Below are 57,671 nucleotides of genomic sequence, written 5' to 3' on the forward strand. Positions count from 1 at the left end.
GGTCTCGGCGACAACGAGCACGTCGAGGTGGCGTGGCCCGTGGACGCCTTCGACCCGGTTGAGCTCGATGTCGCTGCTGGCCGAGGGGCCCGAGATCCACGTCATGGGCCGGGTCGGGGACAAGCGTCCTACGGCCTGGGGAACCGACCCCACGATCTGCTGCTCGTACACGATGCAGACGTGGTGGTCGGGAACGAGGGTGAGTTTTCGGCTCCCTTGGTCCGGTTCCGCGTCAAGAACGATCGTCCCTGTCTCGGCTATGGCGAGTGCGCACCCCGTGATCACGCTTCCGAAGGTGTCGAGGCGGCGAGCCGTGAGATCGGCGCTCTCCCGTTCGATGCGGCATCCGACCAGCTTGAGCAGATCGTCGGGTAGCCCTGGTGGCACGATCACGTACGCGGATTCGCGCTCCGCGACCAGACGCGCGACGAGCTCCGCAGCCCGGGCGGGGATGGTTCGGTGCACGGTGGCCTTGTATTCCTCCAAGGTCTGCACCAGCAGCGCCATGGTCTCGGCGGGCGTGCGGTCGCCGTGTTGGTGGGCGTAGGTCCGGGAGACCGGGTGCACAGGGTTGGCTTCTCCGTCCGGGCGGCTGCCCAGAGCCTGCCGGATGCGGTCGAGTACCTGCTCGCGATCGCTCACTGGGCATCTCCCTTCTCTCCTTGCTGACGTTGCCACCAGTCGCGGAACGGCCTGTCCGGCACCTGCGGCAGGTCGCGGCTGTCGGACCATGCCCGCCCGGGACCGGGCAGGCGGGAGGGGTGCAGCCTGCGGGTGCGGGACGCCATGCGCTGGCCGGCGGCCAGCACGGCGGGGTGGTCGAAAGCCCAGGCTGCGGCACTCATCGCCGCCCTCTCCAGGTGGTGCCCGCCTTGGTCGACGACCCGCTCCCGGAGGTGGACGAGGACTTCGGGAATGTCGATGGCGACGGGGCACACCTCGTAGCAGGCCCCGCAGAGGGAGGAGGCGTACGGCAGGGAGGCGTCGACTTCGCTCGTGGTGCCGCGTAGTTGCGGGGTAAGGATCGCACCGATGGGTCCCGGATAGACCGAGCCGTACGCGTGGCCGCCGGCCCGTTCGTACACCGGGCAGACGTTGAGGCAGGCCGAGCAGCGGATGCAGCGCAGGGCCTGCCGTCCCACCTCATCGGCGAGGGTGTCGGTCCGGCCGTTGTCCAGGAGGACGAGGTGGAAGTTTCGCGGGCCGTCACCGTCGGCGGTTCCGGTCCACATGGAGGTGTACGGGTTCATCCGCTCGGCGGTCGAGGAGCGTGGAAGTGTCTGAAGGAACACCTCCAGGTCCCGCCAGGTCGGTACGACCTTCTCGATGCCCACGACGGAGATGAGGGTGTCGGGGAGGGTGAGGCACATGCGGCCGTTGCCCTCCGACTCGACGACGACGAGGGTGCCTGTCTCGGCGACCATGAAGTTGGCCCCGGAGATGCCGACCTTGGCGCGCAGGAACTTCTCTCGCAGGTGCAGTCGGGCGGCTTCCGCGAGTTCGGCGGGCTCGTCGGTGAGGCCTTCTGGCGCCGGGCGCCCCCAGATCCCCATCTGGTCACGGAAGATGTCGCGGATCTCGCTGCGGTTGCGGTGGATCGCCGGTACCAGGATGTGTGAGGGGCGGTCGTCGCCGAGTTGGACGATCAGCTCCGCGAGATCGGTCTCGTACGCGGTGATGCCTTCGGCCGCCAGGTGTTCGTTGAGCTCGATCTCCTGGGTGGCCATCGACTTGACCTTGACGACCTCGGTTTCGCCGGTCGCTTTCACGAGGTCGGTGACGATCCGGTTGGCCTGGGCCGCGTCGGCAGCCCAGTGCACGGTCCCGCCCGCGGCGGTGACCGCTTCCTCCAGTTGCAGCAGATAAGTGTCCAGGTGCTGGAGGGTGTGGTCCTTGATCTGCTTGCCGGCCTCTCGGAGCTCGGCCCAGTCGTCGAGTTCGGCGACCGCTCTGGCCCTCTTGTCGCGGATCGTGTGTGTGGCATGGCGTAGGTTCGCCCTCAGCGTGTCGTCACCGAGTGCTTGACGGGCGGCCTCGGGAAACGCGGGCATGCCCAGGTAGGTGCCGCTCATGTCAGGGGCTCGTCTTCCGTGCTGGCGAGGATCTCGGCGATGTGCAGGGGGCGGATGTCTTCGTCCTGTCGTCGGATGATGCCGCCGATGTGCATCAGGCAGGAGTTGTCTGCGGTGCACAACGCGGCTGCCCCCGTGGATACGGCGGCAGCGACTTTGTCACGGCCCATGGATGCTGAGACGTCCGCGTTCTTCATGGCGAACGTGCCGCCGAAGCCACAGCATTCCTCCGCGCCCGGCAGCTCCATCAGCTCAAGGCCCTTCACCGCCGCGAGGAGCTGTCGGGGCCGTTCGCCGAGACCGAGACTGCGCAACCCGTGGCAGGTGGGATGGTAGGTCACCTTGTGCGGGAAGTACGCCCCCACATCGGTGACGCCGAGGATGTCGACGAGGAACTCGGTCAGCTCGTAGGTCACGGGAACGACCTTGGCGATGGCCTCGGCCAAGGAGGAACCTCGCCCTTCTGCTTCTGCCCGACGACCCATCCTCGGGTAGAGCTCGCGCACCATGGCGCCGCACGACCCCGAAGGCGTGACGATGGCGTCGTAGTCGGCGAAGACGTCGGCGAACCGGTGAGCGAGCGGTTCGGCCTGGCGCCTATAGCCAGTGTTGTAGTGCGGCTGGCCGCAACAGGTCTGTCCGAGCGGGAAGTCGACGTCGACGCCGAGCCGGTTCAGCAGTCGCACCACGGCGCGGCCTGTGCCGGGGTAGAGCGTGTCGTTGACACAGGTGAGGAAGAGAGCGACACGCATCGCGGTCCTTCGGTTCGGGCGGTAGGGCTCCGGATGGGCACGGTGTCAGGTTCCGCGCCCATCCGGAGGTTCGGGCGTCCGGTCTCAGCCGGAGATCCGCCGGGCAGCGGCATCCCAGGCCGCTCGGTCGCCGGACGGTTCGTAGCGGTGCAGCGGCTGGCTGTCCGCCACCTGCTGCCGCATCTGGGGGACGTCGCCGACCAGGCCGAGAGCGCGGGCCTGGACGAGTACGTTGCCCAGGGCGGCCGCTTCCACCGGGCCTGCGACGACGGGCAGGCCGGACGCGTCGGCGGTGAGTTGGCACAGCAGCCTGTTGCGGGCGGCGCCGCCCACCATGTGGATGACGTCGACGTGGCGGCCGGAGAGCTCCTGTGCCTGCTCGATCGCGCGCCGGTGGGCCAGCGCGAGGGAATCGAGGATGCACCGCGTGATCTGCCCGCGCGTGACCGGCTCGGGCTGTCCTGTGGCCGAGCACGCTTGTGCGATGCGTCGCGGCATCAGGCCCGGTGCGAGGAAGTCCGTATCGGAGGCGTCGATCACCGACCGCAGACCCTTTACCGAGGCGGCCTCCCGCAGCAGTCCCACCACATCGTCATCGCCCCAGTCGCGCATGCATTCCTGGAGCAGCCACAGGCCCATGACGTTGCGCAGGTATCGCACGGTGCCGTCGATACCGGCTTCGTTGGTGAAGTTGGCCAGCCGGCTGGCTTCGGTCAGCACGGGTGACGACAGCTCCAGGCCCACGAGTGACCAGGTGCCGGTGCAGATGTAGGCGAAGTGGTCCTTAGGGCCGGCGGGCACCGCGGCGACAGCGGAGGCGGTGTCGTGGGACGCGACCGTGGTGACCGGTACCTGCCGCTGCCAGTTCAGTTGCTGGAGCACGTCCGGCAACAGGGTGCCGGCCTTGTCGCCGGGGGCGCGCAGTGGGGCGAACAGGGTCAGGTCGATGCCGATAGGGCGGGCGATGTCCTCGGCCCAGGTTCCGGTTCTCGCGTCGAGCAGCTGGGTGGTCGAGGCATTGGTGACTTCTGTGCCCTGCTCGCCGGTCAGCCAGTAGGTGATCAGGTCAGGGATCAACAGCAGTCTTGAGGCGATCGACGCCTGCGCTGTGCGCTGCGCGGCGACGAGCTGGTAGAGGGTGTTGAACGGGGCGTGCTGGATACCGGTGCGGGCGTACAACTGCTCGGCGGGGACGGTCTGCCAGACCTGCTCCGGGACGTCATCCGTGCGCGTGTCGCGGTAGTGGACGGGAGCGGAGAGCAGGTGGCCGTCGGCGTCGAGGAGGCCGTAGTCCACGGCCCAGCTGTCGACGCCCACGCTGTCGACTTCCCCGGCCGCTTTCAGTCCGTCGAGGATCCCCGTGTAGAGGGCGTGGATGTCCCAGCGCAGGCCTTCGGGCAGACGGACAGGGCGGTTCGCGAACCGGTGGATCTCGGTGAGGTCGACCCGGCCGGCGGTGACGCGACCGGTGATGACGCGGCCGCTGCTGGCGCCGAGGTCGACGGCGGCGAGGACCGCGCTGTCGGTTGCCCTCATCGAAGGAAGGCCGGGGCGACACCCGCGTCGACGGGGATGTGCAGACCGGTGGTGTGGGTGAGGTCGCCCGCGGTGAGGGCGAAGACCGCGTTCGCCACGTGCTCGGGCAGGACTTCCCGCTTCAGCAGTGTCCGCTGGGCGTAGAACTCGCCGAGCTTGTCCTCCTCGATGCCGTAGGTGGCTGCCCGCTGGGCACCCCACCCGCCGGCGAATATCCCCGAACCACGCACCACGCCATCGGGGTTGACTCCGTTGACGCGGATGCCGTGCTGGCCGAGCTCGGCCGCGAGAAGGCGCACCTGGTGGGCCTGATCTGCCTTGGTGGCGGAGTAGGCGATGTTGTTCGGGCCGGCGAAGACGGCGTTCTTCGAGACGATGTAGACGATGTCGCCGCCGAGGCCCTGCTCGATCATGAGCCGGGCGGCTTCGCGGGATACGAGGAAGGAGCCGCGGGCCATGATGTCGTGCTGCAGGTCCCAGTCCTTCGCGGTGGTCTCCAGCAGGGGCTTGGAGATGGAGATGCCGGCGTTGTTGACGACCAGGTCGACGCCTCCGAACGCGAGAACGGCCTCGCGGAACGCGGCAATGATCTCTTCTTCGTCCGTGACGTTCATGGTGACGGCAACCGCCCGGTCCGGTCCGCCGAGCTCGTCCGCGACCGCTTCGGCGCTGTCCGTGTCGAGATCCGCGACGATGACACAGGCGCCTTCGGCGGCCAGCCGGTGCGCGATCGCCTTCCCGATGCCGCTCCCGGCCCCGGTCACCAGAGCGACCCGGGTGGCGAGGGGCTTGGGCGCGGGCATGCGCCGCAGTTTGGCCTCCTCCAGCTCCCAGTACTCGATGCGGAACTTCTCGGATTCCTCGATCGGGGTGTAGGTGGAAACGGCCTCGGCGCCGCGCATCACGTTGATCGCGTTGACATAGAACTCTCCGGCGACCCGGCTGGTCTGCTTGTCCTTGCCGAAGGAGAACATCCCCACCCCGGGCACGAGGACGATCGCCGGGTCGGCTCCGCGCATCGCGGGCGAGTCGACGGTCGCGTGCCGCTGGTAGTAGGCCGCGTACTGCTCGCGGTAGGCCATGTGGAGCTCCTTGAGCCGTCGTACGGTCGTGTCCAGCGGTGCGGTGGGCGGCAGGTCCAGGACCAGAGGAGCGACCTTGGTGCGCAGGAAGTGGTCGGGACACGAGGTGCCGAGAGCGGCGAGTCGGGGGTGCTCGGCGCGTGACACGAAGTCGAGGACGACCTCGGTGTCAGTGAAGTGTCCGACCTGAGGACGGTCCTGTGAGGCGAGGGCCCGGATGTGAGGGGCCAGGGCAGCAGCCCGCTCGTGGCGTTCCCTGACGGGGAGCGGCTCGTAGCCGTCGATCACCGGCCCGAAGGGCTCGGGTCGGCCACGGTCGGCGAGGAAGGCTTCGGCGGTGCGGATGATGCGCAGGGAGTTGTTCTCGCACTCTTCAGAGGTGTCGCCCCAGGCGGTGATGCCATGGCCGCCGAGAACGCAGCCGATCGACTGCGGGTTCGCCGCCTTGACTGCGGCGATGTCCATCCCGAGCTGGAAGCCGGGGCGGCGCCACGGCACCCAGACCACGCTGTCGCCGAAGCACTCGGCTGTCAGCTTCTCCCCGTCGGCAGCACAGGCGAGTGCGATGCCGGAGTCGGGGTGGAGGTGGTCGACGTGGGCCGCCTCCACCAGGCCGTGCATGGCGGTGTCGATGGAGGGGGCGGCGCCGGCCTTGCCGAAGGTGCAGTGGTCGAAAGCGGCAACCATCTCGTCCTCGCGGTCAACGCCCGGATAGACGTCCTTCAGAGCGCGAAGCCGGTCGAGCCGGAGCACGGCGAGACCGTCTTCGGTCAGGGTTCCCAGGTCGCCGCCTGATCCCTTGACCCACAGCAGGTCAACCTCTGCACCGGTGACGGGATCAGCCCCGGCTCCCTTTGCCGACGTGTTCCCGCCGGCGTAGTTCGTGTTGCGGGCATCGGAGCCGAGGCGGTGCGAACGCTTCAGCAGATCGGAGGCGTGGCGGCGGACGGAAGACATCAGCATCCTTCTGGAACGGGCGGGAGGGCGGGGCGGCAGGTGAGGAGCCGCGATGGGCCGAATGAACGCCGGCGCGCGAGGGCGTGGGGTCAGGCACCCCAGCCGGCTTGCTCGCCACCGACTCGCTCGGCGGCGGTCTTCTCGGACCAGCCGGATGCGGCGTACGCGGCGACGGGATCGGCGTTCAGGCCCGCCTCCTCGCGTACCTCACGCAGGAGCGGGCGTACGTCGGTGGCGTAGGCGTCCATCAGGACGGCGTTGGCGGCGAGCACGTCTCCGGTCCGCTGAGCGGATGCGAGAGCGTCGTGGTCGACCAGGAGAGCCTTGGCCGTTGCCTCCTGCACGTTCATCACCGAGCGGATGACCGCTGGGACTTTCGCCTCGATGTTGTGGCACTGGTCGAGCATGAACGCGATCCCGGTCTCCGCCGCCAGTCCCCCGCCCCGGATCACCTCGTACATGATCCGGAAGAGCTGGAAGGGATCGGCGGCCCCGGCCATCAGGTCGTCGTCGGCGTAGAAGCGCGAGTTGAAGTCGAAGCCCCCGAGCCGACCCTCGCGCAGCAGCAACGCCACGATGAACTCGATGTTCGTGCCCGGCGCGTGGTGCCCGGTGTCGACGACCACTTGCGCTTTTGGGCCCAGCTTGAGGCAGTGGGCGTACGCGGTGCCCCAGTCCGGGACATCGGTGGTGTAGAACGCCGGCTCGAAGAACTTGTACTCCAGCAGGATCCGCTGATCCTCGCCGAGGCGCGCGTACACCGTGGCGAGGGACTCGGCCAACCGCTCCTGCCGGGCGGAGACATCGTCCTGACCGGGGTAGTTGGTGCCGTCGGCGAACCAGAGCTTGAGGTCCGACGAGCCGGTCGCGTCCATGATGTCGACGCACGCCAGCAGGTGGTCCACGGCGCGGCGTCGCACGTGCGCATCCGGGTGGCAGACGCTGCCCAGCGTGTAGGCATCGTCCTGGAAGGTGTTGGCGTTGATGGCACCGAGCCTCAGGCCATGGTCTTCGGCGTACGCGGCCAAGGCCGCGTAGTCCTCGACCTCATCCCAGGGGATGTGCAGCGAGACCTTGGGCGCGACACCGGTGAACTCGTGCACCTTCGCCGCATCCTCCAGCTTCTCCCACGGCGTGCGCGGAACGCCGGGCTGGGCGAACACCTTGAAGCGAGTCCCGGAGTTCCCATAGCCCCAGGAGGGTGTCTCAATGGTCTGGGCCCTGAGCGTGGCCTTTACGGCCTCCCGCACGACAGTCATGGTCAACCTCGGAACCTGGGGCGCCACGTCGACGCCGTTGATGAATCGTTTCATAAGTAAGAAAGCACTCGCGGCGAGGCCCGTCAAGAGGATGCGGTTGACGATTAATGAAAGGATTCAACACATACGGCTGCGCCGACTAGGATGGCGTTCGCTCAGATCGAAGATGAACGGATGGCCGGCTGTGGTGGGGATCAAGGAGGTAGCACGCGAAGCAGGAGTATCCGTGGGCACGGTGTCCAACGTCCTGAACCGGCCGGACCAGGTGTCCGAGCAGACGCGTGCACGTGTGCAGGCGGCCATCGAGATCCTCGGGTACGTCCGGAGCGAATCGGCACGTCAACTCCGCGCGGGACGAAGCCGCATGCTGGGCTTGCTCGTGACGGACACCGGCAACCCCTTCTTCGCCGCCCTGGCACGGGGTACGGAAGAGGCGGCGGACCGGGCCGGGCTCGGGGTGATGGTCTGCAACAGTGCCGAGAGCCCGTCCGCCGAGCAGGCCTACCTGTCGCTCTTCGCCGAGCAGCGGATGCGCGGCGTACTGCTGGCGCCCGTCGACTCGCACGGGGCACCCTGGCACGTGCTGAGCCGCCAGAACATCCCCTGCGTCGTCGTCGACCGGGCGGTCGGCGAGGACGAGGTGTGCTCGGTGGCCGCCGACGACGTTCTTGGCGGACTGCTGGCAGGCCGGCACCTCCTGAAGGCCGGACACCGCCGCATCGCCTACGTGGGCGGCCCCGAGCAGCTGCGGCAGGTCCGTGACCGGCGGGACGGCCTCCTGCGTGCTGTGCGGGAAGCCGGCATGAGCGCCGACACCGTCGTCGATGTGCCGGTGCACCGGCACGACGTGCGAAGCGGCCGGGACGCCGGTCACCGCCTCATCGGCCTCAGCCCACGGCCGAGCGCAGTCTTCTGCGCGAACGACCTGCTTGCGCTGGGCATCATGCAGACCGTCTTCGACGCAGGGGTGCGGGTGCCGGATGATCTCGCGGTCATCGGGTACGACGACATCGAATTCGCCGAGGCCTGCCTCATCCCGCTGACCTCTGTCCGCCACCCTGCTGGTGAGATCGGCCGTCTGGCCGCCGAGCTCCTCCTGAAGGAACTCGACCCGGCACCGGAGGGCCACCGGCACGAGAGCATCGTGCTGAAGCCGGAGCTCGTAGTACGTCGCTCCACCGTTCCCAGGGCCTGAGCGACCCTGACCGGATGGTCGGACCGAGGGCTCAGAGCCGCGCGGTACCGAGCCACCGCCTTCTGGCTCGGTACCGGCCCGACCGGGTGGCGGGCTCAGCTGCGGCGGTCTCCCGGCCGGGAGGCGTAGGAGGTGGCCTGGGAGCCGTCGACGGACACCTCAAGCCGTCCGATCCTCTCGATCTCCACGACGATGCGGTCCCCGTGGGCGAGCGGGCCGACCCCGGCCGGAGTACCCGTCGCGATCACGTCGCCCGGGTACAGAGTCATCACCGAGGAGGCGTAGGCGATCAGTTCACGGACTCCGAATATGAGGTCGGCGGTGTTGGTGCGCTGCCGGGTCTCCCCCGCCACGTCGCAACGCAGATCGAGCCGGCCGGGATCGGGAATGCCGTCGGCGGTGACCACCCACGGTCCGATGGGGGTGAAGGTGTCGAAGGACTTGCGGGTGGACCGGTCCTCACCGGACCTGACGGTGATGTCGAGCAGGCAGGTGTAGCCGAAGACGTGGTCCAGCGCGTCCTCGGCGCTCACTCGCGACGCGGTGCGGCCGATGACGACGCCCAGCTCGCCTTCCTGGTCGGTGCGCTGGTCGGAGTAGGGCAAGACGATGGCCTGTCCGGGGCCGATCACCGATGAGTTGGCTTTCAGGAAGACACCCAGGTCGGCGATGGACGTGGGGTAGTCCATCTCGGCCTTGTGATCGAGGTAGTTGACCGGGGCACCGATGATCTTTCCGGGGCGGGGCAGTGGCGCTTCGAGCGTCACCTCCGACAGCGGCGCCCGGCGGCCACGTGACGGCACCAGTACCGGACCGGTTCCCTCGGCCAGCGTCTCGATGTAGTGGTGGAGTACACCGGCCGCGCCGGTGGAGGGAGAACCGACCTGGTCGGTCACGTCGATGATCGTGTCGCCGTCGACGACGCCGAGCCGTCCCTGGTTGAAAAGGGCCAGACGCATCATGGCCTCCTTGGGGGTGTCAGAGGGGTGGGGTGGTCAGGCGCCGGGGTCGGCGTTCTCGGTGCGGTAGAGGCCCAGGGAGCGCATGACGGGCTCGTCGCTGTAGGAGAACAGGACCGCGTCGCTGGACGTGGAGGTGTTCAGGTGCCGGTAGGAGGCCCAGCCGGGTATGGCGAAAGTGTCGTTCTCGGTCCAGTCGAGGCGCTTGCCGTCGACGATGGTGGCGCCTTCGCCGCGGATGACATTGAAGATGGTCGATGCGGTCTGGCGGCGGCCGGCTCCGTCGAAACCCGGGCGCAGCCTCTGGACACGGCAGCCGATGGTGGGCATGACGGGCCCGCCGGTCCAGGGGTTGGTGTACTCCAGGATGATGCCGTCGACGTCGCTGCCTTCGGCTGTGTCCGCAATGGCTTCCAGTGCCCGGTTGGTCTCCTGCCAGGTGTAGCGGGTGACAGGAGAGTTGGGTCCCTGCGGAGTGATCCACGCCGGGGTCAGGCGGCCGTGGAGGAACTGACGGGATCCGGCGTCGTCGGGCAGGGTCACGGGCTGGAGGCGTTGAGGATACTTCTCGTAGAACCCTGCCTCCAGGGCGTTGACGAGGGGGTAGTCCAGCGCGTCGAGCCAGATCATCGGCACGTCGCCCTCGTGTGTGTGGTCGTGCCAGTGCCATCCGGGGGTGAGCAGGAGGTCGCCGGGGGCCATGAAGACGCGTTCACCGTTGACGGTGGTCCAGGCGCCGTCGCCCTCCAGGATGAAGCGGAAGGCGTTGGAGGTGTGCCGGTGTGCTTGGGCCGTTTCACCGGGGAGGATGATCTGCAGCCCCGCGTAGAGGGTGTTGACGGTGGCCGGTGGATCGGTCAGGCCGGGATTGACGAGCATGAGGACCCGTCGTTCGGCCTCCTCCAGAGACAGCGTCTGGGAGAAGTGCAGCAGGTGGGGCCGCAACTCCTTCCAGCTCCACCGGTGGGGCACGGCCCGGCTTCGGGGCTGGGCGGGGAACAGGTTTCCGTAGAAGCGCCACAGCGGGGCGGCTCCGAGGCCGTCGAGGGCCTTGTAGGCGGGGTCGTCGGTCATTTCGTCTCCTCGCGGTGGTCGCTCACGGGGCGGTCGATGCCTCGGGTTCGGTGGTCGGGGTCCACACCCAGGCGATGTCGTCGAAGTCGTCGGGGGCGCGGGTGGCCAGGAGCTGATTGCGCATGAGGGCTCCCATGCCGTCCAGGTGGCAGATGTCACCGAACCGCCGGGCGTTGGTCTGGATGCCTGTGGCTCGTTCACTGCGCAGGCCGGCGTAGGAGGTGAAGGCATCTGCCGGGTCGGTGTGCTCGCGCAGAGACCTTCCCAAGGCCACCGCGTCTTCCAGGGCTTGGCAGGCGCCCTGAGCCAGGTATTGCAGCATCGGGTGTGCGGCGTCGCCCAGCAGCACGATCCGTCCATGGACCCAGTCGGCGACCGGCAGCCGGTCGAACAGGGGCCAGCGTCGGTCCCGCGCGACCAGAGGCAGGGCGTCGCGCACCGTACTGCACGCTCCGGCGAACCGCTCCTCCAGCTCCGCCTCGGTGCCCCAGTCGTCGGAGGCCGGGGTGTAGTGGTCGCTCTCGAAGACCGCGACCTGGTTGTAGAGCTCGCCGCGCCGTACGGGGTACTGCACCAGATGCATCCGCGGACCGGCCCACACGATCACCGATTCCGACGACGCGTGCTGGGACATGGATCCGCTCATGCTGCTGACCGGCAGGGCTCCTCGGTAGGCCACGTAGCGGGAGCAGACGGGGTCGCCGTCGCCCACGAGGAGCTGTCGCAGACGCGAGTGGAGGCCGTCCGCCGCCACCACCGCGTCCGCCGTCAGCCGCTCGGGCGTCTCGGCGAAGTCCAGGCGCACCTCGTGCGGTGTCTGTTCCGCGCCGGTGACGGTGTGTCCGGTGCGCAGACTGATCGAGGGGTGCTCCTGGCAGGCTGCCAGGAGTGCCTGGTGCAGGTCGGTGCGGTGGGTGACAAGGTAGGGATGCTTGAAGCGGCTGCGGTAGGCGTTGCTTCGCAGGTCGAGGGCGGCTATCTGCTCGCCGCTGAGTGCGTCCATCATGACGAGTTGCGGCGGCGCGACGGCTGAACGTTGCACGGCGTCGAGAACGCCGAGTTCCTCAAGAGCGAGCGAGGCGTTCGGGGCCAGCTGGAGGCCGGCTCCGATCTCTCCGAAGCGGGCGGCTCGCTCCACCAGTGTCACGCGGTGGCCGGTCCGGGCGACCGCGAGGGCCGCGGCCAGCCCACCGATGCCGCCTCCGACGACGGCGATGTGCAGGGGCGGAGAAGTCATAGGCACCAGGGCCTCCTTGGAGGGGATCGGTCCGCGTCCATTGCGGTCGCTGTGTGGGGATCGCTGTCATGCGGACCATCAGGGTGGAAAGGGCGGCAGGTTGCTGCGGGTCCTCGGGGTGACCCGCGGAGGCTCAGCAGGCGGCAGTCGCGCTGTCGACGTGCACGGGTGCACCGGTGTGGGCGCGGATGTCTTCGACGGTGACTCCGGGCGCGGTCTCCACCAGGGCCAGACCGCGGTCGGTGACGTCCAGGACGCCGAGATCGGTGATGATCCGGCCGACGCAGAGGCGGCCGGTCAGCGGCAGGGTGCAGTCCTGGACGATCTTCGGAGAGCCGTCCTTGGCGGTGTGCTCCATCAGCGCGATGACTCGGCGTGCGCCGTGGACGAGGTCCATGGCGCCACCCATGCCCTTGACCATCTTGCCGGGGACCATCCAGTTCGCCAGGTCGCCTCGGTGCGAGACCTGCATGGCTCCCAGTACGGCGGTGTCGATGTGACCGCCGCGGATCATCCCGAACGACAGGGCCGAGTCGAAGAAGGACGCGCCCGGAAGGACGGTGACGGTCTCCTTGCCCGCGTTGATCAGATCGGAGTCGACCTCGTCCTCGGTGGGGTAGGGGCCTGTGCCCAGGATGCCGTTCTCCGAGTGCAGCACGACGTGCACACCGGTGGGTACGAATGCCGGGATGAGGGTGGGCAGGCCGATGCCGAGATTGACGTACGAACCGTCGGTCAGCTCGGTGGCGGCCCGCGCGGCCATCTGGTTGCGGTTCCAGGCCATCAGCTGCGCACCGTCCTCTTCTCGATCTGTTTGTCGGCCGCCTGGGCGGGGGTGAGGGGCACGACGCGCTGGACGAAGACGCCCGGCAGATGCACGTGGTCCGGGTCGAGGTCGCCCGGCTCGACGAGCTCCTCGACTTCGGCGATCGTGATGCGGCCGGCCATGGCGGCCAGTGGATTGAAGTTGGCTGCGGCGTGGCGGAAGACGAGGTTGCCGTGCCGGTCGCCCCGCCGGGCGCGCACGAGAGCGAAGTCAGCGGTGATACCGCGTTCGAGGACGTGGGTCCGGCCGTCGTACTCCCGGGTCTCCTTGGGCGGGGAGGCGAGGGCCACAGCGCCGTCGGGCGCGTACCGCCAGGGCAGTCCGCCGTCGGCGATCTGGGTGCCGACGCCGGCGGGTGTGTAGAAGGCGGGGATGCCGCAGCCTCCGGCACGCAGCCGTTCTGCGAGGGTTCCCTGGGGTACGAGCTCGACTTCGAGTTCGCCGCCGAGGTACTGGCGGGCGAACTCCTTGTTCTCGCCGACGTAGGAGCCGGTGACCCGGGAGATGCGTCCGGCCGACAGCAGGATCCCGAGCCCTCGGCCGTCAGTGCCGCAGTTGTTGGACACGACCTTGAGGTCGGTGGTGTTCTGGCTGTGCAGGGCTCGTATCAGGGTCTCGGGTATGCCACTGAGGCCGAACCCGCCGACCGCGATCGATGCGCCGTGAGGGATGTCGGCGACGGCATCGTTGGCTTCATGGATGACCTTGTCCACGGTTCCAGGTTCCTTTCAGGTCAGTGGGCTGGGCAGCACGGCCGACCACCAGCCACAGGCGACGGCCCGACCGGTGCCACGGGCCGTGCCGGAGATCAGGTCGGCTTTCCCTTCGTGCGCTCCCATCAGCCGGCCTCGGTGCGCAGTGCGTCGGACACCGACTTCACACCGCCGTGCGAGATGAGGCCCCCGTCCACCGGTATGTCGGCGCCGGTGATGAAGGACGACTCTTCCGAGAGGAGGAACACCACCAGCGGGGTGACCTCCTCGACTCGTCCGACGCGGCCCAGCGGTGTTTCCGCGATGTTCGCTTTACGGAATGCCGGTGCCGCTGAAGCCGTCATCTCTGTTTCGATGAAACCGGGGTGGATCGTGTTCACACGGATTCCGCGCGGTCCGAGCTCAAGTGCAGCGGTCTTCGACAGGCCCCGCAGCGCCCACTTGCTCGTGGTGTAGGCAACGGGGTAGTGCGCTGTGGTCGCGGCCGAGGAGCCGACGTTCACAACCGACGCCCCAGGGGGCATCAGCGGAGCAAGGTGCTGCATACCCAGCAGTGGTCCGTGGACGTTGACGGCGTGGACGCGGCTCATGTCCTCGGTGGTGACCTCGTCCAGCCGGGCACGCCAGGTGATGCCGGCGTTGTTGACCAGGCCGTTGACCGTCCCGTAGGTCTCGCGCAGGTAGCTGGCGAGGTCGGCCCAGTCCTCGGCCCGGGTGACATCGAGCCGACGTACGTTCTCGCCGCCACGCACATCGGTGGCGACGACCTTGGCGCCCTCGCGCGCCAAGGCCGCAGCCTCGGCAGCTCCCTGCCCCCGTGCCGCTCCGGTGACGACGATGACCTTTCCTGCAAGCCTTCCGCTGCTCACGGCCGCTCCCGGTTGCGGCGCCGCGCGCGGGGCAGCTGGACCGGAGCCACGCCGGGCGTGATGCGAGTGGTGAGCGACCCGAGACCTTCCACGGTCAGGGTCACCGTGTCGCCAGGCCTCAGTGGTGACGGGCTCTGTTCGCCGGAACGGCCCCATAGTTCGGCCAGACAGCCGCCGTTGCCGCAGGTGCCCGACCCCAGGACGTCGCCGGCGAAGATACGGGTGCCGCGCGAGGCGTAGGCGGCCATCTCCTCGAAAGTCCAGCTCATGTTGGACAGGAGGTCGTTGCCGACCTTTGCACCGTTGATCTCGGCGGTCAGCGCGAGGCGCAGAAAGCCTTCGCTGTCCCGGTGGGGCTCCAGCTCGTCGGCGGTCACCAGGTAGGGGCCGAGAGTGGAGGCGGTGTCCTTTCCCTTGCACGGTCCGAGACCCACCTGCATCTCTGCCGACTGCAGGTCCCGCGCGGACCAGTCGTTGAAGATCGTGTAGCCGACGATGTGGTCCTGCGCCTGTGCCGGGGTCAGGTCACGACCGTCCCGTCCGATGACGGCTGCCACCTCCAGTTCGAAGTCGAGTACGGAGGATCCGGGAGGCATGGGAACGTCGTCGTGGGGGCCGAACACCGCGTGCGGGTTGGTGAAATAGAAGGTGGGTGCCTCGTACCACTGCTCGGGGACGCCTGCTTCGCCGCTCACGGACCGGCGTACGCCTTCCACATGTTCTTCGAAGGTGACGAAGTCCCTCACGGACGACGGCTGCAGGGGTGCCAGGAGCCGCACCTGGGAGACGTGCGGGCCGGGCGGCACGTCCTGGGCCACCGCCGCGGCGGCGAGCAGGCCGGCCAAGCCACCGGTTTCACGAATCAGGTCGGTCAGCGAGGTGACGCCCGGCAGGGGGAAGAGTGTGCCGTCGTCTTCCACTACGGCGACACGCGGGCGGTGGCGGTACTCGAAAGCGGCGAAGCGCATGATGCGGCTCCAAGAGGGAGGGGAAACGAGGTCGAATACACGACGCGCCGTCCTGGACACGCCAGGCGAGTGGCGGGCCTACGGGGCGGGCTCAGGGCCGGACGCCCTCGGCCGGGAACGCGGAGGCAGGAGTCGGAGCGGGGCACCGCCCCCGCGTTCCCGGAGACAACACAGGCCGGAGGCTAGACCGGTGGGGCGACGAAGCTGCCGCGGTCGGGGTCGTTGAAGGACTCCTTGGCGACGAGCTCGTTCATCGGGTTCGCCGTGCCCCACTGGTCGGCGACCTCGGGCTGGGAGAAGTCGTAGACGTGGGGGTGCCAGGTGTCCTCGTCGAGTTCCTCCAGTTCGGTGGTGTACTCGACGGTGTTGCCGTGGGGGTCGAGGAAGTAGGTGAACGTGTTGTCACCGGCCGTGTGCCGGCCCGGGCCCCAGATCTTGGTGAATCCGGCCCGGGTCACTCGCCCTGAGCCGCGCATGTACTCGTCGATGCCACGCATCTCGAAGGAGATGTGGTGGAGCGATGTGTGCGGCCCCTTGGCCAGTGCCATGGAGTGGTGCTGGCTGCTGATGCGCATGAAGTGCATGACGTCGCCCATGTGGGGTGAACTGAGCGTGTCGGAGAGCCGGAAGCCGAGGTGCTGCTCGTACCAGGTCCGGGTGCGCTCCAGGTCGGGCGAGTTGAGCACGACGTGCGACAGCTTGACCGGGATCGCCTCCTTCTCCTCGATCTTGCGGTGCCGCCGGACCTCGACCTCCGCGGAGACCTCGATGGTCCGTCCGTCGACGTCGAAGAAGCGGAAGCCGTAGCCCCCTCCAGGGGTGCTGACGGTGCCCGGCTGCGAGATCAGTTTCACGCCCGTGGACAGGAGCTGTTCGGCGAGCGTGTCGACGTCCGCCGGAGTGGCGGCGCCGTAGGAGACGAGGTCCAGGCGCTTCTCGTCCGCCTTGCGCAGCCGGACCACGTACTGCTCCGGGCTGCCCTCGGCGGCGAGGAAGGAGATGCCGGAATCCTCGGCGACCTTGGTGAGTCCCCAGACACCGGCGTAGAAGTCGAGCTGTTTGTCGTAGTCGGGCACGGCGAGGTCCACGTGCCGAAGGTGGGTCAACAGGCGGCTTGTGCTCATGCGGGTTGCCTCCTCAGGCGGGAGAGATGTTGAGCAGTGCGGCGGCGTTGCGGCCGCGGATGGCGTCGAGATCGGCTTCGTCCAGTCCGGCGGACCGCAGGGCGGCGACGGGGTCGGCCGCCCCCATGTCGAAGGGGAAGTCGGAACCGAGCAGCACCCGGTCGGCTCCTGCGGCTCGCACCAGTGCCCGGAGCACCTGCGGGTCGTGCACCAGGGAGTCGAAGTACAGCCGCCGCAGATAGCTGCTCGGGAGGTGGGCGCAGTCGGCGGACGCGTCGGTCCGGGCGCGCCAGGCGTGGTCGCTGCGCCCGATATGGGTCGGCAGGTAGCCTCCGCCGTGCGCCGCGATGATCTTCAGTCCGGGATGCCGGTCCAGGACCCCGGAGAAGATCAGGTGGGACAGGGCGACGGCGTTCTCGGTGGGCTGGCCCACGGTGTTGGACAGGTACCACTGGTCAAGACGCTCGTCGAGCGTGCAGCCGAAGGGGTGCAGGAAGATGACGGCGCCCGTCTCCTCGGCACGCGTCCACAAGGAGTTGTAGGCGGGATCGGACAGTTCCCGACCGGGGGCGTGGCTGGAGATCTCCACCCCGGCCAGGCCCTGTTCGAGGGCGTGATCCAGTGCTGCGACGGTCTGCTCGGGGTGCTGGAGGGGTACCAGGCCGAGGCCGCGGAGCCGGTCCGGTGCCTGGGCGCAGTGGGCTGCTGTGGCCTCATTGGCGAGTCGGTAGACCTTCTCGGCCGTCGGGGCGTCGGTCCAGTAGTGGTAGTGCGAGGGTGAGGGGCTGACCAGCTGGACGTCGACGCCCTGCGCGTCCATGGCGGCCAGGCGTTCCGTCACCTCGGTCAGACGGGGCAGGCGGTCGCGGACCATCGGACCGCTGACCGCGAGAGCGGCGGGACCGTTGCGCCGGGCGTCGAGCTCCTTGGACAGCGCGTACCCGGGCTGATCGGCCAGGAGAGCCTCGACCTGGGGAAGCAGGACGTGGGCGTGCACGTCCACGGTGGGGGCGGTCACGGCAGCTCCCTGAGCATCGTCATCGTGCGGGCCATCAGCCCCGGCACGTCGGCGTCCCGGACGTGGTCGAGCTGCCACTGGCCGATCTGGACGGACGCCTCGACCACGGGGCGAACCCGACTGATCCGCCGCTCGTAGTAGGCCTGCAGCAGTTCCCCGTCCCAGACTTCGGCCTCGGTCAGCAGCTGTGCGAGCACCCACGCGTCCTCCAGCGACAGCGCTGCGCCCTGCGCGAGGGTGGGGGGGCAGCAGTGGGCTGCGTCGCCGACGAGGACGACGCGGCCGCGGTGCCACGAACCCTCGACCAGCAGTCGGTCGAACCAGGTGTAGTTGACCTTGGACGGTTCGGTGATCGAGGCGGTGATGGCCGGCCAGGCACCTCCGTACGTGGAGGCGATCTTCCGCATCTCCTGCGCGTACGACTCGGGCGGTATGGAGGCGCGGTCCCGGTTCCTCTCCACCACGTACGCGTACAGGGTGGTGTCGCTGGTGGGGCAGTAGCCGGCGATGAAGGCCGCGCCGCCGTAGGCGAGGTCGGTGCGCTCGACTCCCGCGGGTCTCGGGGCGGCCGCACGCCAGATGGCCATGCCGGTCGGTTCCGGCTTGTCCGTGATGCCGATCTGTGCGCGCGTGGCCGAGCCCAGTCCGTCGGCGGCGATAACCAGGTCGTAGCGGTGCTTACTGCCGTCGCTCAGGCGGACGGAGACGCCGGTGTCGTCCTGGTTCTCGATGATGGCGGTGGTACCCAGACGGATGGTCGCGCCGCTTGCACGGACGGCCTCGATGAGGATGTGCTGCAGACGCGGGCGCTGCATGCCCACGGTTGCTGGAAGGTCGTCGCCGCCGGTGCGCAGGTCGCACTGGACGTGCAGGACGGTGCCGTCGGGGGCGGTGATTCCGACCGACCCGAACGCGAACCCGGAGGCCTTGACGTCCTCCCAGACGCCCAGTTCGCGCAGCACCCGCAGGGCGTTTCCCTGGAGGGTGATGCCGGATCCGGCGGTGGCATTCCAGTCGTCCTTCGCTTCGACGAGGTCGACCTCGATTCCGGCGCGGCGCAGCAGGACGGTGACGGTGTTGCCGGCTGCTCCGCCTCCGATGACCAGGACCTTGCGAGGTGTGCTCATGGCAAACTCCCTTGTTCCTCGGGCTGTGGGCCCCGGGACTACTTGACGGCGATGGGGTTGACGGGTGACCCGACGGCGCCGGTGATGGGCAGGGGTGCGGCAGTGAGCCAGAACTCGTAGACGCCGTCGGCCGCGCAGTCCTCGGCGAGAGCCTCCAGGTCCCACATCTCGCCGATGAGCAGGCCGATGTGGGGGATGACGACTTGGTGCAGTGGCTGGAAGGCGTGGTCGAACTCGTTGGGCCGTACCTCGAAGCCCCAGGTGTCGGTGGCGATTGCGGCGATCTCGCTGCCGTGGAGCCAGGGCGCGGTGGTGAAGGAGAGCCCCGGGGCAGCGCCGCCGGCATAGTCGCCCCAGCCGTCCCGGCGCACGCGGGCGAGCTGCCCGGTTCGGACGAGGACGATGTCGCCGCGGCCGACCGTCACCGCGTGGGCTTCGGCGGCGGCCACCAGGTGCTCCTCGGTGATGGCGAACCCGTCGGGGAGTTCACCGTCCTCTCCGGCCGTCCGGCCGACGTCCAGCAGCACGGCTCGCCCGGCGACGTGTGGCGCCATGTGCTCGATGCCGGTGACCTGGTCGCCGTCGGAGGTGACGACCTGCTCGGCCGGCCGGCCGTTCCACGCCTTGCCGTGGTCGAAGATGTGGCCCAGGCCGTCCCACTGGGTGGAGCACTGCAGCGGCATCGCGATCACGTCGTCGGCGCCGCCGATGCCGTGGGGAAGTCCCTGGTTGCCCAGGGCTGCGTCCGTGCCGGTGTCGAGCATGGTGTGGACCGGGTTGGTCCGCCGCCGCCAGCCCTTCTGGGGGCCGTTGATGTCGAAACGCTGGGACAGGGAGAAGCTGACGCCTCGCCGTATCAGGGCCGCGCCTTCACGGCGCTTGGCCTCGTCGAGGTAGTTCACGGTGCCGAGGCGGTCGTCCTCGCCCCAGCGGCCCCAGTTGGAGCACTGCTCGGCCGCTTGAGCGACCGCGCCTGCGGGATCGGTGCGGTTCATTTCCCCTCCGCGACACATCGGGTGCGCTGAGCGCCCAGTCCGGAGATGGAGGCGTCCATGACGTCGCCGTCGCGCAGCAGGCGCCCCCAGTGCATGCCGTTGCCGGCCGGCGACCCGGTGAGTACGAGGTCGCCGGGGAGCAGGCGCGCGCTCTGGGAGGCGTACGCGACCATGCGCGCCACGTCGAAGATCATGTCCTTGGTGGATTCGTCCTGCATGACCTCGCCGTTCAGCTTCAAGGTGAGCTGCAGGTCGCCGGTGTCGCCGATCGATTCGGCGGGCACGATCCACGGCCCCAGGGGGGTGAACCCGGGAGCGTTCTTGCTGCGCAGCCAGTCCGTTCCGATCTGTGGCATGTCCCTGCGGAAGACGGTGGCGCGGTCGGTGAGGTCGTTGGCGATCGTGTAGCCCGCCACGTAGTCCAGCGCCTCCTGAGGGGAAACCTGGTAGGCGGGGCGGGCGATCACCGCGGCCAGCTCCAGTTCCCAGTCCGGCTTTGCCGCCCACGCCGGCAACGTGACGTCGTCGTTGGGGCCGGAGATGGAGCTGGGCAGGCCGATGAACATGTACGGAAGATCGTCGGCGGCCCGCCGGTCCATGATCTCGGCCGCTTCGGCGCGCGCCTCCTCCTCGGAGCGCCCGTCGGACGGATCGCGGTGTGCGACGTGCAGGTCGATGACGTGCTGGCGGTAGTTGGCGCCCGACTGGAAGATCTGCCGCGGTTCCACAGGAGCGAGGACACGGAAGTCGGCCAGAGGGCGGCGGGGCAGTCCCTCCTCGGCTGCGAGATCACGCAGCAGCGGGAGAACGGTCGGCCACTGCTCCAGCAGGGCCCGCATGGTCAGCACCGGGTCGTCCAGGGCCGTACGCAGGTCGAGAACCTGACTGTCGCGGTCGACAAGAGCGGGGAAGGCAGGGCCGTCAGCGGCCGAGAGGGTGCCCAGGGCGAAAGGCCCGGCAAATGAGTCAGAAGCGGATCGAGGTTTCACCGGCATGTCCTCCTGGTTGCGGTGGGACTAATCTGGACCCGCTTCCAGCAATCAGGGAAATCGATTATCCGGATCACTACCATTCACCAGGCAGATAACCTCTGGTGGCACCGCACGTGAAGGGAAGCCGTCCCGTGAACCTGGCCCGTCTCGACCTCAACCTCGTCGTGGCCCTCCGCGCCCTCCTCGAAGAACGCAACGTCACCAAGGCAGGGCAGCGTGTAGGGCTCAGCCAGCCCGCGATGAGTGCCGCACTGGGCCGGCTGCGGCGGCACTTCGGCGACGAGCTCCTGTCCCGCGTCGGGAGCCAGTACGAACTCACCGCGCTCGGCCAGGTCCTCCTGGACCGCACCGCCACCGCATATGACGTCATCGAACGGCTCTTCGCCAGCCAGGCCGCCTTCGACCCGTCCACGGAGACCCGCGAGTTCCGCCTCGTGGCCTCCGACTACGCCGTCGACGTCTTCGGCGTCGAACTGGCCCGCGTCATCCACGAGGAGGCCCCGGGAATCCGGCTGCGCTTCACCCGCACCCCCATCACCGTCGTCGATGACACCGCGAGCCTGCTCAGCGCCACCGACGGGCTGCTGATGCCCCACGGCGTCATCAGCGACTTCCCCGCCACCGATCTGTACGACGACCGTTGGGTCTTCGTCGTCGCCGACGACCACCCCAGCATCGAGGACCGGTTGACCCGCCAGGACCTTGCCCGGCTGCCCTGGGTCACCTACCAGCGCACCTATGACGCCCCCGCCGTACGCCAGCTCGGCATGCTCGGCATCGAACCGCGCGTCGAGGTCTCCGTCGACAGCTTCCACGCCCTTCCCGCCCTTGTCGCCGGGACCCGCCGCATCGCACTCGTCCAAGCCCGCCTCGCCCGCCTGCTCGCCCCTATCGCGGCCGTACGCGTACTCGATCCTCCTTACGAGGCAGTGCCGCTGCGCGAAGCGCTGTGGTGGCACCCGGTCCACACGCATGACGCCGCCCACATCTGGCTCCGTGAAACCGCGGCCAGGGTCGGTCGGCGCGTTGCCGATGCGGAGGTCTGACCCCTTCGCCTGTCGCGAGTGGTCCACAGGCTGGGCGTGAGACCTCGCTCCGCCACCATCCATCTGATGGATGGCACACATCGTGAACACAGATGCCGCAAGGGGTGGGCAGCGCGTTCACCGGCACGCATAGTCGAGGGCACCTCCGCCCCTCGTTCCACGCCGCCCCGGCCAGACGGGCGGCAGGACCAGGCGCAGCTCCCTTCCCCTTCGCGCGCTCTGGAGTGCCGCCATGCCAGCGTCCCTCGCCCCGCCGTCATCCGACCATGCCGCAGCACCCGTCGGTCGTCTTCCAGCCGCTGTGCTCATGGCCGGCAGCTGCCTGCCCGTCCTCGGGGCGGTACTCCTTGCCCCCGTACTGCCGCGCATACAGGAGCACTTCGACCACGTCCCCGGTAGCGCGGCCCTGGTCCCTGTCGTCCTGACCGTCCCCGCGCTCGCGCTTGCCCTGCTCGCCCCGTTCGCCGGCGTCATCGTCGACCGGCTCGGGCGTAAGCGGCTCCTCGTCATCGCCACGGCGCTCTACGCGGTGTTCGGAACCGCTCCTCTCTGGCTGGAGTCGCTCCACGCCATCGTCGTCAGCCGCGTACTGGTCGGCGTCACCGAAGCGGCCATCATGACCGCCTGCACCACTCTGATCGGCGACTACTACAGCGGCGAGGTACGCGACCGCTACCTCGCCCTGCAGACCATGTGCGCCTCAGCTTCTGCCACGGTCTTCTTCGTCCTCGGCGGAGTACTGGGAGCGGCTGACTGGCGTGCTCCGTTCTGGCTGTACGCGGCGGGTCTGCTCGTCGCTCCGGTGATGGCCCGCGTCCTACCGAAGCCTGCCCTCCCGCAGAAGGAACAGGGGGCATCCACCCGGTCGGTCCAGCACCCCTTCCCGGTGCGCCGCATGGCCGGGATCTGCCTTCTCACGGTCTTCGGCGCCGTGGTCTTCTACACGGTCCCCGTGGAGATGGCCTATCTCCTGGATGATCTCGGCATCGATTCCACCAGCACCATCGGTGTCGTCACCGCGGTGGCCAGCGCCGCCACCGTCCTCGGTTCCGTCATCTTCGCCCGGCTGCCCCAGCACCGACGTCTCCGGCTCCCCGCGCTGTTCGCCTGGTGCGCTTCCGGCTTCCTCCTCATGGGCCTGGCCGACAGCCTCCCGCTGCTGATCACCGGAGCCGTCATCAACTGCGTGGGCACCGGCATGCTTCTGCCGTCGCTGGTGACCCGCGCCATGTCCAGGCTCGGATTCGCCGACCGCGGCCGCGGCATGGGCCTTTGGACTGCCGCCTTCTTCCTCGGTCAGTTCCTCTGCCCCCTGGTCCTGTTGGCCGGCAAGGGCGCCGTAGGCAGCCTCGCAGTCGCCGTCGCCGCTCTCGGTGCCGCCACCGCCATCACCGCCGCCCTGCTCCTCCCGGCAGCACGCCGGAACTCCGCGGACGCAGAAGTGACGACGGGCGACCGGTAAGCGATGCCATCAGCCAACAGCGATGTCGACAGGCGCCGGGCATGGCACCGTACGTCCACGCCGGTCGTCAGCACCCCGTGAACATCGACGTGAGCCGTTCCTTGGGCCGTCTGCTCGGTGAGCAGGCGGCCCCCAGGCATGTCCGCGGGACGTCTGCCGGCCCCCTGTACAGCGCGGGCGTCACCGGCCGCACCGCACTGGCTGACCGGAGCACCGCAGCGGCTCAACGGCTACGGGAAAGGCCCGCGTTGGCGCCTGGCGCGGAACCTCCCCGAGCCCCTGACGGCACGTGTGGCCGGCGAGGTCCGAGCCGGTGCGAGGCCGGGCAGGGGGCGGCGGCCTCTTGGGTACTGCTCCTACGGGAGACTCGGTGCCGCTGTACTGCGCCGCACCACCAGCCGTGGGGTCATCGTGGTCCGCATGGCCCGATCGCGTCGGCCTTCCACCCGCTCGATCAGCATCCGCGCGGCGGCCAGGCCCATGGTATGTCCTGCCTGGTCGACGCTGGTCAGCTGGACCGGGGCGAGCGAGGCGATCGCAGTGTTGTTGTAACCGACGAGAGAGATGTCCTCGGGGATCGACAGACCGAGGTCGGCGGCGGCTCGATAGATGCCGAGGGCTGCTACGTCAGCTCCGGCCAGGATCGCGGTGGGCCGCTGCGCACCGGACAGAAGTGCGAGGCCGGCTGCGTGGCCGCCGTCGTCGGAGTAAGCGGAGTGGTGCACCCGCGCGCGGTCGGCCAGCCCATGCCGGTCCATCGCCTGGAGGAATCCGTCGGCCAGAGCGATCTCCGGAGGTCGCTGCCAGCGTCCGCTCTTGCTTCCGGGCGCCGAGACGAGGGCGATGTCACGGTGGCCGAGTTCGACAAGGTGGTCCACGACCAGCCCCGCCCCGACATCGTCCGCGTCGATGACGGAATCGTGCACGTCAGAGCTGTCGTGGTGTCCGATGACCACGGTAGGCGTCGTTGCCGCCATGCTCAGAACTTCGGAACGCGGGGTTCCTGGTGCGATCAGGACCAGACCGTCCATCTGGCGGTCCACCATGGCACGGATGGTCCGGGACTGCTCGTCCGCACCGAACCCTGCCGCGCCGATCAGCACCGTGTACTCGCTGTCGCTCAGCTCCTCGCGGATGCCGTCGAGGACGTCGGCGAAGAACGCGTTGCGGACGTTGTCGAGCAGGACACCGATCGTGTACGTACGTCCTCGCATGCCGCGGGCGGCCGCGTGGGGGCGGTACTCCAACTCGGCCATGGCGGCCCGGACCCGCTCCTGCATGCCCGGGCTCACGCCGTAGGCGTTGCGCATGACCTTGGATACGGCGGCGGTGGACACGCCTGCATGACGGGCGACATCGGTGATCGTCACCCGTTTCGTGTCTCTGGGCGAGCTGTCCGCAGCCACAAGTACCTCGTTTTCCTCACAGTTGGTGTAACGATCTACACGCACGGCCACAGGAGGGCCGGGTCATTGGGCCATGCAAAGCCGATGTTACGCGCCTGTGTCTTGACGACGCCAGAGAGATGGCGTCATGGTGTGACCACCTCGAATGGAGAACGTTCTACACGACTCCGTTCTCTCAGCGGCCGCCCCCACCGCCGTCCTGCGCCTGCTCGGCGCCCCCTCTCCTTCACGATCCCTGGGAGTCACCAGTGCCCCATCGCATGATCCGCGCCCGCCGTACCCGTCTGACCCTCTTCTCGGCCGGAGTAACCTCTCTGGCCCTTCTCGCTTCCGCTTGCGGCGGCGGTGGCACCTCCGCGGCACCCAAGGAGTTCAAGTACCTCAGCGTCACCGAGAACACGACCACCAGAACGGCACTGACGAAGCTTTCCAAGGGCTCCTGCAAGGCCGAGAACGACACCCTGCCGCTGAAGGTCGAAACCGTGCCTCAGGCGAGTCTGGACCAGAAGCTCCAGCTGCTCGCCGGCCAGGACGCGCTGCCCGCCCAGTTCGCCGCCGGCAATGCGCCCGCGCTCACCAAGCAGCTGGCCGAGTCCGGCAAGGTGGCCAACCTGGATCTCGAACTTGAGCGGCTCGGCGTCTTCGACGATCTCGAGCCCGCTGCCGTCTCCACCATCAAGGCCCTGTACGACGGCAAGGTGCAGACGCTGCCCTACGAGTACAACATCGAGGGAATCTTCTACAACAAGAAGATTTTCAAGGAGAAGGGGATCGAGGTCCCCGGCACCTGGGACGAATTGATCGCGGCCTCGGACAAGCTCAGCAACAAGGGCGTCCAGCCGTTCGCCGCTTCCGGCCAGCAGGGCTGGCCGATCACTCGCCTCATCAGCGGGTACCTCTACCGGAGCCTTGGCCCCGGCGCTCTGGACGACGTCAACACCGGCCTCGCCCAGCTGACCGAGCCCGAGTACGTCAAGGCCGCCGAGGAGATCGCTGCCCTCGGCAAGAAGGGCTACTTCGGCAAGGGCGTCGGCTCCATCGACTACGACACGGCGATGAACCAGTTCCTCACCGGCAAGTCCGCCATGTTCTACATGGGCAGCTGGGCCCTGGCCAACATCTCTGACCCCAAGCAGAACAAGGTCGGCGCCGACAACGTCGGCTTCATGCCTTTCCCCGCCGTCACCGGCGGCGCCGGCTCCGCCGACCAGTACCCCTCCAACGTTGGCCTGGCCGTCACCCTCGGCTCGAAGAACTTCGACAAGAAGACCGACGCCTGGGTGCGCTGCATCGCCAAGAACTACGGCAGCACCGCGCTCAAGGACCACGGCTCCATCTCCGGCTTCAAGGTCAACACGCCGGTCAAGGACGCCAACGAGGTCACGACCACCGTACGCAAGACGATCAGCTCCTCCCAGCAGAACGTCCTGTGGTTCGAAGCGTTCTTCAGCACCAAGGCGACCACGGCCAGCCAGACCAACGCCGCCGGACTCGTCACCGGCAGCGTGAGCCCCAAGCAGTTCATGGAGACCGTCCAGAGCGCACTCAAGAGCAAGTAGAGCCCGGCCGACGGGCGGCTCGCCACCCGGCGGGCGAGCCGTCCCCCCGATGCCTGGCCGGCCCTCCACCTGAAACGAAGTGGACACCACTCATGCACCGCGTACTCGGTGACCGCAGGGCGATCATGATCCTGCTCGGTCCCGCACTCCTCGTCTACACCCTGATCATGCTCGTCCCCACGGTGTGGTCGCTCGGGTACTCCTTCACCAAGGGCAACTCCATCGACGGCTTCACCGGCAACGGTCTGGCCAACTTCACCAGGCTCTTCTCCGACCAAGCCGTCCACGACGCCCTCTGGTTCACCGTGAAGTACGCGGTCCTCGTCACCGTCGGCCAGGTCATCGCCGGCTACCTCCTGGCCCTGCTCTACGTCTTCTTCCTCAAGAAGGCGTCCGCGCTCATCCGCACCCTGGTCTTCTTCCCGGTCGTCCTGCCCACCGTCGCCGTCGGCCTGCTCTTCCAGAAGTTCTTCCAGGTCGCCCCCCAGACCGGCCCCGTCAACTCCCTGCTCAACAGCTTCGGCCTGGAGTCCATCGACTTCTTCGGCAGCGCGGGAAGCGCCTTCTGGGTGCTGGTCAGCATGGACATCTGGCGCTCCATGGGCTTCTACGCCGTACTCCTGTTCGCCGGCCTCGTCGACATCCCCGACGAGGTCCTCGAATCAGCCCGCCTCGACGGCGCTTCCGGCCTTCGCCTCATTCGCCATATCGTCCTGCCGCTCTCCCTGCCGGTCCTCATGTCCTCCTTGATCTTCAGCATCAACGGCACCCTGAAAGTCTTCGACTCCGTCGTCGCCCTCACCAACGGCGGCCCCGGAACCGGCACCACCCCGCTGACCCTGTACATGTTCCAGACGTCGTTCACCTACAGCGAGTACGGCTACGGCAGCACCATCGCGCTGCTCCTCACCGTCGTCTGCCTTCTGGTGAGCCTGGCGGTCTACCGCGTCTCGCGACGCGACATCACGGAGGGCTGAACGTCATGGCCATCGAAACCGCCCTCAAGCCCGCTTCGCCCGGACACAGGCGCACCAGACACCAGAACCGCAACTCCGTCCGCAAAGCGGGCGGCCGTCTCTGGATCAAGATCGCCGTAACCTTCCTGCTGGTCATCGAGGTCTACCCACTGATCTGGATGTTCCTCACCTCGCTGAAGTCCAACAGCGACTACCTCAACAACTCCACCTGGAGCCTTCCCACCACCTGGGAATGGGGCAACTACACCGAAGCGTGGACCACAGGGAACATCGGTCTCTATGTCCAGAACAGTCTGCTGGCGGTCGTCCCCGCCCTGGCGCTCATCCTGCTTCTTGGCACCGCGGCCGGATTCGCTTTGCAGATCATGGTCTGGAAGGGCCGAAGCCTGACCCTCCTGGTCTTTCTCGCAGGAATGATGGTTCCGCCGCAGATGATTCTGCTTCCCCTGTTCACTGTCTATTTCCAGGCCGGTCTCTCCGGGACCCTGTGGCCGCTCATCCTCACCTACACGGGCACGGGCCTCCCGTTGACCGTATTCATGATGGCCACCTATTACCGAACCGTGCCCCGAGAGCTGTTCGAAGCGGCGACTCTCGACGGGGCCGGGATCCTGCGTGCCTTTTGGACCATCAGCGTGCCGATGGTCCGCAACGCACTGCTCACGGTCGGGCTGGTGCAGTTCTTCTTCATCTGGAACGACCTCCTCATCGCTCTCACCTTCACCAACAGCCAGGATCTGCGCACCATCCAGGTCGGCCTGCTGAACTTCACCGGCGACTTCGGCGCCACCCAGTACGGCCCGCTGTTCGCGGCCATCTGCATCAACGTTTTCGGCACCCTCGTGATCTACCTCTTCCTCAACCAGAAGGTCATGAAGGGCCTCACTTCAGGAGCGGTCAAGGGCTGAATCACTCCTTCTCCTCACTCCCGAGCACACGAAAGGTCCCTTCCTTGCAGTCCCTCCAGCCTTCCCCGGTGCGCTTCGAGCATCTGCCGGACGGCCTCGGCATCGGCATCAGCTCGCCCCGCCTGTCCTGGACCTCCGCGCCCGAAGCCGGAGATCAGCACGCCTACGAAGTCGAGCTTCGCCGAGACGACCGACTCCACTGCACGGGCCGTATCACCGCATCCGACCACCTGCTCGTACCTTGGCCCGACGAACCGCTCAGCTCACGCGAGCGCGTCGCCGTGCGCGTGCGCACCTGGTCGACGGGAGGCGGCGCTCCCTCGCCGTGGAGTCGGGCCGCTGTCGTCGAGGCCGGCCTGTTCGAGCCGGGTGACTGGACCGCCCTCCCCGTCGGTGCCGCCTGGCAGGAGGACCCTGCAGCCGAACGCCGCCCGGCCCGCGTCCGTAAGCACTTCCGAGCGGACGACAAGCCGGTCGAACGCGCCCGGCTCTACATCACCGCCCATGGTCTGTACGAGGCGGAGATCAACGGGACCCGAGTCGGTGACGAAACCCTGGCACCCGGCTGGACCGTCTATCAACATCGTCTGCGCTACCGCACCTACGACGTCACCCCCCTCCTCACCTGCGGCACCAACACCATCGGCGCCTGGCTCGCGGACGGCTGGTACCGCGGCAAATACGGCTTCGACGGCGGCACACGCAACATCTACGGCACCGACCAGTCCCTCATAGCCCAACTCGAGATCACCTACACCGACGGAACCACCACGGTGGTCGCCACCGACCACACCTGGCACGCCGCCTTCGGCCCCATCCTGACCAGCGGCCTCTACGAAGGCGAAACGTTCGATGCCCGGCTGGACGACCCGCACTGGGCCACCCCCAGCGCGCCCCAGGACAGCTGGACACCCGTACGCGTCGGAAGCCGAGACCCCAGGACACTGGTCGCGCCCGAAGGCCCCCCGGTCCGGTGCACCCAGGAAATCGCTCCTGTGTCCGTCACCCGCACCTCCGACGGCCGGCACCTGCTCGACTTCGGGCAGAACCTCGTGGGACGTCTACGGATCACCGCGGAGGGACCGGCCGGCGCCACCCTCACCTTCCGGCACGCAGAGGTCCTCCAGAACGGAGAACTCGCCACCCTCCCCCTGCGCGAAGCACACTCCACCGACACCCTCGTCCTGCCCGGCAACGGTCCCTACACGTGGGAACCTCGCTTCACCCTCCACGGATTTCGCTATGCCGAGATAAGCGGCTGGCCCGGCGAACTCGCCCCGCATGCCGTGACCGCGCGCGTCCACCACACGGACATGCGCCGCACGGGCTGGTTCGAGTGCAGCGATCCCCTGGTCAACCGCCTCCACGAGAACGTCCTGTGGAGCATGCGAGGCAACTTCGTCGACATCCCGACCGACTGCCCACAGCGCGATGAGCGCCTTGGCTGGACCGGAGACATCCAGGTCTTCACCCCCACCGCAAGCTTCCTCTACGACTGCGCCGGCATGCTCAACTCCTGGCTCACCGACGTGGGCAAGGAACAGCTCCCGGACGGCACCATCCCCTGGTACGTGCCGGTCATCCCCGGCAATCCGATGTGGACCCCGATCCAACCGGGAGCCGCCTGGGGAGACGTCGCCACCCTCACCCCCTGGGCCCTGTACCAGCGCTTCGGTGATCTCGAACTTCTACGGCGTCACTACCCCATGGCCAAGGCGTGGGTCGACCTCGTCGAGAAGCTCGCCGGCCCCGAGCGACTCTGGGATACCGGGTTCCAACTAGGGGACTGGCTCGACCCGGCCGCCCCACCGGATGACCCCGCCGCCGGCCGCACCGACCGCCACCTCGTCGCCACCGCCTACTTCGCCCACTCCACCCGGCACCTCGCCCGTGCCGCCCAAGCGCTGGGCCGTACAGGCGAAACAGATCGGTACGACACACTCGCCGACGAAGTCACCACGGCGTTCCGACGACGCTACGCCCAACCCGACGGCCGCCTGTCGAGCGACAGCCCCACCGCGTACGCCCTCGCCATCGTGTTCAACCTTCTTGAGACCCCACAGCGTCTGGTGGCAGGCGACCGTCTTGCCGAACTCGTCCGCCAGGACGACGCGCGTATCGCCACAGGCTTTGTCGGGACCCCTCTCATCTGCGACGCACTGACGGGTACCGGCCACCTCGACAGCGCCTACCGTCTGCTTCTGCAGACCGAATGCCCGTCGTGGCTCTACCCCGTCACCATGGGCGCCACCACCATCTGGGAACGCTGGGACAGTCTCCGCCCGGACGGAACCCTCAACCCAGGCGGCATGACTTCCTTCAATCACTACGCTCTCGGTGCGGTCGCCGACTGGCTCCACCGAGTCGTCGGAGGCATCGAGGTCACAGCGCCGGGCGCTGCCACACTTGCCTTCCGACCCCGCCCCGGCGGCGGCATCACGTGGGCCCGCACCCGCCATGAGACGCCCCATGGAACCGCCGCGATCTCCTGGCAAACCACTCCGACCGGCATCAAGGCCCAGATCACCGTGCCCCCGAACTGCACAGCACTCGCCGAGCTGCCGGGCTACGCAGCCCAAACTCTCGGCCCCGGCATGCACATATTTCCGCAAGGAAATAGCAGAAGCGACTGAGTAGGCGCCGCAAAAGTTCCAGGTACCCTCGCTCGTGCCCGGCATGACTCCACCTTTCACGCCGGGCATTTGCATACCTTGAAAAGGTCACCTGTATCCATGAGGCGGATGGCCGTCATCTGAATTTCGTATGGATGCTTCACTAAAGCGTCAGCCAAGCAGTTGAGAAATTCCTCACCCTGCCGAAATTTTGAGCATCCGCGCAGATCAGGGACGGCTCAGCGAATTCACGATGCCTGAGGGGTTGACCAGAAACACTGAGAGCCATAGCTTTCCGAATCACACAAGGCGCTCAACCGTCGAGCCCTTGAAAAGTCCTCGGTAAGGGTCGCGGGACGCACAAACCCGCCCAGGACAGTAATTCGGATAAATCCTGACCGGCGAATTATCCGCCGGATGGCAACACCGACGTCGACGGGTCCCCACCCCGCCGCCCCACTCCTCGGAGAGCCGCCGTGAACCGACGCACCTTCCTGTCCTCCGCCATCGCCACCGCACTCGCCGTCAGCATGGTCCCCACCGCCAACGGTCAGGCCATCGCCGCGACCGATCCCCGCGCCTTCGACCGCGCCGACGCTCTTCTCGCCCGGATGTCCGCTGCCGACAAGGACGCCCTCATCCGGTGCGACTTCGCCGCCCTCAGCCACCTCGGTATCCCCGCCCTCACCATGGTCGACGCCTCCGCCGGGCTGCGTGGCGAACAGAACGTCACCGCGTTCCCGGTCCCCCTCGCCCAGGCCGCCACCTTCGACGAGGACCTGACGCGCCGTATCGGGGTCGCCATCGGCACCGAGGGACGCGCCAAGGGGTACAACAGCCTCCTCGGGCCGACCATCGATCTGACGCGGACCTGGCACTTCGGGCGCCAGGCCGAGAGCCTGGGAGAAGACCCGTTCCTCGCGGGCCGCCTCGGCGCCGCCCTCACCACCGGCATGCAGAGCCGTCAGGTCACGGCCACGGTCAAGCACTTCGCGGCCTACACCCAGGAAGTGAACCGCTTCTTCAGCGACACCCTGGTGTCCGACCGCGCGATGCACGAGATCTACCAAGCGCCCTTCCGCCGAGTCATCGCCGCCGCGCCCACCACCTCGGTCATGATGGCCTATCCCAAGATCAACGGGACCTTCGCCACCCAGAGCCCCACCCTCTTCAACGACGTCAAGTCCCGCCTCGGCCTTCAGGGTTACACCGTCCCTGACTTCTGGGCCGGCGACGACCAGGTAGCCGCCGCCAAGGCGGGCATGGACCTCGCGGGGCTCGGCCCCGGCGGCGTCAAGCTCGTACCCGGTGAGGTCGCTCGCAACGTGTCCACCGCACGGCTCGACGATGCCGCACGCCGCATCCTCGTCACCATGTTCGCCAACGGCCTCGTGGACAACCCGGTCCCGGCGCCGGCTCAAGACGTCAGCACCGCCGAACACAAGAGCCTCGCCCACGAAGCAGCCCTCGCCTCCACCGTGCTGCTGGCCAACCGTTCCTCAGCCCTGCCTCTGCCCACCAGGCTCAGGTCGCTCGCCGTCATCGGGCCCGCCGGAACTGATGCGCTCACCGGCGTCGCCGGCTCCACCTACGTCGACCCCGGCACCTGGACCACTCCCCTACAGGCCATCAAGACCCGCGCCGGCAGCGGCATCACCGTCACCCACGCCCAAGGCACCACCGGCGACGTCCCCCTCAGCACCGTTCCCTCCAGCGTGCTGCGCACCACCGGTAAGGCCCCCGGCCTCACCGGCCGCTACTACGCCTCCCCCGAGCCCACCGGCACACCGGTCGCCACCCGCACCGACAGCGTCATCGACTTCACCAGCACTCCGGTCGACACCCTTCCCGCAGTCTGGTCCGCGACCTGGTCAGGCACGCTGACCCCGACGCACAGCGGCCTGCACCGCTTCTCCCTCCTGGCCGCGGGCACCGCCACCTTGAAGATCAACGGCGTCACCGTAGTCACCGGATCCCGTGGCACACGGCGCTTCTTCCTCGGCACGTACGACTATCCCCTCCAGGGCACCATCGACCTGGCCGCGGGCAGAACCGTGTCCGTCGAACTCACCTACAGCAACGCCACCGCCGACCCCGGCACCAGCGGCCTCACCCTCGGCTGGCAGCCCGGCTCCCTGATACCGGCCGCCGTCCAGGCCGCCACCAAGGCCGGGGCCGCCGTCGTCTTCGTCAACCGCATCGCCGGCGAAGCCATGGACCACGAACAGCTCACCCTCCCCGGGGACCAGAACCAGCTCATCACCGCCGTCGCCGCCGCGAACTCCCGCACCATCGTCGTCCTGAACACGGACGGCCCCGTCGCGATGCCCTGGCTGAACGACGTCGAGGCCGTCATCCAGACCTGGTACGGAGGCCGCGGCATGGGCACCGCCCTCGCGGCCGTCCTGTTCGGCGACAGCGACCCCTCGGGCAGGCTGCCCATCACCTTCCCCACCGACGCCTCTCAAGGCCCCGGCACAACGACGGCGACGTACCCGGGCAAGAACGGCACCGTCTCCTACGACGAGGGAATCGCCATCGGCTACCGCTACTACGACACCAAGGGGCAGCAACCCCAGTTCCCCTTCGGGCACGGCCTCTCCTACACGACCTTCGCCCACGGCTCCCCCGAAGCCTCCTACAGTGCCGCCAGCAGGACCGTGACCCTCTCCGTCACCGTCACCAACAGCGGTAACCGCCCAGGCACCGAGGTCGTCCAGGTCTACGCCACCCTCCCCACGGCCGCGGCCGCCGAGCCGCGCCGGCTCGTCGCTTTCCGTAAGACGAATCTCGCACCCGGAGCCAGCCGGCGTCTCACCTTCACCATCCCCACCGACGACCTCACCGTCTGGACGTCCGGAACGTGGTCCCTGGTCCCCGGCCTCTACACCTTCGCCACGGCGCGCAACTCCCGAGCCATCACCGCGCAGAGGAACCTCACCATCGGCTGATCGGTGAGAGAGTAACGGGCAGGCAGCAGAAGCCGATACGAGCCGACAGACCATCACTTCGTCTGCGGTCCTATCAGCCCCCGTGGAGCGTCGCTCGCGACGGCCACGGGGGCAGCGCCGCGGCCTGCACGTCTCGCCCAGGCGTCGTGCTGGGCAGCCAGGACACCGCCCTTGTCTGAGGTCCTCCAGGTCGACGATCGTCCTGTCCCTCGCAGCGACCCGCTCCCGCAACTCGATCACATCGGCCCTGGGCTGCTCGATCTTAGTGTCCCGCGAGTCGACGTCCTCCCGGCGTCGCGCATCGCCGCAGGGCGGTCGGCCTCCGGTCACCGAATCAGGACTCGGACGCCGCCGTCAGCAATAGAGGATGCGGTAGCGCACGATCCGCGAGGCTGCGACTTCGCAGGGCATCAGCCGCAACGATGTCGCCCAGCACCTCGTACGACCGCAGGGGCCTCCAAGCGCGGAAAAGGCGCTGTCGGCTCCTGAAGGCTTGCTCGACCTCACGCCCATGGGACGGGCTCGGTCTCACCGACCCACCTGTTTGTCCTGGAGAGGTCCTGGTAGGAGCCTCGGTAGCCGATCGAGCGGAGTACCAGCAGCGCGAGGAAGTGGCGGGTCAGCAGCCAGGTGTCGGTGACCAGTCCTTTCACCCCGTAGACGGGCTCTTGTGTCTCCTTGGGATGAACGAGACGGTTACGGACTCGGGTGACGACGTCGGCGCCGTCCGCCAGCCTAGTGCCGTCTACTCGCTGTCTGGCCGCATAGGCAGCGGCTGCCGGCAGACGGTCTGCGCGCACCCTCAGATCGACCCCGGACTCCGTCAGGACCATACGCAGTTTGTCATGAGCCGGCCGTGCGCGGGATGTGTACTCGGCTTCCGTGAGCCGCCCGCTGAGCACGAGTTCCTGCCACATCACATGCTCCAGTCCGGCAGCTCCGCTCATGATCCGCTGCTCGACGAACCCTAGATCGACTATGGCAGTGATCGCATACTGCATCTGCAGGCGAAGCGCCTGCCCCTTGCCGGAATCGCGGAAGGTAGGCAGAAGGCAGGCCAGCAGACCTGCCAAGGACTTCTGGTCTTCGGGGTACCACCAGCCGGAGCTGATGCGGCGTGCCGGGTCGCAGAGCATCGGGCCCCACTGGCCCCACACCGTATGCTCCTGGTCGTTCAGGCCGACAGGCAGGGCGGGAGCGACCCACCGGCCGAGCGCGAAGGACAGTCCGACGTGCAACGCACTGAGAACCGGGGCGGCCTCGGCGGCCGTGAACGTGGCTCCGTCCAACCGACGCAGCTCCATCACATGAGTCATGACGTAGACGTCGGCCTGGCGCACATCAGAGAAGACGGCCTTGTGATCAGAGCGGACGTCGAGCGTGATCCTCCACCCGTCCGCCTCATACACACTGCGGCCGCCCGATACCAATCGCGGCGTCCCATCAGCAGCATGAGCCTCGAGGTGGGCTGATCCACGCCATCGGGGCAGATTGAACCAGTGGGCAACAACACGGTCGAGCGGGGCGGTGGGGTCTCCGTAAGAAGTGCCGTTGGACCAGCCGCTCACAGCGTCTCTGGCAGACACCGGCAGTTCGATGCCGTGGTTGAGCAGACTCAGCTCAGTCCTGTCCTTTAACGTGGGGTCATAGTCTTCGGTACGCAACCGCCAAGAGATCCGGGGCTTCGGGGAGCAGTCGTACTGGACAACCCCGGGCACCTCAGCCCCGGCCGCGCCAATAGGTCCGTCGTAGAGGGTGATCGGCTCCCCTGGCGCATTGAAGGGGTACAACGGCGCCAGGGGCTCCTCAGCCTTGAGTTCAGTTGACGAAGCAGACATGTGCCGCACCCTAGACGTTGCCACCGACATTGGCCGCGCGGGGGACTGCTGCACAGTTGAGTGACACCTGACCTGGCTTGCTGAGAGGCGGCCTGGAAGTTGGCTGGGCGACTTCCGGAACTCTTCCGTGAGCACCCGCCGGAGCCAGCCGATGCGGGACTTTCCGGCTTCGGCGAGGGTGGCTCGGAAGTCGGCCGGACGAGTTCGCGCCCGGGCTCTGCGGCACCCAGTCACGCTTCAGCGGATCCGTCCTGGACCGGTTTCCGGCATACGGCTGCCACCAGCTGACAGGCAATCAGGAAAGTCAGCAAGAGGTCAGCATCGATCCGATTGGACCCTGACACACAAGCTCAAACACGAGACTCGACGCGCCTCCTCTCACACCCAATAGACCCCCGAGCACCCTGCCCCAGGACGGAGGGCGGAACGGGGCCCAGCATGGCGGTCGCCAGTGGAAGCACGACCAGACCCGTCTATAGGTTTCCGCAGGTCAGCGCACTCGCCCACGTGGCTTCAGCGGGGTCGTGGGCAGTTCCGGGGCGGGCAGGCGGGCGCCGTCGTAGCCCCGCACCTCGCCGAACCGCGAGCCCTTCTCCCAGTCGTTTCGCGCCTGTACGATCTCCTCACCGGATCGGGCGATGAAGTTCCAGAACATGACGAGTTCCTCCTCGAACGGCTCGCCACCCAGGAGCATCAGCCCGGCGTCGGAGACGCCGCGCAGAGGCAGTTCGGTGCGGCCGCAACCGAGGTAGAGCATCGAGCCGGGAAGCACGCGGACGCCGTCGACCTCGGCCTCGCCCGACATGGACAGGACCGCGTACTCGAAGTCGGGGTCCAGGGGCAGGCGGGCCTCGACACCACCGGCCAGAGTCACGTCGGCGCCGACGATCGGGGTGTAGGACGTGCCGGGCGAGGCCGCACCGTCCAGTTCGCCCAGGATGACGGTGGCGGTCACACCGGGGGCGGTGACGACGGGCAGGTCCGTGTGGTGCTGGAAGTGCGGCTCGATGGAGCGGTGCGCCTCCGGGAGGGCCACCCAGAGCTGCGCCCCGTGCAGCAGCCGGGCATGCTCCTTCGGGCTCTCCTCGGAGTGGCTGATGGCGTGGCCCGAGGTCATCAGTCCCAGTTCGCGCGGGCGTACCGTCTGCAGGCTGCCGAGGCTGTCCCGGTGGAGAACTTCCCCGTCGTGGAGCCAGCTGACGGTCTGGAGACCCATGTGGGGGTGCGGCGGGACCTGCATTCCGGGCTCGTCGGCGATGTCGTCGGGTCCGTAGTGGTCGACGAAGGCCCAGGCGCCCACCATGCGGCGGCCGAGATTGGGCAGCAGGCGGCGGACCTCGGTGCCCTCGCCGAGCTGGACGCGGCGGGGGGCGAGAAGCTCACGGACGGGCTCGGCGACGACGAAGCCGCGCCCTCCGCAGACGGAGGGCGCGGCCTGGCGATCGAGATTGCTCATAGCTCTCAACCTATTCCCGTAGGGGCGTGGAGCACCGGGTCCCACGCCAGAATTTTAGTGGAATGTTCAACCATTGTGCGGTGTTGTCATGGCTGAACGTACGGCGGGGCGGTCCGGAGTCGGCCCGCACCACACGAAGGAGGACACGTGAGCGAGACCGAGACCTACTACGAGTTCGGCACCGCCGCCGACCGGTGGGACCGGGCGCAGATGTTCTTCGAGGCCAAGGAGTACCTGACGGCCGCGCGGATCCTGGGCGGTCTCGTCGAGGAAGCACCGACGCAGGTCGCGGTGCGCCTGCTGCTGGCCCGCTCCTACTACCACTCCGCCCGGCTGGGGAAGGCGGAGAAGGAGCTCCGGGCCGTCCTGGAGCTCGACCCGGTCGAGAGTTACGCGCACCTGATGCTGGGCCGGACGCTGGAGCGCCAGGGGCGGACCGCCGACGCGGCGCCGCACCTGCGGATGGCCGCCGCCCTCACCGGCGACTTCGGCCCCGGAGCCACCCGCTCCTGAGCCACCCCGCCCCACCGGCCGGGCCCGCGCCACACGGTGCGGGCCCGGTCTCCTTTACCCGCCGACACGGGCGTCGGACAATGGGATCTCCAGGACGAAGGGGTGGGAGATGCACGGATCCAGGAGTGCCGCGTTACGCCGGGCGCGGTCGGCCGCGCTCATCGGGCTGGCGGTGGCGGTCTCCGCGGGCTGCTCCGGCGGCGACGGCGGAAAGGACGGGAAGGCGGCGGAGCAGACCGCTCGCCCGCCGGGAACCCACAGCTGGACCAGCAGGCCGTGCGATCTCCTCACGGGCGCGGCCCCGGCCGAGGGCTTCACCCTCGGCAGCACCACCGACTCCGCCCCCTCCGACGCCCGGGAGGACATCGGCGAGAACGGTGCGCGGCCGCTCTTCCAGCAGACCGGCTGCCTCGCGGACCTCAAGGCCCCCGACGGCACGTTCTGGAAGCTCAGCACCACGGCCTCGGTGTACGAGGACACCGAACCCGCCCGTCACGCGTACCGCGTCAAGGAGGATCTCGACCGTGCGCACGGTCGCGGGCCCGAGAAGGTCCACGACGCCGCCTACGCGATACCGGCCGACGACCAGGGCCGGCCCGGCCGCACCCTGCTCCTGTGGAACGGCGACCTCGTGCTCACGGTGTCCGCGTACGCACCGCACGGGAGCATGGAACACGACGTACAGAAGGACCTCGAACGGATCGTCGGCAACGCGGCACGCCTCACGGAGGACGGCCTGCGCGATCACGACGCCTCCTCCGCCGCACCATGACCTCCGTCGCACCATGACCTCGCCCCCCTTCCCGCCCTGCCCGCCCCCTGCCCCTTTGTGTCTGATCCCCGCACCTTGGTGCCCGACGCACGACACCCCGATGTCCGGCACCTGGACGACCGCACTGCCCGGCGGCCCCCGTGGCCGGGGTATCGCCGAGGTGAGCCCAGAAGGAGCCATGGGATGATCTTCAATCCGTAAGAGCCCGGTCCGTCACCCGTTCGGCTCAGTGTCGTTGGTGGTGATGTTGTCGTCGTCCGGGTCCTGGGGTGGTTGTGACCTCGATCGAAGCGTTGGCGTGGCCTATGACCGGGCTCGGGCCCGGCGAATCGCCGGGGAGTCGATCCGCAAGGAGGCGGCGTCGAAGAACCGGCCTGGGGACTTGATCAACATCGCGCTGGAGAAGGTGGTGGAGGCCGGCTGGAGTTGCCTGCGTTCTCCACCTTCGACGCGATCGCCTCGGCCACCCGCAAGAGGTGGACGCCGCGATCTGCGAGGGCATCCACGACCGGACGAGCATGCCGGAGCGGGCCGGCCTGCTGCGGCTGCAGGAGGAGCGCGAGAGCGACGGCACGACGCAAGCGGCGAGACGAAACACTCCGTGCCGACGGGCTGGTGCCTGTGCCGGCGCGGTCACCGGGGCGACCTCAGGGCCGGTTACGACGGAGCGGAACCGCCATCGGTTGCCGTGCGCTGACGCCTGTAGTGGCGTGCCGCCCGCGCACGGTTTCCGCATGACGGCTTGCACCACTCCTGCCGTCCGTGGCTCTTGACGAAGTAGCGCACGCAGCGAGGCGCGGTACAGGATCGCAACTGCGTGCGCTGCGGGCCGCTGAGAAAGTCGATGGCTGCTCGGGCCAGGGCCGCGACAAGCCGAACGTACGGATCGTTCTCCGCAGACAGCAGTCGGGTGGTAGGGGCGCCTTCGACGGGCCAGTCCATCTGAGGGGCGACCAGTTCCTGCTCGGCAGCCGTGTTGAGGTGGGCCACCGCCTGGTCGACAGTGATCAAGCGATGGGCGTCCGGCGGGCTGGGGGGCGTGGGACTGACCGCCCGGGCGAACAGGGCCCGGACTGCCTGCCGAAGCTCGATGATTGCGCGCCTGAGGTTTTCATCCGCGGCGAGTTCCCCCGCCGGAATGTGGCCGGCCAGTAGATCTCCCTGTTCCTGGATCCAGTGCGTTGTCCCCTGGACCGTGGCGAGGTCATCGGCGACGCCGCCGTCTCCGTCGTGGCGAATCGTGCTCACCAGTTCCAATGCCAGCCAGCGCTCCACAAGACATCCCCTTCCATCTCGGTGCCCGGTCGACAACCACTTGATCACATCCCTGCACACACCCTAGGGTTCCTAACGGAAAAACGAAAACTTCCGTTAGGCAGAGTGGGTGGGGACACCTTCCCCGTCATAGGACGGCGACTGAGCCCGCCGTTGGAGGAGACTGCGAAATGACGCTGCTTGCGCACATCAGCGATCTGCACCTGGACGGCAGCGAGCGGGCAACCCGGCGCGCCACCCGCGTCATGGACTACTTGCGAGCCCTGCCCCACCCGGTTGACGCGCTCCTGGTCACAGGGGACATCGCCGATCACGGCGAGGAGGCCGAGTACGAGGAAGCAGCTCAGATCCTGACCGCCCCCTACCCAGTGCTCACCTGCCCCGGGAACCACGACGCCCGACTGGCCTACCGCAAGGTCCTGCTCGGAGAGGCACCCGAACACGGCCCCATCAATCAGGCCCACCACATCGCCGGCACCACCATCCTGATGTGCGACTCCACCATCCCTGGCCGCGACGAGGGACGCCTCGACGCCCAAACACTCGCTTGGATCGACACCACCCTGACCGCACTGCCGCAGGACACCCCGGCGCTGATCGCCTTCCACCAGCCGCCGGTCGAACTCCATCACCCCCTACCCGACTCCTGCATGCTCGAAGAGCCCGGACAACTGGCCGACTTGATCACAGCTCACCCGCAGGTCGCCGCCGTCCTTACGGGCCACGCCCACACCGCGGCCGCCTCGACCTTCGCCGCACGTCCGCTGGTCGTCGGACCGGCCGTCACCTGGACCCTGCGCATGCCCTGGGAAGGCGATCAGGCTGCGGACCGGGACCAGCCGCCCGGCCTCGCGTTCCACATCCTGGACGACGACCGACGCCTGACCACCCACTACCGCGTCGTCCTCTGATCCCCCGCGCGCGCACGCCCCGGAGGCATCGTGGTCCATCCCTACGCCGTCGCCGGGTTCCTGGTGGCGGTCCTGCCCCTGATCGCCACCCCCGGAGCCAGCCTGACCCTGCTGATCAAGCACGTCACCGACAGCGGCCGCCGTCAGGCTCTTCCCGTCATCATCGGCACAGTCACCGGCCTGTACATGCACGCCACTCTCGCCATAGCAGGCCTGTCAGCCCTGGTCATGCACTCCAGCCTCGCCTTCACCGCGGTCAAGCTCATCGGTGCCGTCTACCTCATCGGCCTGGGCATATGCTCGCCAACGTCCTCAACCCGAAGGCGGCAGCTATCTACTTGACTCTGGTCCCCCAGTTCATCGCACCCCACCGGTCCTTCGCCGGCCAGATCCTGACCCTGGCCACCGCCCACGCGTTGCTGATCGCGTTCTGGCTCGCCGCCTGGACCCTCCTCATCCGGCGCGCCTCCCACGCCCTGCAGGGATCCCGCTTCAAGCGCACGGTCGCCAGGACCACATCAGTGGTACTCATCGCCCTCGGCATCCGGAGCGCCGCAACCTAGCATCTCCGGCCTGTCGTCAAACGATCGTTTGACGACAGGCCGCCCTGGTATCCAATGAACCCGTGCAGTCCGGGGGTTCGAGGCGGCGCGAATCCAATCAGATCCGATGGTGATTGCTGACAGGGTCTTACGACGGACAGGGTCCAATCCTCCGCACGGAAAGGGGCCCTCGGTGGCGAACCTGGTCTACAAGCGGGTCTCGACCGACCAGCAGTCGACCGCCCGGCAGAACCTCGTCCTGAACGAGGCCGGCATCGAGGACCCGGTCGTCTTCGAGGAAGACCCGGGCACCTCCAGCCGCCTCCAGCGCACGAAGTTCCGCGAACTGCTCACCTACGCGCGACCGGGCGACACCGTCCACATCTCCGAATCTCCGAGATGTTCCGCCTCGTACGCGGCACCGGACACATCCTGGACGTGCTCGACGTCCTCCACCGCGAGCAGGTGGCGCTGCGCATCCACGACGGCGTGTTCTCCGCGATGGACCTCACCGCCTGCCACCCGCGTACCGGCGAACGGCTCTCCACCATGAAGCTCATGGTGCAGACCCTCGCCGCCGACGACGAACTCCAGCGCGACCTCCAGCGGGAACTCACATTCGACGGACTGCGCGCCGCCGAGGCCAAGGGCAGCAAGGGCGGGCGCCGCCCCACCGTGGCGGCCGCGAAGACCGAAACCATCCGCACCGCGTACCTGGAGGGCCGGTCCATCGCCGCCCTCGCGCGCGACCACGGCGTCAGTCGCGGCGCGATCCGCACCGCCGTCGCCGATCTGCTGCCCGAGCACACGGCCGACGAGAGGGACGTCCTTGCCCCGAAACAGCCAGTCACCCTCGACATGCCGGGCAAAGTCGCCGACTTCCTCCGCTCGGCCGACCTGGAGCCCGCCGAGCGGGCCGCGCTTCACCAGGGGGCAACTGTTCGGCGCGGCCAGGGCTACACCCTGCGCATGACCGCTGTCCCCGCCGTGCACCGTCAGCTCCTCGACCGCTGCCAGCCCCTCGACGGCGGCCAGGGCCTCCCGGCTGTTCCGGCCCAGCACAAGGCCCGTCGCGAGTACGAGAACCGCGTCAACGCCCACGAAGCCCCAGCCTGACCCCGAGGCCGGCCAGGGCTTCAAGATCATCCCGTGGCCCCTTGTGGGCTCATCTCGGTGGTACCCGAGGTGCGGATCAGCCGTCCGGGCGGGCGTTCGCCACCCGGTCGAGCCACTCCTTCATCAGCGCCGCCTCGGCGGTACTCAGACCCGCCCCGTGCTCCTGCCTCAGCAGGGCGCTCAACCGGGCCGCCGCCGTGGGGACTTCGGCGTCCGGCGGTGTGCCCGGCGACGCCTCCGGCGTGAGCACCGTCGCATAGAGCGCGTCGCGCACGCGGCGGGACACCTCGATGTCGTCGAACGTCGCCGGGCGGGACACGAGCATCAGCGCCACGCCCACATTGGCCGACATAATCATCTGGGCGGCCAGCTCGGGCGCGACGCGTATCCGGCCCTGGGCCGCGGCCCGTTCCAGGTCGCCGGTCAGGATCCGGTGGGACTCCAGCGCCGCAGCGGGCGGCGTGCGCATCGCCGGCGAGTTCATCAACCGGTAGAGGTTGCGGTTGTCGAGAGCGAAGGCGACGTGGCTGTCCCACCCCCGGCGCAGGTCCTCCACGGCGTCCGTCGTCTCGCCGCGCTCCCTCTTCGTCGCCAGATACTTCTCGAAGCCGTGGTCGACGACGGCCGAGAGCAGGCCTTCCTTGTCGCCGAAGTGACGGTAGAGCGCCGGAGCGCCCACCTTCGCCGCCTCGCACACGGCGCGCGTGGAGATATCTCCGTCGGGAGATTCCCTGACCAGCGTGGCGGCCACTTCCAGGATGCGTGTCCGTGTACTCGTACTCACCGGACGGACGCTATCAAGCGGCACGGCGGCGCTCAGACGATGCCGCCGTTGGCCCGCAGCACCTGGCCGTTGACCCAACGGGCCGGGCCGGCGAGGAACGAGACCACCTCGGCTATGTCCTGCGGGGTCCCCAGCCGCTCCAGCGGCGGCTGGGCAGCCATGCGTGCAATGGTCTCCTCGTCCTTGCCGTCCAGGAACAGAGCGGTGGCCGTCGGCCCGGGCGCCACGGCGTTGACGGTGATGTCCCGGCCGCGCAGCTCACGGGCAAGGATGAGGGTCATCGCCTCGACGGCGCCCTTGGTCGCGGCGTACGCGGTGTAACCGGGCAGGGCCAGCGACAGCACCGAGCTGGAGAAGTTGATGATGGCTCCACCCTCGCGCAGCCGCCGCGCGGCCTGCTGGTCGACCACGAACGTGCCCCGGATGTTGGTGCGGTGCATCCGGTCGAGCGTGTCGAGTTCGAGCTCGGCCAGCGGGGCGAGCGCCATGACCCCCGCCGCGTGCACCACCACGTCGATGCCGCCGAACGCCGCCTCGGCGGCGTCGAAGAGTGCCGCGACGGCGACCTCGTCGGCCACATCCGCCTGCTGGGCGACGGCCTCGCCGCCCGCAGCGGTGATGGCGGCGACGGCGGCCTCCGCCTCGGCACTGTTGCCCGCGTAGTTGACGACGACCGCGAATCCGTCGGCGGCGAGGCGCTCGGCACTCTCACGGCCGATGCCCCGGGACCCACCGGTGACCACGGCAACCCGGCGAGGAGTGCCACCGGCGCGCGCGGACTGCGCTCCGACGGACTGTTCGCTGGTCGTCGACGCGGATGTCGATGCGGACTGTCCGGTCATGGCATTGCTCCTGCCGACAGGGGTCGCGGCGGTTCCGTGAAACCCGATGGAATCAACGCTAACACCGAAGCGATAGCATCGCTACCTCGAGAGCGTAGCAACGCTAATAAACATCGCTACCCGACTGGATCCGTCTGCACGCGAAGGAACCCGCCGGGTCACACCCGGCGGGTTCCTTCGTGCGCGCGGTAGCGGCCTCAGTTCACCGCACTCGCGGTCCGGGACGTCGCAGCAAGGGCTGAGGGCGTCAGGAGCCGTTCGGTGAGGTAACCGAAGACGACGCCGAAGACGCTCCACAGCGTCACCTGGACCGCAAGCGTCGAAAGCCGGAACTCCCACAGCAGGCCGGCCGGGAAGTCCTTGCCCACTTCGTCGAAGGAGGGCAGGAAGGCGTAGGCGAGACCGATCAGCAGGACGAAGCCCGCGGCGGCCGCGACGGTCGCGTTCCAGTTGCCCAGGCGGGGAGCGAGCCGCCTGCCGATGATCACGGCGGCGACGGCGAGCAGCACGCTGAGGGCGACCATCAGGAAGAACAGGGCGGTGCGTTCACCGATGGTGTCGGGGTCGCCGACAGCGGGCGGGTTCGCCGGGTACTTGAGGAACGGCACGATGTAGACCGCGAGCAGGGCGGCGCCCGCGATCAGCGCCGCCGTGGCCCTGGGGCCGAAGTCGCCGATGCGGCCCAGCGCGTAGCAGAACACGAGGGCGGCGATCCCGCCCACGGCCACGCCGAAGACCAGTACGCCGGTGGCGAGTCCACCGGTGGCCTGCATGGTGCGGCTGACCAACTCCTCGCCGCCGCCGTGGTCATGACTGTGGGCCTCTTCGAGGGCAATGGCCGCGTCCACGTGGGACTCGCCGAGGAAGTAGGCGACGGCGAGCGCGAACGCGCCCGCGATCAGGCCCGCGAGCATGCCGCGCACGAGCAGAGCTCTGACAGATATGGAGTTCACGATGGTTTCCTGATTTCTCTTGCTTCCCGTGTCCGCTGATTCCCTGGTTGCTCAGGTGCCTCAGTGGCAGGGGAAGCCGAGCAGGTGACGGCCGTCGTGGACCCACTCGTGGACGCCTTCGCCCGAGATGAGCGCGGTGGCGCCCTGTTCGGCGCCGACGAAGTACAGCAGGACGAGCATGAGAATGCCGAAGAAGACCGCCCACGGGGCAATGGCCTTCGCCGAGATCGGGGCGATCGCGGACGTCCCTGTCGCCGGAACGGCGGACTGTGCCATGGCAGAACCTCCTGTGGGAACACGCGTCCCTGTGTGGTGCCTCGGACGAAGGTGCCGGGTCTGACTTCCCCGCGGATGCGGGTTCACAGTGGCGCGACCGTGCCGGATTCTCACCGGACTTCCGTCACACCCTCGTCATGGTCGACGTGACCATACCGCCTGCGCCCGGACACCGCCATGGTCCAATCTGCGAGGTCGCCGAGCACGGACCCCTTGGGGCGACAGCCCTGGGGCCCCTGGTGAAGAAGTGAGGGCAGGGACATGACAGTACGGGTGATGTTGATCTCACCGGCGATGAACGCCGCACTGCGGGAGGCCCGCTTCGACGGCGACGCTCCCCTGGACCGGTCCGGCCGGGAGCGCGCGAAAGCTGCGGCAGACGCGGTGCCTGCGGCCGGACTCACGCTCAGCGGCCCCTCCGAGCGGTGCCGTGAGACCTCCGAGGCGCTCGGCCTGGCGGCGCGGCCCGAACCGGCCCTGTCCGGCTGGGACCTGGCGCGGTGGTCCGGCCGCCGCCTCGACGATGTGGCGGCCGCCGAGCCCGCGCGGATGAGCGCCTGGCTCGGTGATCCCTCGGCGGCTCCGCACGGCGGCGAGTCGCTGCGGGACCTGGTCGGGAGGATCGGAAGGTGGCTGGACTCCCTCGGTGGACCGGACGCACCCGGCGAAGGCTTTCTGGCCGTGGCCGAGGCCGCCGTCGTCCGGGCGGCGGTCGTCCATGGCCTGCGGCTGCCGGCCGAAGCCTTCTGGCGTCTGGACGTCGCCCCGCTGACGCTGACTGAACTCAGCGGGCGGTCGGGCCGGTGGAACGTCGGGCTGGGCCGCCCGTTGACCGCACCAACGGTCCGCTGAACGCCCCTGCGCAACGGCCCCCGGTCTCCCGAACGCAACTGCGCAGCTCTCCCCCGCCCCGCCGGACCTCCCCGCGCGACTCTCCCCAGCCCCGCCGGACCTCCCCGCGCAACGCCCCCAGCTCTGCCGGACGTCAGTGCGCAACGCCTCCAACCCCAGCGGACGTCAGTGCGCAGGGCTCCTCCCGGGCCGACCGATCGTCACGACCCGTCGCTGTCCTTCCAGTCGGGCCGGACCAGCACAGACGTGGCGACGATGCCGTCCTCGATCCGCCACTGTCCGTGGAGCGTCGTCGGCAGGGCCGGGTCCGTGAGGAGCAGACGTGCGGTGAACGTGCCCTCGGCGGCGGTACCGCCGTGAGGCAGCCTGCCGTCGCCGTCGTCCGCACCGTCCTCACCGTCCGCCCGATGGAACGTCAGGTCCGCCTGGATGAAGTCGAGTTCGATGCCGGTGACCGGGTACCAGGTCTTGAACACGCTCTCCTTGGCGCTGAACAGGACACGGTCCCAGTGGATTTCGCCCGTTCCCTCCGGCGCGGGCGGGCCGATCCGCTCGCGTTCGGCGGGCAGGGTCACCAACTCCCGTACGCCGCTGGGGAGCGGGGCGTGCGGTTCCGCGTCGATGCCCAGCGACAGCACGTCCGTCGCACGGGCCAGTGCGGCCGCACGGTATCCGTTGCAGTGGGTGAGGCTGCCGACGATCCCCTCGGGCCACAGCGGTCGTCCCCGGTGGCCGTGGAGCACCGCGACGGGCGGCAGGCCGAGTCCGGCCATGGCGCGCCGGGCGCAGGCGCGGGCCGTCGCGAAATCGTTCCTGCGTTTGGCCACGCTCTTGGCGACCAGTGCCTCCTCCTCCGGGAAGAGGGTTCCCTCGGGGACGGTCTCCGCGCGGGTGGCCGCACAGGAGACGTCGGCGGGCAGCAGCAGCTCGATCACGAGGAGTCTCCAGGGGTGCGCCGCTGTGCGGACGGTTCGGCGTCGGTGCGGGCCGGCGGGGCGGGTTCGCCCTCGTAGGGGAGGATCTGCCGCAGCAGGCCGCGCGGGTGTCCCCTCTCGCGCCACTCCCTGGGATAGCCGATGGAGACCTCCTCGAAGCGCACCCCGTCGTACCAGGTCGTACGGGGGATGTGGAGGTGGCCGTAGACCACGGCGGTGACGTTGAACCGGCGGTGCCAGTCGGCGGTCAGTTCGGTGCCGCACCACTGGGCGAACTCCGGGTGCCACATCACCGACGTGGGTTCCCGGACGAGCGGCCAGTGCCCGGCGAGGACGAGGGGTATCTCGGGGTCGTGCTCCGCGAGCCGGCGCCCGGTCTCGGCGACCCGGGCGCGGCACCAGTCGTCCCGCGTCGGGTAGGGGTCGGGGTGCAGGAGGTATTCGTCGTTGCAGACGATGCCGGACTCGTGCGCGACGGCGAGCGACTCCTCCTTCGTGTGCGTTCCCGGGGCGCGGAAGGTGTAGTCGTACAGGAGGAAGAGCGGCGCGATCGCCACCGGTCCGTCCGGGCCCGGCCAGAGCGGGAACGGGTCTTCCGGGGTCGTCACTCCAAGGTCCCGGCACAGTTCGACGAGGTGGTCGTAGCGGGCCTGGCCGCGCAGTTGGACCGGGTCCTTGGCCAGGGTCCACAGCTCGTGGTTGCCGGGGGTCCAGATCACGTGGGCGAAGCGCTCGGCGAGGAGTCCGAGCGTCCACCGGATGTCCTCCGGCCGCTCCGCCACATCGCCGGCGACGATCAGCCAGTCCGCGTCGGACGTCGGGTGCAGGGACTCCACGATGGGCCGGTTGCCGGACACCGCCGCGTGCAGGTCGCTCACGGCCAGCAGACGGCCCGCGCCCTGCTGTCGGCGTCCGTCGCCCGGGGCGGGAACGGCGGCGGGAGCACCGTGCGGTGCGGGGTCGCTCGGAGGCGTCATGGGCGCTGATTTCCCGATCTGTCGGCAGTGGTCCGGCTCCGTCCGCACGGTGGGGAGCCGCTGGGAACGTAGCCTCTCACGCTCCTCGTGCGGTTCCGCCGGGGTTTCGGACCGTGGGCACGTCGGGTGGGGTTCGACCCGTCGATGACGTTTCGTCAGTCGCTTTCAGTCCGGCGGGAGTTCAGTTCGTTCACCGCGCCGAGCGCGTCGCCGACCGTCGTGTAGTCGACGGCGATGAAGGTGACCGGACTGCCGCGTTCCGCCTCGCAGGCCCGGGTCCGCTCCAGGACCCAGTCGCGGGCGTTGACACGACCGGCGTCCAGGCGGCTGCCGCCCGCGTTCGTGATGAAGTGGTTGAGCAGGAAGAGCTGTTTCCCTGTGCCGCCCCGGTGGGGGGCGCACGTCATCTCGGAGGGGCTGCGGAAGGCGAACGGGGTCTCCATCCCGTACCGGTAGAAGTTGCGGTACCAGGGTGCCGGTCCGTCGGCCTTCTCGGCGAACACCACCAGTCGGCGACCGCTGTCGATCATCTCCTCCAGGGTGGGCCACGGGGCGTCCGGGTCCTCCGAGGGGGTGTGCAGGAGGTCGTCCAGGCCTGCGGCGTGGAACGCCTTCTCGGTGTCCTCGGGGCTGATGTCGTCCTGGACGATGAGCGTCACGATCTCGGTGGGGTGGGCGCGCAGCCAGTCGCCGATGTCCTCCAGCGCCGGGACCAGCTCGATGGCCCCGGCGCGGCAGACGCCGTGGCAGAGCCAGAGGCCCTCGCGCGGCGGGTTGACCTTGTCGATGGCTCCGGAGATCAGGCGCCGTTGCTCGGGGGTGAATTCGGGGGAGTCGAGGCGCGCGGCGATGTCCTGCGGGCGCTCCCAGCGGTATGTGTCGAGCTGGAGGGCCCGGACGCCGGTGTTGAGCTGGGTGGTGATGTCGGGGTCCTGGAGGGGTCCGATGAACCGGTCCGTGGTGGTGGACATGGCGTTGTGCGAGGTGAGGTAGGCGGCTTCGTCGTAGCGCAGTTCGCACAGGCGGCTGCTGCCCAGGCACTGGCGGGGTGCGGACGGGCCGAACACGGGTGGCACGAGCAGTACGCCGGCCAGTGCGGCACAGGCCACGCCCGCCGCCGTCGTGCGCACCGCTGTCGGGGTCGGGGTCGGCATCCGGCCCGGGCGCACCAGCAGCGCCCAGCCCGCCCCCGTGAGGAGCACGCCGCCGACAAGAGCCGTGAGGGCGGCGCCCAGCCCGGTGGCCACCGCCTGGTTCACGGCGTTGCGCTGGAGGTCGTCGACGAGCGCGGTGACGCTCGGGGCCCAGGAGGACGGTGTGGCGAGTAGGCGTCCTCCGGTGACCAGCCGGGCCATCAGCACGGTCGCGGCGGTCAGGACTCCTGCGCAGGCGAGCGTCTGCCCCAGTCGCATCAGCCGGCGGGCCGGGGCGGCGGGGCCGGTGAACCAGAGCGTCGTGAGGGCGGCCAGTGCGAGGGTGAGGGCGAGGGTCTGGAGCAGGGTCAGAAGCCTGATGGCGTCACGGGCCCGCTCCAGGGCCGTGAGGTCCATCCCGGCGGTGGTCAGGGTGCCGGTGAGGTCCCACGTACCGTCCTGGAGGGTGGTCCGGAGATCGGCGGCGGCGCTCCGCGAGCCGTCGGAGAGCGCGGCGGCGGCGGTCGCGGCCAGCGCGGTCGACACGTCCCCCTCCCCCAGCGCCACCTCGATCTCGGGGCGCAGCGCCGTCCGCTCCTGCTCCGGGACCGCCGTGAGGAGGGCGTCGGCGGCGCGGTCGGCCTGGTCCTCGGTGAGCGGGAGCCTGGGCAGGTTCGGTGCGCGGCCCTCCTTGAGGGCGTCGAGCGCCGTGGCGAGGTCGGCGGTGAAGCGTTCGAAGTCCGGCTGGTCGCGGCCCTGGATATTGGCCACCAGGTCACCGAAGTAGACGCGTGCGAGGTCGGCGAGGTTCTCCAGCACCGGGGCGAGGTCGACGGTCAGCCGGAGCTCGTCGCGGTCGCCGCGCAGATACCCGGTCACCGCCTCGATCTGCTGGTCGGTGAGGGCCCGCACCGTGGCGGGCGGCAGCACGACCTTGATGTTCGACGTCACCAGCGCCTCGGGCACGGGCAGGTGCGCGAGCAGGTCGCGGGTGACGGGCGAGATCTCCGGGTCGACGAGCACGTCGCTGTAGAGGCGGTCGTACGCCGACTCCTCGTCCAGCACCGCCTGGTAGAAGCCGGGCGAGGCGACCGTGGACCGGACGGTCGCGGTCAGGGCGACCGTCGTCACGCACAGGACGGCCAGCAGGAAGGCGAGCACCGGCACGAGACGGCCGGGCCGGCGCGGGGACGCGGATCCCCACTCCGGCCCGAGCGGGTTCGCGGTCGGTTCGGCGCTCACCCGCCCAGCCTATGCGGAATATCAGCTTTTATGCATGAATGAGGAGACTCAGGAGCTGAGGAGCCCGCCGTGCACTCCGTTCACCTGGCCGTGCTGATGACGAGTCACGACCGCCGCGCGCGAACGCTGTCCGCGCTGCGCGCCCTGGAGGATCAGCGCGGGCTCCCCGCCGGGACGACGTTCGGCGTGCATCTCGTGGACACCGGCAGCACCGACGGTACGCCGGAGGCGGTCCGCCTGCGGCATCCGGCGGTGGAGGTCATGTCGGTGGGCGCGGACGTCCCCCACAACCAGGCGCTGCGCATCGCGAGCCGCAACAGCCGCAGCGGCGGCGGGGGCGGGGGTCCGCTCGGCGGCGCGCCCGGCGGACCGACCCACTCCTGGACGCATCAGCTCTGGCTCGACAACCGGGTCGAACTGTTCCCGGACGCCGTCGCGAACCTGCTGCGGACGGCTGCGGCGGCCGGGACCGGAACCGTCGTCGTGGGCGCGGTACGGAACGCGTACGGGGACACCGTGTACTCCGGCCGGCGCGGCCGGTCCCTGGTTCTCGTCGAGCCCGGCGAGCACCGGCCCGAGCCCTGCGACACGTACGACGGGCGCGTGGTGCTGGTGCCCCGCGCCGTGTACGACCTCGTCGGGGACCCCGACAAGGTCTTCCGCCACCGGATGGGCGACTACGACCACGGCTGCCGGGCGCGGCGGGCCGGGGTGACCGTGTTCGTCGCCCCGGGTCATGCCGGTGAGTGTGTGGGCGGGCCGGACGCGCCGGGATCCCGGGAGCCGGGGATCGGCGTCCGGGAGGCGCTGCGCCGCGTGACCTCCGTACAGGAGCTGCCGCTCCACCCGTGGTGGGTGTACTGCCTGCGGCACACCTGGCCGTGGGCGCCGTATCTGATGCTCTCCCCGTACGCGCGCACCGCGGCCCGCGCCACGCTCGGCCGGCTGCGGGGGTGATCAGGAGCCGGGCGGCGTCAGCTTCGCTCGGCGGCCACCCCGGCGGCGGAGCGTCCGGTGGGCGGGGGCGGCACGGTCGGGTGCCCGGCGGCGGTCCTGGCGGTGCCGGACGGCGCGCCCTTCCCGGGAGCCGGGCCCGCGACACCCGGTGCGGGGGCGGCGGAGGGGATCGCGGCGCCGCCGGTGGTGGGTGCCGTGGTGCGCCGGGAGGCGGTACGGGACGGGGCCGTGCGGGGCATTGTGTACGCCGGAATCCTCAGCAGGACGAACACGGCGGCCACGGACCCGGCCGGCGGGAGGAGGAGGAACGCGGGGTGGAGCAGTTCCGCGTACACCAGTGCCGCGGTGGTGACCGGCACAGCCGCCCACAGGCCCAGGAGGACCGCCGTGCCCGGCACGGTGACGCGGACCCGGCGCAGGCGGTGCGCGATGTGGTCGTCCGTGTCGCGCAGCAGGGACCGCGCGGCGCGACGGCGGGAGATCAGGACCAGGGCGGTGTCGGCGAGGGCCACCGTCGCCAGGACCGGCAGCGCGGCCCACGCGGCGCGGCCCGACGGGGCGGCCTCCTGGATCAGCGCGCCGGAGGCGGCCAGCGCGAATCCGGTGAACTGCGCGCCGGACGCGCCGAGCCGGAGGCGGGCGGGGTGCCAGTTGTGGAGCAGGAAGCCGGCCAGGCCCGCCACCAGGGTCGCCGGGAGCAGGGTGAGGGCGGGGTCTCCGCCGAGGGCGGCGCAGGCGAGCAGCCCGGCGGCGGTGACCAGCCCGACGGTGGTCAACAGTCCGTCGGCGTGGTCGAGCAGGGCGAACGCGTTGGTGACGAGGACGATCCAGAGCACGGCCAGGACGCCCGCCGCCGGTGACAGTCCGGCGAGGCAGACGACAAGGACCGCGGCGGCCGTCTGAACAGGGAGGCGGAGGGCGGCCCGGAACGGCTTCAGGTCATGGACGAGCCCCAGGGCGGCGACGATCCCGGCCCCGGCGAGCAGCCCCGCGACGGAGCCGGCGGAGTCGTCCGCCGCGCCGAGCCACAGGGCCCCGCCGGCTGCCGTGCCGACGCCGAGCACGACCGTCGCACCGCCTGCCCTGCGCAGCGCTGCGGCCCGTGGCGCCCGCCCGCCCGGTTCGTCCGGGGCGTGGGGGCGGAGCGCCGCACGGCGGGCGCCCTTGGCGAGTGCGACCGTGATGAACAGCGCGGCCACACCGGAGGCGATGATCCCCAGCACGTTCACCTGCCCTGCCTTTCCTCGTTCATGACCTGCGGCGCGGGACGCCGGGCGGCCGGTGGAACGGCGGCCGCCCGGTCCCGGGCCGCTTGTGGGTCGGGGGACACGGGACGCCACTCGGGTGGCGTTTCTCCCCAACCTACGGGCCGATGTCCCCATTCGCCCTAAATAACACGAAAAGGGCGAGGTATTGTTCTGCCACCCGGCCGCGGAACGACGCGGACCGACCGGCCCATGACCTTCAAAGGGCATTCGTGCGAACGGAGTTGGGAGAGCGCGCGGCCGGAGGGGCCGTCAGCCCCCGAAGCCCCGTTCGGCGTTGCGCTCGGCGGCGGCGTGCCACCAGCGGGGCGGCGAGGGACCGGCGATCACGGCAGTGGGCTGATCGGGGTGCAGGCCCAGACCGCGCAGCGCGTCCGCGCGGACCCGGACGACGTACCGACCGTGCCAGTGCCCGTCCGCGCCGACGCCGCAAGCGAGATCGCAGCGGACGAGGTTCCCGGCGAAGGGCGTCCAGTCGATACCTCGGTCCCGCAGTCAGGCGCGGAGGGCAGCCGGGGGTCGCGGGCAGCCCGGCAGGTTCTCGTACGACACGACGGTCACCCACGCGGCGCTCGCCCCGTTCTCCGCCTTCTCCGCCCTCTCGGCACGCATGGCGCCGAGCGTAGCGTCACCTCGCGGCCAGGGCGTCACGGCCGTCCACGAAGGTCCCGACGACCTCGATGTCCCCGATCCGGGAGGGGTCCACGCGGTGCGGGTCGTCGCCCAGCACCACCAGGTCGGCGCGCATGCCCGGCGCGAGGGCGCCCGCCGACTCCTCCCAGCGGCAGGCGTGGGCGCCGGCGACCGTGTAGGCCCGCAGCGCCTCGTCGACGGTGACGGCCTCGTCCGGGCCGACGAGACGGCCCGAAGCGGAGGCGCGTTCGACCATGAACTGGATCGCCCGCAGCGGTGAACCGTCCGCGACGGGGCGGTCCGAGCTGCCGACCAGGGTGACCCCGTGGTCCAGGAATCCCTTGCCCCGGTACAGCCAGTCGGCCCGCTCCTCCCCCATCACCGTCGCGTAGTCGTCGCCGAAGTGGCGCAGGAAACTCGGCTGGACCACCGCGCTCACGCCGAGCCCGGCGAACCGGGGCAGCTGGTCGGGGCGGATCAGCCCGGCATGCTCGATGCGGTGACGCGCGTCCGGGCGGGGGCACAGCTTCTGGGCCCGCTCCAGCGCGTCCAGCGCGAGGTCGGCGGCGCGGTCCCCGATGGCGTGGACGGCGAGCTGCCAGCCCGCGAGGTGGCCGTCGACGATGAGGTCGGCGATCCGGCCGGGGTCGTCCTGGAAGCGTCCGACGTTGTCGGCCGTGCCCCCGTACGGGGAGGTGAGCGCCGCCGTACGCGCCATCATCCCGCCGTCGGTGTAGATCTTCAGCGCACCCAGGGACAGCCAGTCGTCGCCGAACCCGGTACGCAGGCCGAGGTCCAGGGCCCGGGGGAACCCGTCGTCGGCATGGGTGGTGCGGGGGCGCAGGGTGTCGCCGGACGCCATGAGCTGGATCCGCAGGGGCAGGCGGCCGCGGTCCCGGAGCAGTTGGTAGGCGCCCAGCTCGACCGGGCTGTGACCGAGGAGCCCGCCGCCGATGCCCGCCTCGGCACAGGCCGTGATCCCCTCGTCGAGGCAGGCCCGGGCGGCCAGCTCGATCGCGTCGGCCAGCTCCTCCTGGGAGTAGGGCAGCCGCAGCCGGCGGGCGGTGGTCATGGCGCTCTCGGCGAGGAAGCCGTTCTCGTGCGGCGTCCCGTCCGGCAGCAGCTCCAGCACGGCGGTGTTGACGACGCAGGCGTGCCCGGAGTCGTGCATCAGGAAGACCTTGCGGCCGTGGCTGACCCGGTCCAGTTCGGCGGCGGTCAGATGCCGGCCCAGGGCCCGCTGGTCGTACCCGGCGACGTCCACCCAGGCGCCCGACGGGGCCGGCCGCCGGGCCGCCGCGTCCACGACGGCGAGGATGTCCTCGACCCGCTCGCACGGGGCGACGCTCGGCGTGCCGGCCTTCAACCCGGTCCAGGCCAGGTGGACATGGCTGTCGATGAAGCCGGGCAGCACGGTGGCGCCGCCCAGGTCGACGACCTCGCGGGCGGGCAGGGAGGTCACGGCCTCGCCCACACCGACGACCCGCCCCCGCCAGATGCCCAGGTCGTGGGCGACGGGGTGCCGGGGGTCCATCGTGAGGATGCGCGCGTTCGTCAGTCGCGTACAGAGCATGGGCAGTCCGTCCGTCGGAGGTCCTGGGGGCCTGACCGGCGCGGGACTTCTCGGAGCCGTACGGCCGTGAGGCCTCGCCGCCAAGATCTCCCGCCCGGCCGTCCGCCGGAATGTACTGCCGTGACGCGGGCGGGCACCATCGGTCCCCCGAACCGGACTTGAACCCGAGGTGGACCCGAGGTGGACCGAGTGCGGGGCGGGCCCCCGACGCAGCCGACCACCAACACCCCTATTGCCAACAGGCTTTGCGGGCCACCGGCCCGTCGGCGGACTCAACTGGCATGACCATCGGGCGCCGTTGATTTCTTAGGTAAGGCTTGCTTTACTGATGCGCCAGTTGATCGTTCCCACAGAGGGCGGGCTTCTTCCACAAGCGCACCGAGGAGGACAACCGCATCGGCTGGAACCGGCCCGCCGAAGACCTGGAGCGTCCGGTCCGCGACCGCGGGCCGGCGATCTCGCGCGTACGGACCGCGGAAGGCCACGAGCCGCCCGCGACCGAGTACTTCACCTCGATGGGCGGCTGTCCCACCGGCCGCCCCTGACGATCGGGACCCTACCCATGCGTACCGCACGTGCCCGGCACTACCTCATGTGCCGGCCCACCTACTTCGACGTGGTCTACTCCATCAACCCGTGGATGGACCCGACGAAGCCCGTCGACACTCCGCTGGCCATCGCCCAGTGGGAGCGACTGCGCGAGGTCTACCTGAGCCTCGGGCACACCGTCGACACGATCGACCCGGTCCCCGGCCTCCCCGACATGGTCTTCGCGGCCAACGGGGCGACCGTCGTCGACGGACGGGCCCTCGTGGCCCGGTTCCGCGACGCCGAGCGCATCGCCGAGGGCCCGGCGTACCACGACTGGCTGCGCGACAACGGATACCCGCAGCCGCGCACGGCCGCGTTCGTCAACGAGGGGGAGGGCGACTATCTCCTGGCCGGCGACTGGCTACTGGCGGGCACCGGGTTCCGCAGCGACCCCCGCTCCCACGACGAGGCCCAGGAGTACTTCGGACGCCCGGTGATCGGGCTGACCCTCGTCGACCCCGACTACTACCACCTGGACACCGCCCTGACCGTGCTCGACGAGCAGACGATCGCCTACTATCCGGCGGCCTTCTCCCCCGGCAGCCTGGCCGTGCTGCGACGGCTGTTCCCGGACGCCGTCCTCGCCTCCGCCGCCGACGCCGCCGTGTTCGGGCTGAACGCGACGTCGGACGGGTACAACGTGGTGCTGCCGCAGAACGCGACGGATCTGGCCGGGCAGCTGCGCGAGCGCGGGTTCCGCCCGGTCGGCGTGGACCTGTCGGAACTCCTCAAGGCGGGCGGCAGCGTGAAGTGCTGCACCCTGGAGCTGCGCGGGGAGGCCTGAGCGGACGGCCTCCCCGCGGTAATTCCGCGGGGAGGCCGCCGGGGCGTCGATACCGTGAACACATGACCACCGAGCCGAGGACCTTCCCTCCCCGCCCCTTGTCAGCGGTCAAGGCCGTGTACGCCCGCCAGGCCGGCTGCCCGTCCTCCTTCGCCCTGGCGGTGGCGGACTTCGAACCCTGGTCGGAGGGGGTGGAGTTCGAGACGGCGGACACGAGCACGGTGCCGGGCTGGTCGGCCGCCGAGGTGTCCGAGCTGCACGAGGCCTTCGGCTCCGGCGTCCGCGAGGAACTGGAGGAGCTCGCGACGCTGGAACCCGGGACCACGGTGGCGGTCGCGGTCGTCCTGCGGTCCATCAAGGTGCACGAAGTGGACTCCCACCCCCGCGCGTTCCGGCATGCGGGGCGACAAGCCGTCCGGAACGCGTTGCTGGAAGCGTACGGCCCGCCGCCGACGCCCTGGCCGAGGCTGCCCTGAGGCCGGGCTCCGCCCCACGGCCGGACCGGCGACCACCGAACGAAGTTAGGGTAACCTAACTTCATGCCGATCACCGCCCCCCGCCACCCCCACGTCGAGGCCGCCTCGACGACCTCGACGGCCTGGGCCGAACCCCCGGCCGGCGGGGCCGAGGTGGCCGAGCCGTATCTGCTCACCACCGCGGTGTTCGACGACTCCGAACCGACGGGACCGGTGTCCTCGGGCGTACACACGCACACCGACGCCCTGCTGGTCTGGCCGCACACCGGCTCGATCACCCTGCGCACCCGGAACACCGTGCGCCGCCTGCTCCCGGGACAGGGCGCCTGGCTTCCTCCCGGCACCCCGCACGCCGCGTCCCACGAGGCGGGAGGCATCAGCTGCTACACCTACGTGGCGCGACGGGCCGTCCCGCCGGGATGGTCCGCCGCCCGCCCGATGCGCGTGAGCCGCGCGCTCCAGGAGATGCTGCTGCACCTCGACGCGACCGCGATGCCCGACGACCTCCGGCTGCGGACGCAGCGCGTCATCATCGAGATGCTGGAGGAGGACACCCTGCCGGCGATCGAGGTGCCCGTGCCGGAGGACCGGCGGATCCAGGTGCTGGCGGACGACGTCATGCGCGACCCGGAGAGCGACCTCTCCGTCGAGGGGTGGGCGGCCAGGCACGCGTTGAGCGTGCGCACCGTCACCCGGACGTTCAGCCGGGACGTCGGCATGCCGTTCGCCCGGTGGCGTTCACTGGTCCGGATGTCCGCCGCCACGGCCCTGCTCGCCCAGGGGCACCCGGTCAACCTCGTGGCACACCGCAGCGGTTACGCCACCACCAGCGCGTTCTGCGCGGCCTTCCGCCGGGTCACCGGCGCCAGCCCGACGGAGTATCTGCGCGAGCAGGCCGCTCCGGCGCCTGCCGCCCACTGACCCGGGGCCATCCCCGACGGCACGGGCCGAGGCCCGCCCGCCGGGTGGCCGATTCACGACACACCCTGGCCGGTACGCGACCCCTGAACGGGCCAGGCCTTCCTAGTGTCTCTCCAGGTGAGGGTTGCCTTACCTCAGAACCAAGGAGAGACATGTCGATATTCATCCCGGCCCGACGCGGGCCGGGCGCCCTGGTCCGCGCCCTGACGGTGGCGGTCGCCGCCGTCGTCGTCCTGGCGGGCTGCGGTGGCAGCACCTCCGGCTCCGGCACCCCGGAGGGGAAGTCCGGGGCCGGGTCGGCCGCGTTCCCCGTGACCATCGAGCACGGCCACGGAAGCACGACGATCAAGCAGAAGCCGAAGCGCGTCGTGGCGGTCA

Annotated in this window: 51 protein-coding genes, 2 pseudogenes and 1 riboswitch (1 of these 54 running past the window's edge); of the genes and pseudogenes, 21 read left to right on the forward strand and 32 right to left on the reverse strand. The window is 69.4% G+C overall.

The window, feature by feature from the left end; genetic code table 11:
• The 6 genes from IE272_RS36325 to rhaI all read right to left on the reverse strand — a co-directional run.
• Window positions 1–642, reverse strand: a 642-nt coding sequence (locus IE272_RS36325) for a LutC/YkgG family protein (RefSeq protein ID WP_050361743.1), incomplete at its 3' end; no start/stop codon positions are given.
• Complete coding sequence (locus IE272_RS36330; protein WP_050361744.1) at window positions 639–2,072, reverse strand: LutB/LldF family L-lactate oxidation iron-sulfur protein; 1,434 nt, start codon at window positions 2,070–2,072, stop codon at window positions 639–641. The genes IE272_RS36325 and IE272_RS36330, both read right to left, overlap by 4 nt.
• Window positions 2,069–2,824, reverse strand: a complete 756-nt coding sequence (locus IE272_RS36335) for a (Fe-S)-binding protein (protein ID WP_050361745.1) — start codon at window positions 2,822–2,824, stop codon at window positions 2,069–2,071. Before IE272_RS36335 ends, IE272_RS36330 begins: the two co-directional genes overlap by 4 nt.
• Before the next feature lie 84 nt (window positions 2,825–2,908).
• Window positions 2,909–4,360, reverse strand: a complete 1,452-nt coding sequence (locus IE272_RS36340) for a rhamnulokinase (protein WP_190009974.1) — start codon at window positions 4,358–4,360, stop codon at window positions 2,909–2,911.
• Window positions 4,357–6,399: a bifunctional aldolase/short-chain dehydrogenase gene (locus tag IE272_RS36345; RefSeq protein ID WP_190009976.1), complete on the reverse strand. Its 2,043-nt coding sequence runs from the start codon at window positions 6,397–6,399 to the stop codon at window positions 4,357–4,359. The genes IE272_RS36340 and IE272_RS36345 overlap by 4 nt, the downstream gene beginning before the upstream one ends.
• A gap of 89 nt (window positions 6,400–6,488) precedes the next feature.
• On the reverse strand, window positions 6,489–7,649 hold the full coding sequence (rhaI, locus tag IE272_RS36350) for an L-rhamnose isomerase (protein ID WP_373036974.1): 1,161 nt from the start codon (window positions 7,647–7,649) through the stop codon (window positions 6,489–6,491).
• Between the two features lie 175 nt (window positions 7,650–7,824).
• Between rhaI and IE272_RS36355 the strand changes: the two genes are divergently transcribed.
• Window positions 7,825–8,853, forward strand: coding sequence for a LacI family DNA-binding transcriptional regulator (locus IE272_RS36355; protein ID WP_050361749.1), 1,029 nt, complete (start codon window positions 7,825–7,827; stop codon window positions 8,851–8,853).
• A 95-nt stretch (window positions 8,854–8,948) separates the two neighbouring features.
• On the opposite strand, the gene IE272_RS36360 is transcribed toward IE272_RS36355, so the two are convergent.
• From IE272_RS36360 to IE272_RS36410, 12 genes are all read right to left on the reverse strand, one after another.
• Window positions 8,949–9,812, reverse strand: coding sequence for a fumarylacetoacetate hydrolase family protein (locus IE272_RS36360; RefSeq protein ID WP_190009978.1), 864 nt, complete (start codon window positions 9,810–9,812; stop codon window positions 8,949–8,951).
• Window positions 9,813–9,848: 36 nt separating this feature from the next.
• The gene (locus IE272_RS36365) at window positions 9,849–10,886 is read right to left on the reverse strand and encodes a cupin domain-containing protein (RefSeq protein WP_190009980.1); all 1,038 of its coding nucleotides are present in this window, start codon (window positions 10,884–10,886) and stop codon (window positions 9,849–9,851) included.
• A gap of 22 nt (window positions 10,887–10,908) precedes the next feature.
• Window positions 10,909–12,123, reverse strand: coding sequence for an FAD-dependent monooxygenase (locus IE272_RS36370; protein ID WP_229898010.1), 1,215 nt, complete (start codon window positions 12,121–12,123; stop codon window positions 10,909–10,911).
• Window positions 12,124–12,256: 133 nt separating this feature from the next.
• Entirely contained in the window at window positions 12,257–12,907 is a 651-nt protein-coding gene (locus IE272_RS36375) for a CoA transferase subunit B (RefSeq protein WP_050361753.1), read from the reverse strand.
• Complete coding sequence (locus IE272_RS36380; protein WP_030574326.1) at window positions 12,907–13,662, reverse strand: CoA transferase subunit A; 756 nt, start codon at window positions 13,660–13,662, stop codon at window positions 12,907–12,909. Before IE272_RS36380 ends, IE272_RS36375 begins: the two co-directional genes overlap by 1 nt.
• 125 nt (window positions 13,663–13,787) lie before the next feature.
• A complete protein-coding gene (locus tag IE272_RS36385; protein WP_229898012.1) occupies window positions 13,788–14,531 on the reverse strand; it encodes an SDR family NAD(P)-dependent oxidoreductase in 744 nt (247 codons plus the stop codon).
• Window positions 14,528–15,499 carry a fumarylacetoacetate hydrolase family protein gene (locus IE272_RS38970; RefSeq protein ID WP_030574331.1) on the reverse strand — a complete coding sequence of 324 codons (972 nt, stop codon included), beginning with the start codon at window positions 15,497–15,499 and terminating at the stop codon, window positions 14,528–14,530. Before IE272_RS38970 ends, IE272_RS36385 begins: the two co-directional genes overlap by 4 nt.
• 182 nt (window positions 15,500–15,681) lie before the next feature.
• Window positions 15,682–16,623 (reverse strand): VOC family protein, encoded by a 942-nt coding sequence (locus IE272_RS36390; protein WP_050361755.1) that lies wholly within the window; start codon window positions 16,621–16,623, stop codon window positions 15,682–15,684.
• Window positions 16,624–16,636: 13 nt separating this feature from the next.
• The gene (locus IE272_RS36395; RefSeq protein WP_190009986.1) at window positions 16,637–17,641 is read right to left on the reverse strand and encodes an amidohydrolase family protein; all 1,005 of its coding nucleotides are present in this window, start codon (window positions 17,639–17,641) and stop codon (window positions 16,637–16,639) included.
• Window positions 17,638–18,768: an FAD-dependent oxidoreductase gene (locus IE272_RS36400; RefSeq protein ID WP_190009988.1), complete on the reverse strand. Its 1,131-nt coding sequence runs from the start codon at window positions 18,766–18,768 to the stop codon at window positions 17,638–17,640. Before IE272_RS36400 ends, IE272_RS36395 begins: the two co-directional genes overlap by 4 nt.
• A gap of 38 nt (window positions 18,769–18,806) precedes the next feature.
• Window positions 18,807–19,763, reverse strand: a complete 957-nt coding sequence (locus IE272_RS36405) for a cyclase family protein (protein WP_190009990.1) — start codon at window positions 19,761–19,763, stop codon at window positions 18,807–18,809.
• A complete protein-coding gene (locus IE272_RS36410; RefSeq protein WP_030717087.1) occupies window positions 19,760–20,758 on the reverse strand; it encodes a fumarylacetoacetate hydrolase family protein in 999 nt (332 codons plus the stop codon). The genes IE272_RS36405 and IE272_RS36410 overlap by 4 nt, the downstream gene beginning before the upstream one ends.
• Window positions 20,759–20,886: 128 nt before the next feature.
• Between IE272_RS36410 and IE272_RS36415 the strand changes: the two genes are divergently transcribed.
• Complete coding sequence (locus IE272_RS36415; protein WP_030717085.1) at window positions 20,887–21,801, forward strand: LysR family transcriptional regulator; 915 nt, start codon at window positions 20,887–20,889, stop codon at window positions 21,799–21,801.
• A 232-nt stretch (window positions 21,802–22,033) separates the two neighbouring features.
• Window positions 22,034–23,263 carry an MFS transporter gene (locus IE272_RS36420; protein ID WP_190009992.1) on the forward strand — a complete coding sequence of 410 codons (1,230 nt, stop codon included), beginning with the start codon at window positions 22,034–22,036 and terminating at the stop codon, window positions 23,261–23,263.
• Between the two features lie 356 nt (window positions 23,264–23,619).
• Here the strand turns inward: IE272_RS36420 and IE272_RS36425 are convergent, their stop codons facing one another.
• Window positions 23,620–24,633: a LacI family DNA-binding transcriptional regulator gene (locus IE272_RS36425; protein ID WP_190009994.1), complete on the reverse strand. Its 1,014-nt coding sequence runs from the start codon at window positions 24,631–24,633 to the stop codon at window positions 23,620–23,622.
• A gap of 284 nt (window positions 24,634–24,917) precedes the next feature.
• On the opposite strand from IE272_RS36425, the gene IE272_RS36430 reads away from it, so the two are divergent.
• The 5 genes from IE272_RS36430 to IE272_RS36450 all read left to right on the forward strand — a co-directional run bounded on the left by IE272_RS36430 (window position 24,918) and on the right by IE272_RS36450 (window position 33,676).
• Complete coding sequence (locus tag IE272_RS36430) at window positions 24,918–26,228, forward strand: ABC transporter substrate-binding protein (RefSeq protein WP_078961426.1); 1,311 nt, start codon at window positions 24,918–24,920, stop codon at window positions 26,226–26,228.
• A gap of 92 nt (window positions 26,229–26,320) precedes the next feature.
• Entirely contained in the window at window positions 26,321–27,205 is an 885-nt protein-coding gene (locus IE272_RS36435; RefSeq protein ID WP_050361763.1) for a carbohydrate ABC transporter permease, read from the forward strand.
• Between the two features lie 5 nt (window positions 27,206–27,210).
• Window positions 27,211–28,113 carry a carbohydrate ABC transporter permease gene (locus IE272_RS36440; RefSeq protein ID WP_050361764.1) on the forward strand — a complete coding sequence of 301 codons (903 nt, stop codon included), beginning with the start codon at window positions 27,211–27,213 and terminating at the stop codon, window positions 28,111–28,113.
• A 44-nt stretch (window positions 28,114–28,157) separates the two neighbouring features.
• Window positions 28,158–30,746, forward strand: a complete 2,589-nt coding sequence (locus IE272_RS36445) for a family 78 glycoside hydrolase catalytic domain (protein WP_050361765.1) — start codon at window positions 28,158–28,160, stop codon at window positions 30,744–30,746.
• A 455-nt stretch (window positions 30,747–31,201) separates the two neighbouring features.
• Window positions 31,202–33,676 carry a glycoside hydrolase family 3 protein gene (locus IE272_RS36450; protein ID WP_050361766.1) on the forward strand — a complete coding sequence of 825 codons (2,475 nt, stop codon included), beginning with the start codon at window positions 31,202–31,204 and terminating at the stop codon, window positions 33,674–33,676.
• Window positions 33,677–34,179: 503 nt separating this feature from the next.
• On the opposite strand, the gene IE272_RS36455 is transcribed toward IE272_RS36450, so the two are convergent.
• Both IE272_RS36455 and IE272_RS36460 read right to left on the reverse strand, forming a co-directional pair.
• The gene (locus IE272_RS36455; protein ID WP_190009995.1) at window positions 34,180–35,514 is read right to left on the reverse strand and encodes a YopA family protein; all 1,335 of its coding nucleotides are present in this window, start codon (window positions 35,512–35,514) and stop codon (window positions 34,180–34,182) included.
• A gap of 490 nt (window positions 35,515–36,004) precedes the next feature.
• The gene (locus IE272_RS36460; RefSeq protein WP_190009997.1) at window positions 36,005–36,970 is read right to left on the reverse strand and encodes a pirin family protein; all 966 of its coding nucleotides are present in this window, start codon (window positions 36,968–36,970) and stop codon (window positions 36,005–36,007) included.
• Between the two features lie 147 nt (window positions 36,971–37,117).
• On the opposite strand from IE272_RS36460, the gene IE272_RS36465 reads away from it, so the two are divergent.
• Window positions 37,118–37,483, forward strand: a complete 366-nt coding sequence (locus tag IE272_RS36465) for a tetratricopeptide repeat protein (RefSeq protein ID WP_056705044.1) — start codon at window positions 37,118–37,120, stop codon at window positions 37,481–37,483.
• A gap of 109 nt (window positions 37,484–37,592) precedes the next feature.
• Complete coding sequence (locus tag IE272_RS36470; protein WP_190009999.1) at window positions 37,593–38,255, forward strand: hypothetical protein; 663 nt, start codon at window positions 37,593–37,595, stop codon at window positions 38,253–38,255.
• A gap of 657 nt (window positions 38,256–38,912) precedes the next feature.
• Here IE272_RS36470 and IE272_RS36475 read toward each other — a convergent pair.
• Entirely contained in the window at window positions 38,913–39,530 is a 618-nt protein-coding gene (locus IE272_RS36475; protein ID WP_190010001.1) for a CGNR zinc finger domain-containing protein, read from the reverse strand.
• A gap of 170 nt (window positions 39,531–39,700) precedes the next feature.
• Between IE272_RS36475 and IE272_RS36480 the strand changes: the two genes are divergently transcribed.
• The 4 genes and pseudogenes from IE272_RS36480 to IE272_RS36490 all read left to right on the forward strand — a co-directional run bounded on the left by IE272_RS36480 (window position 39,701) and on the right by IE272_RS36490 (window position 42,099).
• Window positions 39,701–40,441 (forward strand): metallophosphoesterase, encoded by a 741-nt coding sequence (locus tag IE272_RS36480; RefSeq protein WP_050361772.1) that lies wholly within the window; start codon window positions 39,701–39,703, stop codon window positions 40,439–40,441.
• Between the two features lie 30 nt (window positions 40,442–40,471).
• Window positions 40,472–41,004: pseudogene (locus IE272_RS36485) on the forward strand (LysE family translocator).
• A gap of 106 nt (window positions 41,005–41,110) precedes the next feature.
• Window positions 41,111–41,536, forward strand: a complete 426-nt coding sequence (locus tag IE272_RS38975) for a recombinase family protein (RefSeq protein WP_229898016.1) — start codon at window positions 41,111–41,113, stop codon at window positions 41,534–41,536.
• On the forward strand, window positions 41,422–42,099 hold the full coding sequence (locus IE272_RS36490) for a serine integrase family protein (protein WP_229898018.1): 678 nt from the start codon (window positions 41,422–41,424) through the stop codon (window positions 42,097–42,099). The genes IE272_RS38975 and IE272_RS36490 overlap by 115 nt, the downstream gene beginning before the upstream one ends.
• Window positions 42,100–42,175: 76 nt before the next feature.
• Here the strand turns inward: IE272_RS36490 and IE272_RS36495 are convergent, their stop codons facing one another.
• From IE272_RS36495 to IE272_RS36510, 4 genes are all read right to left on the reverse strand, one after another.
• Window positions 42,176–42,883, reverse strand: coding sequence for a TetR/AcrR family transcriptional regulator (locus IE272_RS36495; protein WP_050361774.1), 708 nt, complete (start codon window positions 42,881–42,883; stop codon window positions 42,176–42,178).
• 32 nt (window positions 42,884–42,915) lie between these two features.
• The gene (locus tag IE272_RS36500; RefSeq protein ID WP_229898020.1) at window positions 42,916–43,725 is read right to left on the reverse strand and encodes an SDR family oxidoreductase; all 810 of its coding nucleotides are present in this window, start codon (window positions 43,723–43,725) and stop codon (window positions 42,916–42,918) included.
• Window positions 43,726–43,922: 197 nt separating this feature from the next.
• Window positions 43,923–44,678, reverse strand: a complete 756-nt coding sequence (locus IE272_RS36505; RefSeq protein ID WP_079045450.1) for a CbtA family protein — start codon at window positions 44,676–44,678, stop codon at window positions 43,923–43,925.
• Between the two features lie 60 nt (window positions 44,679–44,738).
• A complete protein-coding gene (locus IE272_RS36510; protein ID WP_050361777.1) occupies window positions 44,739–44,954 on the reverse strand; it encodes a CbtB domain-containing protein in 216 nt (71 codons plus the stop codon).
• Window positions 44,955–44,998: 44 nt separating this feature from the next.
• A riboswitch (adenosylcobalamin (AdoCbl) riboswitch) is annotated at window positions 44,999–45,091 on the reverse strand.
• Between the two features lie 124 nt (window positions 45,092–45,215).
• On the opposite strand from IE272_RS36510, the gene IE272_RS36515 reads away from it, so the two are divergent.
• Window positions 45,216–45,806: a histidine phosphatase family protein gene (locus tag IE272_RS36515; RefSeq protein ID WP_190010003.1), complete on the forward strand. Its 591-nt coding sequence runs from the start codon at window positions 45,216–45,218 to the stop codon at window positions 45,804–45,806.
• 200 nt (window positions 45,807–46,006) lie between these two features.
• Here the strand turns inward: IE272_RS36515 and IE272_RS36520 are convergent, their stop codons facing one another.
• The 3 genes from IE272_RS36520 to IE272_RS36530 form a co-directional block, all read right to left on the reverse strand.
• Window positions 46,007–46,741 (reverse strand): 4'-phosphopantetheinyl transferase family protein, encoded by a 735-nt coding sequence (locus IE272_RS36520; protein ID WP_190010005.1) that lies wholly within the window; start codon window positions 46,739–46,741, stop codon window positions 46,007–46,009.
• Window positions 46,738–47,718, reverse strand: coding sequence for a metallophosphoesterase family protein (locus tag IE272_RS36525; RefSeq protein WP_190010007.1), 981 nt, complete (start codon window positions 47,716–47,718; stop codon window positions 46,738–46,740). The genes IE272_RS36520 and IE272_RS36525 overlap by 4 nt, the downstream gene beginning before the upstream one ends.
• 155 nt (window positions 47,719–47,873) lie before the next feature.
• Window positions 47,874–50,093 carry a phosphoinositide-specific phospholipase C-related protein gene (locus IE272_RS36530; RefSeq protein WP_056705060.1) on the reverse strand — a complete coding sequence of 740 codons (2,220 nt, stop codon included), beginning with the start codon at window positions 50,091–50,093 and terminating at the stop codon, window positions 47,874–47,876.
• A 69-nt stretch (window positions 50,094–50,162) separates the two neighbouring features.
• Between IE272_RS36530 and IE272_RS36535 the strand changes: the two genes are divergently transcribed.
• Complete coding sequence (locus IE272_RS36535) at window positions 50,163–51,050, forward strand: glycosyltransferase family 2 protein (RefSeq protein ID WP_098891204.1); 888 nt, start codon at window positions 50,163–50,165, stop codon at window positions 51,048–51,050.
• Between the two features lie 17 nt (window positions 51,051–51,067).
• On the opposite strand, the gene IE272_RS36540 is transcribed toward IE272_RS36535, so the two are convergent.
• The 3 genes from IE272_RS36540 to IE272_RS36545 all read right to left on the reverse strand — a co-directional run bounded on the left by IE272_RS36540 (window position 51,068) and on the right by IE272_RS36545 (window position 54,521).
• Window positions 51,068–52,279 (reverse strand): MraY family glycosyltransferase, encoded by a 1,212-nt coding sequence (locus IE272_RS36540; RefSeq protein ID WP_190010009.1) that lies wholly within the window; start codon window positions 52,277–52,279, stop codon window positions 51,068–51,070.
• A gap of 288 nt (window positions 52,280–52,567) precedes the next feature.
• A complete protein-coding gene (locus tag IE272_RS38980) occupies window positions 52,568–52,795 on the reverse strand; it encodes a hypothetical protein (protein WP_073959693.1) in 228 nt (75 codons plus the stop codon).
• 148 nt (window positions 52,796–52,943) lie between these two features.
• The gene (locus IE272_RS36545) at window positions 52,944–54,521 is read right to left on the reverse strand and encodes an amidohydrolase (protein WP_190010011.1); all 1,578 of its coding nucleotides are present in this window, start codon (window positions 54,519–54,521) and stop codon (window positions 52,944–52,946) included.
• A gap of 353 nt (window positions 54,522–54,874) precedes the next feature.
• On the opposite strand from IE272_RS36545, the pseudogene IE272_RS38985 reads away from it, so the two are divergent.
• From IE272_RS38985 to IE272_RS36565, 5 genes and pseudogenes are all read left to right on the forward strand, one after another.
• Window positions 54,875–55,066: pseudogene (locus tag IE272_RS38985) on the forward strand (hypothetical protein); the annotation flags it as partial.
• Between the two features lie 17 nt (window positions 55,067–55,083).
• A complete protein-coding gene (ddaH, locus tag IE272_RS36550; RefSeq protein ID WP_190010013.1) occupies window positions 55,084–55,896 on the forward strand; it encodes a dimethylargininase in 813 nt (270 codons plus the stop codon).
• 62 nt (window positions 55,897–55,958) lie between these two features.
• A complete protein-coding gene (locus IE272_RS36555) occupies window positions 55,959–56,372 on the forward strand; it encodes a hypothetical protein (protein ID WP_190010015.1) in 414 nt (137 codons plus the stop codon).
• A 63-nt stretch (window positions 56,373–56,435) separates the two neighbouring features.
• Complete coding sequence (locus IE272_RS36560; protein WP_190010017.1) at window positions 56,436–57,293, forward strand: helix-turn-helix domain-containing protein; 858 nt, start codon at window positions 56,436–56,438, stop codon at window positions 57,291–57,293.
• A gap of 152 nt (window positions 57,294–57,445) precedes the next feature.
• Window positions 57,446–57,671, forward strand: partial view of an iron-siderophore ABC transporter substrate-binding protein gene (locus tag IE272_RS36565; protein ID WP_056705075.1) — the beginning only. 863 nt of this gene lie beyond the right edge of the window; the window shows 226 of its 1,089 coding nt (coding positions 1–226); its start codon is at window positions 57,446–57,448; its stop codon lies beyond the right edge, outside the window.

The organism is Streptomyces anulatus, assembly GCF_014650675.1.
GTDB lineage: Bacteria > Actinomycetota > Actinomycetes > Streptomycetales > Streptomycetaceae > Streptomyces > Streptomyces anulatus.

Coding starts and splice junctions, on each gene's coding strand:
- IE272_RS36330 (WP_050361744.1), bottom strand. CDS start 2,072: ATGAGCGGCACCTACCTGGGCATGCCCGCGTTTCCCGAGGCCGCCCGT.
- IE272_RS36335 (WP_050361745.1), bottom strand. CDS start 2,824: ATGCGTGTCGCTCTCTTCCTCACCTGTGTCAACGACACGCTCTACCCC.
- IE272_RS36340 (WP_190009974.1), bottom strand. CDS start 4,360: ATGAGGGCAACCGACAGCGCGGTCCTCGCCGCCGTCGACCTCGGCGCC.
- IE272_RS36345 (WP_190009976.1), bottom strand. CDS start 6,399: ATGTCTTCCGTCCGCCGCCACGCCTCCGATCTGCTGAAGCGTTCGCAC.
- IE272_RS36355 (WP_050361749.1), top strand. CDS start 7,825: ATGAACGGATGGCCGGCTGTGGTGGGGATCAAGGAGGTAGCACGCGAA.
- IE272_RS36360 (WP_190009978.1), bottom strand. CDS start 9,812: ATGCGTCTGGCCCTTTTCAACCAGGGACGGCTCGGCGTCGTCGACGGC.
- IE272_RS36365 (WP_190009980.1), bottom strand. CDS start 10,886: ATGACCGACGACCCCGCCTACAAGGCCCTCGACGGCCTCGGAGCCGCC.
- IE272_RS36370 (WP_229898010.1), bottom strand. CDS start 12,123: ATGACTTCTCCGCCCCTGCACATCGCCGTCGTCGGAGGCGGCATCGGT.
- IE272_RS36375 (WP_050361753.1), bottom strand. CDS start 12,907: ATGGCCTGGAACCGCAACCAGATGGCCGCGCGGGCCGCCACCGAGCTG.
- IE272_RS38970 (WP_030574331.1), bottom strand. CDS start 15,499: ATGCGCTTCGCCGCTTTCGAGTACCGCCACCGCCCGCGTGTCGCCGTA.
- IE272_RS36390 (WP_050361755.1), bottom strand. CDS start 16,623: ATGAGCACAAGCCGCCTGTTGACCCACCTTCGGCACGTGGACCTCGCC.
- IE272_RS36400 (WP_190009988.1), bottom strand. CDS start 18,768: ATGAGCACACCTCGCAAGGTCCTGGTCATCGGAGGCGGAGCAGCCGGC.
- IE272_RS36405 (WP_190009990.1), bottom strand. CDS start 19,763: ATGAACCGCACCGATCCCGCAGGCGCGGTCGCTCAAGCGGCCGAGCAG.
- IE272_RS36410 (WP_030717087.1), bottom strand. CDS start 20,758: ATGCCGGTGAAACCTCGATCCGCTTCTGACTCATTTGCCGGGCCTTTC.
- IE272_RS36420 (WP_190009992.1), top strand. CDS start 22,034: ATGCCAGCGTCCCTCGCCCCGCCGTCATCCGACCATGCCGCAGCACCC.
- IE272_RS36435 (WP_050361763.1), top strand. CDS start 26,321: ATGCACCGCGTACTCGGTGACCGCAGGGCGATCATGATCCTGCTCGGT.
- IE272_RS36440 (WP_050361764.1), top strand. CDS start 27,211: ATGGCCATCGAAACCGCCCTCAAGCCCGCTTCGCCCGGACACAGGCGC.
- IE272_RS36455 (WP_190009995.1), bottom strand. CDS start 35,514: ATGTCTGCTTCGTCAACTGAACTCAAGGCTGAGGAGCCCCTGGCGCCG.
- IE272_RS36460 (WP_190009997.1), bottom strand. CDS start 36,970: ATGAGCAATCTCGATCGCCAGGCCGCGCCCTCCGTCTGCGGAGGGCGC.
- IE272_RS36470 (WP_190009999.1), top strand. CDS start 37,593: ATGCACGGATCCAGGAGTGCCGCGTTACGCCGGGCGCGGTCGGCCGCG.
- IE272_RS36480 (WP_050361772.1), top strand. CDS start 39,701: ATGACGCTGCTTGCGCACATCAGCGATCTGCACCTGGACGGCAGCGAG.
- IE272_RS38975 (WP_229898016.1), top strand. CDS start 41,111: ATGGTGATTGCTGACAGGGTCTTACGACGGACAGGGTCCAATCCTCCG.
- IE272_RS36500 (WP_229898020.1), bottom strand. CDS start 43,725: ATGACCGGACAGTCCGCATCGACATCCGCGTCGACGACCAGCGAACAG.
- IE272_RS36510 (WP_050361777.1), bottom strand. CDS start 44,954: ATGGCACAGTCCGCCGTTCCGGCGACAGGGACGTCCGCGATCGCCCCG.
- IE272_RS36515 (WP_190010003.1), top strand. CDS start 45,216: ATGACAGTACGGGTGATGTTGATCTCACCGGCGATGAACGCCGCACTG.
- IE272_RS36525 (WP_190010007.1), bottom strand. CDS start 47,718: ATGACGCCTCCGAGCGACCCCGCACCGCACGGTGCTCCCGCCGCCGTT.
- IE272_RS36545 (WP_190010011.1), bottom strand. CDS start 54,521: ATGCTCTGTACGCGACTGACGAACGCGCGCATCCTCACGATGGACCCC.
- ddaH (WP_190010013.1), top strand. CDS start 55,084: ATGCGTACCGCACGTGCCCGGCACTACCTCATGTGCCGGCCCACCTAC.
- IE272_RS36555 (WP_190010015.1), top strand. CDS start 55,959: ATGACCACCGAGCCGAGGACCTTCCCTCCCCGCCCCTTGTCAGCGGTC.
- IE272_RS36560 (WP_190010017.1), top strand. CDS start 56,436: ATGCCGATCACCGCCCCCCGCCACCCCCACGTCGAGGCCGCCTCGACG.